The following is a 57,671-nucleotide window of genomic DNA, read 5'->3' as shown; positions in this document are numbered from 1 at the left end:
CAGCAATGCCAATTACGCCAACGGCAATGCGCGTGACCGCCAGGGCCGCCTCGTCACCTGCGAGCACTCCGTCACCCGCCGCATTACCCGCACCGAAAAGGACGGCAAGATCACGGTGCTCGCCGACAAGTTCGAAGGCAAGCGCCTGAACGCGCCGAACGACATCGTGGTGAAATCCGACGACAGCATCTGGTTCACCGATCCGACGTTCGGCATCAATGGCGAGTGGGAGGGCAAGAAGGAAAAGCCCGAGCAGGCCACCACCAACGTCTACCGCATCGCCAAGGACGGCAAGCTCACCGCCGTCCTCACCGATCTCGTCAATCCGAATGGCCTGGCGTTCTCGCCGGACGAGAAGAAGCTCTACATCGTCGAATGGAAGGGCACGCCCAACCGCAGCATCTGGAGCTACAATGTCGGCGACGACGGCGCGCTGAGCGGCAAGACCAAGCTGATCGATGCCGCCGACCAGGGCTCGCTCGACGGTTTTCGCGTCGACCGCGACGGCAATCTGTGGTGCGGCTGGGGTTCGAACGGCGCGCTGCAAGCCGAGCCGACGGACATCGGCGGCCGCCGGGTGTTTCAGCTCAGGGGCAAGCCCGATGATCTCGACGGCGTGATGGTGTTCAACCCCGAAGGCAAGCCGCTCGCCTTCATCAAGCTGCCCGAGCGCTGCGCCAATCTCTGCTTCGGCGGCCCGAAGAACAACCGCCTCTATATGGCAAGCTCCCACTCCGTCTACGCGCTCTACGTGGAGGCGCATGGGGCGGTGTGAGGTGCACGCTGCTTGCGGTCGTCGCCTGGATTGAACGAGGCGAGGTTGGCGCTTCGCCTCTCCCGCCTGCGGGGAGAGGCCGGAATCCGCGCGGAGCGCGGATTCCGGGTGAGGGGGACTCTCCGCGAGTCCAGCTTTTACCGCGATTGCGGAAGCAGCCCTCCCCCAACCCTCTCAGCGCAAGCGCAGCTCGTCGCGGCCCCGTAAGAACGGGGAGAGGGAGAAGCTAGACCTCCGCCTTATCCATCATCCCAACCGCCCACAGTGCAAACGCATACACGATCGCAACCTCGTCGAGGCGGTCGAAGCGCCCCGATGCGCCGCCGTGGCCGGCGCCCATGTTGGTGCGGAGCAGAACCGGGCCGCCGCCGCTCATGGTGGCGCGCAGGCGCGCGATCCATTTGGCGGGCTCCCAATAGGTGACGCGAGGATCGGTCAAGCCGCCCATTGCCAGGATCGCCGGATAGTCCTTCGCCGCAACGTTGTCGTAGGGCGAGTAGGACAGGATGGTGCGAAAATCCTTCTCGCTCTCGATCGGGTTGCCCCATTCCGGCCATTCCGGCGGCGTCAGCGGCAACGTGTCATCGAGCATGGTGTTGAGCACGTCGACGAACGGCACCTCGGCGACGATCCCGGCAAACAATTCGCCGGCGCGGTTTGCGACCGCGCCCATCAGCATGCCGCCGGCCGAGCCGCCGTGACCAATGATGCGTTTTGCGCTCGTATACTTCGCCGCGATCAGAGCGCGTGCGCTCGCCGCGAAATCGTCGAACGTATTGGTCTTCTTCTCGCGCTTGCCATCGAGGTACCAGCCCCAGCCCTTGTCGGCGCCGCCGCGGATATGTGCGATGGCGTAGACGAAGCCGCGGTCGACCAGCGAAAGGCGGTTGGTGTTGAAGGAGGCCGGCATCGCGGCGCCGTAGGAGCCGTAGCCGTAGAGCAGCAGTGGCGCCGTGCCGTCGAGCTTGAGCCCGCGGCGATACAGGATCGAGACCGGCACCTCGGCGCCGTCATGCGCCTTCGCCATGATGCGGGTGGTGACGTAGTCGGCTGCATCGTGGCCGCAAGGAATCTCCTGGCGCTTGCGAAGCACACGCGAGCGCCGGGCCATGTCGTAGTCGTAGACTTCCGAGGGCGTCGTCATCGACGAATAGGAGAAGCGCAGGTTCGTCGTCTCGAATTCGTAGGAGCCCATCGTGTCGAGCGAATAGGCGGCTTCGTCGAAGGCGATGGCGTGCTCTTCGCTGTTGCCGAGATCGCGGATCACGATCGCCGGCAGCGCATTGGCGCGCTCCAGCCGCACCAAATGGCCGGCGTAGAGGTCGATGTCGATGACGTAGATGCCGGGGCGATACGGGATCAGATCGCGCCAGTTCTTGCGCTCGGGCGAGGCGAGCGGCGCGGTGACGATCTTGAAGTCGATGGCGTCGTCGGCATTGGTGAGGATGAAGAGCTCGCCGCCGCGATCGGCGAGTGAATACTGCACGCCCTCTTCACGCGCCGCGACCAAGCGTGGCGGTGCGTCCGGGTTGGCGAGATCGATCAGCCTCTGCTCGGATGTTTCATGGTCGCCGCCGGCGATCACGCAAAAGCGTCCGCTGGTGCTCTCGTGCAAATGCGTGAACCAGCCGGAGTCCTGCTCCTCATAGACCAGGATGTCGTCAGCCTGCTTCGTGCCGAGCCGATGCCGCCACACCTGCATCGGGCGGTGATTGTCGTCGAGCTTCACGTAGAAGAAGCTTTTGGCGTCCTTGCTCCAGACCACACCGCCGTCGGTTTCCTCGACGAGGTCGTCGAGATCCGTTCCCGTCGCCCAATCGCGCACGCGGATCGAAAAATACTCCGAGCCCTTGGTGTCGGCGGTCCATGCCTGCAGCTTGTGATCGGGCGAATGCCGGCTGCCGCCGAACCTGAAATACTTGTGGTCCTTTGCGAGCGCGTCGCCGTCGAGCACGATATGGCTGTCGCCGCCATTGCGCGGCATGCGGCCGAACAGCTCATGCTGTCCGCCTTCGCGGAACTTGCGGAAATAGGCGAACGCGCCGTCCGGCGAGGGCACGCTGGAATCGTCTTCCTTGATCCGGGAGCGCATCTCGCGCACCAGCGTCTTCTGCAAGGGTGCCGTGTGGCCGAGCAGGCTCTCGGTATAGACGTTCTCTTCGTCGAGATATTTGCGGATGTCGGGATCGAGCACGGCGGGATCGCGCAGCACCTCCTGCCATTTCGCGTCCTTCAGCCAGGCATAGTCGTCGCTCACGGTGATGCCGTGCCGGGTGAAGGAATGCGGCCGCCGCGGCGCGACGGGGGGCTTGGTGGGGCTGGCGGTTTTGGTCAAGTCGATCCTCGCGTCAGGGTGCGTGTCTTGCCCCTATATCGGATCGGACACGGGGGATTTAAAGAAGGGCCAAAGCGGACATGAGGCACCGATATCGCCACAAGCTCCATCGTGGTCCCCGCGAAGGCGGGGACCCATAACCCCAGGGAAAAGTTGTGGCGCGAGCTAGCAACCCCGAGTCTTCGCCAAACCACATCCTGTGGTTATGGGTCCCGGGCTCGCGCTTTCGCGCGCCCCGGGACGACAATGGAGTGCGAGGTGACGCCTACGCCCCGACCTGCTCGCCGAGATACGCCACCGCCGCCTCGAGGCCGCCCTTGCCGTGCGGGATCTTCAGCGCGTTGAGGCCCACTTCGATCACGCCGAGCGTGCCGAGCAGCATGGGCGCGTTGACGTGGCCCATATGAGCGATGCGGAAGGCCTGGCCGGAGAGATCGCCGATGCCGGTGCCGAGCACCACGCCGCACTTGTCCTTGCAATAGCGCTGCAGCACCGCGGGATCATGCCCGTTGCCCACGGTCACGGTCGTCACCGTGTTGGAGCGCTCGCCATTCTCCAGAATATTGAAGCCGAGCACCTGGCCCTCCGACCACATCGCGACCGCGCGGCGCGCGGCTTCGCCGAGCAGGCTATGCCGACGGAATGCGTTCTCAAGGCCCTCCTCGTGCAAGAGGTCGATCGCCTGGCGCAGCGCGAACAGCAGATGCACCGGCGCGGTGCCGGCATATTTGCGATAATGCTCGGTGCCTTCGCGTTCGCTCCAGCTCCAATAGGGCGTCGCCATGTTCGCCTTCTTGTGCGCCTCGAGCGCGCGATCATTCGCCGCGACGAAGCCGAGGCCGGGCGGCGTCATCAGGCCCTTCTGCGAGCCGGACATCGCGACGTCGATGCCCCATTTGTCCATCTCGAACGGCATGCAGCCGAGCGAAGCCACGGTGTCGACCATGTACAGCGCCGGGTGGCCGCTCGCCTTGATCGCCTTGCCGATCGCCTCGATGTCGTTCTGCACGCCCGAGGCGGTGTCGACCTGCACGACGACGACGGCCTTGATCTTGTGCTCCTTGTCACGGCGCAGGCGCTCCTCGACCTCGTGCGGGCGCACCGCGCGGCGCCAGTCACCTCTGAGCACCTCGACCTCGGCGCCCATCAGGGATGCCGCATGGCCCCAGCCGATCGCGAAGCGGCCGCTTTCCAGCACCAGCAGCTTGTCGCCGCGCGACAGCACATTGCTGAGCACGGCTTCCCAGGCGCCGTGGCCATTGGCGATGTAGATGTAGGACTTGCCCTTGGTCGCGAACAGTTTTGAGAGATCACTGATCAGGCTCTCGGTCAGATCGGTCATCTGCTTGGAGTAGATGTCGATCGCCGGACGATGCATCGCCCGCAGCACCTCGTCGGGCATCGTGGTGGGCCCGGGGATGGCCAGAAATTCCCGGCCCGCGCGAACGGTCATTGTTGTTCTTCCTTATGTGATGAAGACGGTCTGGAGGATCATCGGCTCACGCTTTTTACGCGCCGTGGGGAGCCAAGAAAAGCACGTAAAACGCGGGATAATCATGCAAGAAGCGATCGCCCGGACATGGCTATCGCCGCGTCTCGCGGCATCCGGCGGCTTCGGCTTCCTCGACCGAGCAGAACCAGCGGGTGCCCTTGCTGATCTTCATCTTGATCTGAGCGTACCAGCGGCTGGTCGGCTGGTGAAAGATGCATTCGCCGGCGCTGTTGACGTTGCCCTTGATGGTGCAATCCGGCGAGGGCGCGACGGGGCCCGACGCCGAGGCGAGCAGGATCGCATGCGCTCCTTCGGGCGGCTTGGTGGCGCCGAGGATCGCGGTCTTCTTGTTGCGCACGCGCCAGTCCCAGGGGGCGATGAAGGCGCCCTGCCACATGCCGGCCTTGGCTTCGCGCGCGACCGCTTCGTCGGCTTCATAGTCGTGGGAGATGCGGGTGAAGGCCAGCGCCCAGCCACTCCGCACCAGCCATTTCTGAATGTCCTCGCCGTCGACCTCGCAGCGCGCCACGGTGCGGCCGCGCCGGTCGATCGATCTCGCATGGCAGACCCAGTTCTTGCCCTCGGCGTATTTGGCGAGCTCCTCGCGCGCTGCCAGGCCGCAGGTCCAGCGCTCGCCCTTGGTGTTGAGGCAGAGCTGGTCGGTCGACGGCGCGTCGATGCCGCCGAGACGGATGCGGGTGTTGCCGATCTGGACGGAATCGCCGTCGCGGACCTTTGCCGTGCCGGTGATATCGGCAGCCTGCGCCAGCGACGGCAAGGCGAGGAGGATAATCAAGCCAAGAAATGTTCGCGACATGCCGGTCCGCGTCTGATGAAAATCCCGATAAGCCCAGCAATTGTGGTCGGTATTTGGCCGCCGGGCCAGCACCTGCCTAACTTATGGGCTTTCAACTTCCTGTCATCGTGATTGGAGGCTCGTGTCCCGGACGCGGTGCGGCGTGAAACGCTGCTCCGCAGAGCCGGGACCCAGAGATTGCGGGCGCACTCTCGGTGGCATGGGCCCCGGCTCAGCAGCGCACCGCTTTAGAAGCGCTGCGCTGCGTCCGGGGCACGAGACCTTTTTACCTCCGCCCCGCCATCACCTTCCTCGCCACCGCCAGCCCCATCAGCACGAAGGCCGACGTCACCTCCGGCCCGCCAACCAGGATCCGCGTCGGGGTCTTCATCTTGTTCCATTCATAGGCGCGGAACGGGCCGCGGCGGCCGCCTTCGCCGAGAGCTCTGACGATGCAGTTCAGCGCCGGCGCGAAGGTCTTGGGATCGGCGCCGAGATGACCGAGCGCGATCAAGGCGAGCGCCGCGTCGAATGCGTTCATCTCGGCGACGAGCATCTCGCCCTGGACATAGCCGAGCACGCGGGCGCGGATGAAATCGAAGGCGCCGTCGGGATCGATCGCGGCCTGGGCCGCCAGCGGCAGTGACAGGAAGGCGGCATAGCAGCGGCCGAAATAGGCGCTGTAGAGCTCGGGCAGATAATAGATGTGCGAGCGCGGATTGGCGAAGGCGCCGCTCGCCGCCAGCCGCTTCTGGAAGGCGACGATGCGATGCACGGTGGCAAGCCGCGCCGGCGTCTCCAGAATTTTCCAGCGCTTGAGATTGCGGAAGGACACTTCGAGGATGTCGAGGTTCAGCGTCGGATCGAGATCGTTGCCGTAGGGCCGCTCGCCAGCGAGATTGTCGATCCAGGTGGCGACGCCGCCTTCGTAATCGATGTTGTCGTTGAGCGGCACGGTGACGCGCGGCTCGTTGACGCCCTCGCGCACCTGGTAGCCGGCGTAGAAATCGAGCAGCGGTTGGGCGAGGATCGGATCCTCACTGCCTGCCTGCGTCGCAGCCGAGAACGAGCACGCCGTGGTGTCGCAGTCCGGCACGTAGACGCCGAAGCCCAGGTCCTGCTTGATCTGCGCAAAGAAGCGCGAGAAGCGCGGATGCGGCGCCGGCGCCAGCGCAGTGATGACGTCGAAGCGCGCGCCGTCCGCACCCTTCACTTCCTCGCGGCTGATGTTGATGCAGAAATCGACCATGTCGGCGATCGCGGCTTGCGCGGCCTTGGCGTCGGCGGGCGAGGCGAGGCCGGTCTCGCCATAGGCGAGCAGCGCCTCGATGAAGAAGGCGTCGTAATAGGCCGAGCGGTGACGGATCTGCACCGGCTCCCACATCGGCTCGGCGATGCCCCGCCAGGGCGGATTGATGATGGCGCCTGCGCTCGAGCGCGCGACGAAGATACGCGCCAGGTTGAACAGCAGCGAGGAGTTCTTGTAGCCGCGCGAGTTCAGGCCGGTCAGCGCCATGATCAGCTCGCGACCGCGCAGGTCGGGATCGCCGATCAGGTTGAACGCGGCATAGGTCGGCAGGAAGCCGTTCTGGCGGTAGCTGCGCAGCAGATGATGCGCGCAGTCGCGGATCACGTTGTCGATCTCCGCCAGCGCCGGCCCCGCACCGTTGAACGGCATCGGCGGCGGCTTGGGATGGTCGAGCGCGATGGTGTCGAGGAGGTCGGCGACGGGACGGCCGACCGCCTCCCAGTCGGGCTCGGCATCGTCGCGGGCACGGGTCAGCGCCGCGCGCAGCCGGGTGAGCCTCGCCTCGTCGCGCAGGTCGGGCAGGCCGGCGCGGCGGAGCAGCGCCCGCAGGGCCGGACTGCCGAGCGCAGTCTTGTAGAACTTTGCCAGATGCGGATCGCCGGTGGCGGGGCCCGCCAGCACGGGATCGCAGACGTCATAAAGCGAGGGGCCGTCCTTCCGTGCCGTCAGGGCGCGGAAGGCGTGCCCGGCGAAATAATGAAAGCTCATGAATTACCTGGTCGCGCGGGGCCTTGCCGGGATTCACGGCGCGTCGTCCCGGCAGCGCGCCTGTGTTTCCGCAAGTATTTGAAAAGTGTCACGAATTCGCGTGGAACACAAATGTGACCGATGTCACAGAAAAAGCCGGGACGGGAACTGCTTGTTCGGCCCTGAAAAGGGGCCGAAAGGATGAAAAAAGGCCCATCTGCGGCGTCAGCAATTAACCAGTATATTCAGTGGTTTAGCTAAAAAGAAGGGCAATCTATTGCCCCGGGGGCGATATCCGGTTAAGGGTTTGTTTGGTGCGGCGCCGCAAATTGCGCGCAATTCGGGGACACATCCCCGGCCAATCCCTCAAACCTAAAGACGCCATCGCGCTACTCAAACAGGTACGCGCGTTGCGATGGCTCCTGACAGGAATGAACCGAGATGAATGTAAGGCAGCTCGACATTTCCCGACGTACCATTGCGGTCGCCGCCGCTCTGATCGGCACGGTGTCGCTGGCGATCGGCGCCCACGCTGCCCTGAACATGCGCGCCCTCGATGCCGCCAAGGCGGTCTCGACCGCTGAGGTGACCGGTTCCGTCGGCCACACCTCGCGCCTCGCCCTCGTCATCGGCAATGGTCATTATCCCGACGCCAATGCGCCGCTGTCGCAGTCGATCAACGACGCGCGCGCGCTGTCGTCCTCGCTGCGCAGGGGCGGCTTCGACGTCGACATGGTGGAGGACGCCAGCAAGGACGACATGGTCCGCGCCGTCAACCGCCTGAAGTCGAAGATCACACGCGACAGCGTCGTCATGCTGTTCTTCGGCGGCTACGGCGTGCAGGCCGGCCGCGAGAGCTACATGCTGCCGGTCGACGCCGTGATCTGGAAGGAAAGCGACGTCCGCCGCCAGGGCGTCTCGATTGAGAGCGTGCTCGAGATGATGAAGGAGCAGGGTGCCAAGGCCAAGCTCGTCGTCGTCGATGCCTCGCGCCGCAACCCCTATGAGCGCCGCTTCCGCTCCTACAGCCACGGGCTGGCGCCGATCAGCGCGCCCGACAACGCGCTGATCCTCTCCTCCGCTTCCCCCGGCAAGGTCGCCGACGACGGCAAGGGCGATCACAGCGTGCTGGTCAGCGAACTTCTGAACAACCTCAATGCGCAGGGCAGCGCCGAAAGCGTCTTCAACAAGACCCGCGTCGCCATCTCCCGCGCCTCCGAAGGCGACCAGGTCCCGACCGTGTCGTCCTCGCTCCTGGAAGACGTCCAGTTCGACCAGGCCGGCGGCTAGTCCTTCATATCCACCAAAGTCTCCAGCAAAGTCTCGTGCCCCGGACGCGGCGCATCATGAAATGATGCGCTGCTGAGCCGGGGCCCATGCCTTTTTGCGGAGTCTTCGAAAGAGATGGGTCCCGGCTCAGCCCAGCAGCGTTGCACGCTGCAGTGCGTCCGGGACAAGAACCCTTCTTAAGCGTTACTTCGTCTCCGCGCTCGCCATCACGGGGCGTACCGGGTCGCCTTCGCGCAACAGCGCGCCGGCGCGGGCGACGACGATGTCGCCTTCGTTGACGCCGTCGCGGATCTCGATATTGCCGCCGGACATCAGCCCGATCTCGACGCGCTTGGTCTCGACGCGGTTGCGGCGGATGATCTGCACCACGGTGCCGGCGGGGCTGTACTGCACGGCGGTCAGCGGGACCGCGATATTGCAGCTCTGCCCGGTCTTGATCAGCGCGCGCCCGCTGGAATTCACCAGCAGCCGCCGCGGCGTCGAGATGCCGATATAGACCATGCCCTGCTGGACGTTCGGCTCGACCGTCGGCCCGATCTTGCGCACCTTGCCATCGATGTCGCCGGCACCCGCGATGCGCACGGTCGCCGGCTGGTTCACCGCGAGCTTCTTGATGTCGGCGGTGGCGACGAGGCCGACGAGGTCATATTCGCTGCGCGCCACGATCGAGAACAGCGCTTCGCCGCGCGCCGAGGCCGGCGCGCCGATCTGCGCCGTCGAAGCCGAGATCATGCCTGCAACCGGCGCCGTCACCTGGACTGTGCCGCCTTCGGGCAAGGCCAGCCGCGCCAGCACCTGGCCGGCGGTGATGGTGTCGCCGGCTTCCGCCAGGACCTCCGTCACCTTCAATCCGGGACGCTCGGGCCGCACCGAGGTTTCCTCGCGTGCGATGATCGTGCCGCTCGCTTCCACGATGTCGGAGAAACAGGACTTTGCCGCCTTCAGCACCGTGACGGCCGGTCCCTTGGGCGCCTCCTCATCGGCGGCGCGGGCCGGGAGGGGGCCAAGAAAAAGGCCAAGCCCCAATGCGGCGGCGACGGCCACGGGAAACAGGGTCTTGTTGGACATGCGGGTGCAATGACGCATCGGACTAATCCACGGGATCAAACGCTTCACTCGATAGCAGATGGCGGGGGCACAGACCATGGCGCCCCCGGTGCCCAGGCAGGAGCAAATGCCGCAGGCGCGTCCACGGCAAGCCCTTGATTAGTCGCGAGATTGAAGATCAGGTTCGGCGCCTGGTGCCATCCGTCAGCCGCGGCGTTCGCCGAGCAGCCTGCCCGTGGTGCGATTGATCAGGTGCAGGCGCGCACACGCCGGACACATGACCGAGTCGTGCGTATCCTTGGCATCCGTCGGCTCGGCCATGAGCCGATGCTGAACGTTCATGCCGGTCTGCGGGCATTTGAAGACAATATGACGATCCATTGCGTGCCGGAGTATGACGGCAGCGAGCCGCGACCGAAACTACGGATGATTGCGTAGGTCGGTCGCGGCTCCCGCACACTTACGGCAGCGTGACGAACTCCACCCAGTTCGGCTTCTTGCCGGTCGGATAGGACTTCAGCTTGGTTAACGCGCCGCTGGCCTGGTCGATCGCGTAGACCGACATGCCGTCGGACAATTCGCCGACGGCGGCGAGATAGCGGCTGGTGGGATCGATGTTGAAGCCGCGCGGCTGCTTCTCGGTCGGCACGGTACCAACCGTGGCGAGCTTGCCGCTTGCCGGATCGATCTTGTAGGCGGTCAGCGTGTTGGTGGTCCGCTCCGAGGCGTAGAGGAAGCGGCCGTCGGGCGCGACGTGGATGTCGGCGGCCCAGGGTTTGCCGGTGAAGCCTTCGGGCAGCGCGGTGGTCCGCTGGATCTCGCTCCACCCGCCGGTCTTGGCGTCATAGCTGAACGCGGCGACGTCGCCGTTCAGCTCGTGGATGAGATAGACGTATTTGCCGTTGGGGTGGAAAACGAAGTGCCGGGGACCTGATTTCTCGGGCACCTTGTGGACCGGCGGATCGCTCGGCGTCAGCTCGCCGGTGGCGGCGTTGAATGCAAAGGCCAGCACCTGGTCGGAGCCGAGATTGGTCGCAAACGCAAAGCGGTTGTCGGGCGAGGGGATGAAGGCATGCGCATTCAGTCCCGTCGGGATGACCTGCTTGGGCTCGCCGACGACGCCGGTATCGAGCAGCGGATTGAGCGCGACCTTGTTGCCGCCATAGGAGGCGCTGAGCACGAACTTGCCGGTACGGTCGGTCATGACATACGCCATGCTGTCGGCGAGCGGCCCGTTGCCGATGTGCTTGAGCGTGCCGGTCTTCTGATCGATGGCAAAGCTCACGGCCGAGAACGGCTGCGAGCGCACGCCGGCGATCAGCACGCGGTGATCGGGCGTCACTGCCAGCGGCGTCGAGGAGCCTGGCTTCTCGATGCCTGCGAAAGGCGCGGTCTGCACCGGGCTCATCTCGCCCTTGTCGTCGATGCGGAAGACCGAGATGTCGTTGCTGTCGGCATTGCCGACATAGGCAAATGTGTCGGCCATGCCGGCGCTTGCTCCAAGGTGGGTGGCGAGGACGACGGCGCATGCCGCAAGCGGCAGTTGCAGGGCAGTACGGCGGGTCGGTCGGGACATCAGGCTTCCTCCAGCTTTCCAAAATCGCCCTTGCCGTCCGGCATGGCTTCTCTTGGTTGCCGGCGAGGATACAGGCCTCCCTGCCATTCCGCCAAAATCCAGTTTGGATCGATCGATGTCGAAATTGTATCGATTGGGCGCCGCAAAGCCGGCCAGCCTAAATTTCCGCCACGCCCAAAAACCAGCCGGCGCGATGAAGACGTGGTGGCAAAGCATCGCACCGATCAAACCGACCGGAGGCCGCCGCCGACCAACAAGTGACAGTTCGGCAAGATATTGGCTCCAAGATGCTGGTCGAAGAATTGGTGCAAGAATTGGTGCAAGAATTGGTTCTTGGGTGCGCCGACACGCCGCAGCAGAAGAGGAACGGCATCGTCGCCCGGCTGTTCTAGAATTGCTGCTTGCGGCGGGAGGCTTTTGCGGAGGCTGACGTGTTTTGGATTTATTGGGACACCGCCTGGTCGATCATCATCAGCGGCATCATGTTCGCGACCATCGTCGCGCATCCCGATGCCGAGTTCGCGGAAGTGCGCGGGGCCGAACGCTCCTGAAGGTCGGCGCTGGGTCCTGGGCGTGTCCTCCGTAGTTCTGCGGAGTTTGCCCTTCCGCGCGCCTTCATCCGATGCGACGGCCTTTGCCGGTATCGAGGTGAACCAAATCTTAGGAGCGCGACGGTAATTTTCTGCATCTTTTTTAGAGGATGCGGCCCCGCAATGAAATTGTTCGGCAATCCCTCCATACGTTCGGTTCTCGGCGCCATCATCGGCATCCTCGGCCTGTTTTTGATCGCCCAGCTCGCGACCGGGCTCTATGGCGCCGTCGAGCGCAACGCCGCGGCGCAGAAGCTCGATCGTTATGCCGGCACCGACCAGCAGCTGTTTGCGACCCTGCTCGGCTTTCGCCTGGAGCGTGGCACCTTCCTGTCGGCGCTGCTCGCGGAGGGGCCGGCCAACGCCAATGCCGACAACCGCATCGCCACCAACCGGCAATTGTCGGAAGCCACCTATAAGAGCGTGCTCGAGCGTCTCGAGGGCGTGACCGATTCCCGTCTCGCCAGTGCCCTGAGCAGGCTGGTCGCGATCCATGACACACTCGTGCCACTTCGGCCCAAGGCGGAAGCTGCCATCCACCAGCCGAAATCCAGTCGTGACGCCAAGGTCGCCGACGATTTCCGCAAGACCGCCCAGGATTATCTCGACGGCATTCTGGCGTTGACGGGCGAGCTCGAGAATGCGCTGAAGCTCGGCGATCCCGTGGTCGATCACCTCCTGGGGGTGAAGCAGTCGGCCTGGGCGGCGCGCAATTTCGGCGGCCTGGTCGCGATCCGCCTGGAAGCCGCGGCGGCCAGCGCAAAACCCTGGAGCGCCGCCGACATGGTCGGCGCCGCCGAGGATACCGGCCGTGCCAAGCAGGCCTGGAGCCAGGTGCTGGATGCAGCCGGCCGCGCTGACGCGCCCGCCAGCCTCACCGATGTGGTCGCGCGCTCGAAGCAGGGCGAAGCCGCGGCCATGGTCGAGCGCCAGCAGGGTTTCATCAAGGCGCTGAGCAACAACCAGACGATCGACATCAAGATCGAGGATCTCTCCAAGCTCAACACCGCCATCCTCAACTCCAGCGTCGAGGCTGGTCAGGTCGCGCTTGCCGAGATGGTCGCGCGTGCCGGGCAGCAGATGGCCTCGGCGAAGTGGAGCCTGGTGTTCAACGGCGCGATGATGCTGGTCGCGCTCGCCATCACCGTGTTCGGCTTCATCCTCGTCAACCGCCGCGTCAGCGTCCCGATCCGGAAATTGACCCAGGCGATGCGTTCGCTTGCCGAGCGCGACTATGCGATCGAGCTCGCCGGCATCGAGCGTGGCGACGAGATCGGCGAGATGTCGCGTGCGGTGTCCGTCTTCAGGGAGAACATGATCACGGGTGATCGCCTCGCCGAGGAGCAGGCGGCCGAGCAGGGCCGGAAGGAGCGGCGCCAGCTTGCCGTCGAGCGGCTGATCGGAGAGTTCGAGAAGACCGTGACGGAATCGCTGCATACGCTCGCCTCGGCGTCCGGCGAGCTGAACGCCACCGCGCAGTCGATGTCGTCGACCGCCGAGCAGGGCTCGTCGAAAGCGGCCTCCGTTGCGTCCCTGTCGGGCGACGCGTCGTCCAATGTGCAGACGGTTGCCGCCGCCACGGAAGAGCTGTCGGCCTCGATCGCCGAGATCAGCCGCCAGGTTGCGGAATCCTCGAGCATTGCCGGGGCTGCTGCGGCGGAAGCCGATCGCACCAATGGCGAGGTGCAGGCGCTCGCGGACGCCGCCCAACGCATCGGCGATGTCGTCGAACTGATCACGGGCATTGCCGAACAGACCAACCTGCTGGCGCTCAACGCCACCATCGAGGCCGCGCGCGCCGGCGAAGCGGGCCGCGGCTTTGCCGTGGTCGCAGCCGAGGTGAAGAATCTCGCCACGCAAACCGCGAAGGCGACCGAGGAGATCACCGGCCAGGTTGCCGCTATCCAGGGCGCGACGCGCTCGTCCGTGACCGCGATCCAGTCGATCGGCACCACCATCCAGCGCGTCAACGAGATCGCGGCCGCGATCGCCGCTGCCGTCGAGGAGCAGGGCGCCGCCACACGTGAGATCGCCCGCAACGTGCAGCAGGCCTCCCAGGGCACCACGGAGGTTTCACGTCACATCTCCGGCGTCTCGCAGGCTGCCGGCCAGACGGGTGCGGCCGCCGGCGAGGTGCTCGATTCCGCCAAGATGCTGTCGCGCCTGTCGGACGATCTGAAGCGCGAGGTCAACCGCTTCGTCGAAGATCTCAGGGCGGCGTAGCTCGACTCCGCTCCGCTCTCTGTGCCCCGGATGCTGCGCAGCGCGCCGCCCTTCGCGGCGTGATGGGTTGCTGATCCTGGGCCCACACCGAACTGCAACGCTAGGTCCCGGTTCAGCAGCGCATCGTTGCACGCTGCGCTGCTGAACCGGGACACGAGAGTCCCAACTCCTCACGTCATGCTGCCAGGCATGAAGCAGCGGATCAGCGTGCGGCCGTTGACGTAGTACGGCCAGACCATGGTGCGACCGGCGCGGTTCGGCTCGGTGATGACGGTGTCGTCGGGCACCTCGACCCACATACCCTCAAGACGAACGCGGTAATGGCCGTCCCTCGTGTCCCAGTCGGCATCGGCTACCGCGGTGCCGTCGGCATCCGCGCAGCACGGTCCGCCGCCTTTGCTGTGCAGGCTTTCGAACCAGCCTTTGAGGGGGGAATTCGCAAACCGGCCGTCGTCGCGGCCTTGTGCGGGGGCGCAGATCAGAGCAAGCGCCGCAACGAGAGGGAGTAATCGATAGCCGACAGACATCCTTTCGCCTCTTGAGTTTCGCACGCAAAAAACCCTCCGGCCCCGAAGGCCCGGTGCGCACGTGATGCAGTTTCCGCTGACACCCACCGGCCGGATTGTTCCGCCATCAGCGATTGCGACAACCCGCGGGTTGAAGGTTTGATCCTATTTGGGAACGCGTACCATTGCGGCCCTATCGGTCAGAAGCTGTGACCGATTGCGGATGATCGAATTGCCAGCTTGATGCGCGCGCGAATTGAGCGCAGTTTGCGGGCGTGATTTGTCGTGAAGGGCTGTAAGGGGCGTTGGGATTCATGGTGATCGCATCGAAGGCGACAGTTGCCGTTTGCTCGCTCCTGCTGGTTGCGGCCGGCGGTGCCGCGATCGTCGTCGGCACTGGCGGGCTGTGGCAGGCGTTGCGCGGCGGGCCCGAGGTCAAGGTCGCCGACGGCAAGGCCAAGGTCGAATCCAAGCCGGAAGCCGGGACGGCGCTCGCCGCGCCGCCCACATTCCTGCCGCCGGGCGCGCCGTCCGTCGCACCGTCAGCGGCGCCCAGCAATGACGTCGCCACTGCCCTCGGCAAAGCCCAGACCGCGCTTGCCGATCTGCCGACGCCAACGGCTCCGTCGCCGGCCGCTAGCGAGGAGACCGGGCCGCGTTTCGATGTCGCCCGCGTCGATGAGGACGGCGAGGCGGTGATTGCCGGCCGCGCCGCGCCGGGCGCACGCGTCGAACTGCTACGCGATGGCGAGAGCCATGCTTCCGCGGTCGCCGACGCATCCGGCCTCTTCGTGATGACGCCGCCAAAGTTGCCGCCGGGCAGTTACAAGCTCAGCCTGCAATCGACGGCGCCGGACGGGAGCGTTTCGAAATCGAGAACCGACGTCCCCGTGACGCTGAACGCCATGGCCCAGCCGCCGCGCGCTGCACAAGCGCGTACCGATGTCGCCAAGGTTGCGAAAGAAACGCCCGCCAAAGAAACTTCCAAGGAATCGTCCAAGGAAACGTCTGCCAAGGATGACAGCTCGGCCGCGCCGCCGAGCACCGCACAATCCGTTTTGGCGCTCGCCACCGCACCGCCCGTCGAGAAGGGTCCGTTGCGCTCGAAGGGGGAGTCGACGGGTTCGATTACCTCGAGCCGCATCGTCATCCGGGGCGACAGCCTCTGGCAGATCAGCCGCCGCGCCTACGGCGACGGCCTCAGCTACGCCCTGATCTACAACGCCAATCGCGACAAGATCCACAACCCCGACCGGATCTATCCCGGCCAGACATTCGTCTTGCCGCGCAAGGCAAGGTGAGGGTTCTCGATCCCGCAAATTGCAGGGTGGGTGACCTGAGCGCGGGAACTTTCTGTTCTACCGCGCGTCATTGACGTTGTGACGAGATGCGGCTTGACGCAGGGACTTGACGCAGGGACTTGGCGCGGAGGAGGGAGCCAAGGTGACCATCATGTCGAAATCCCGCCGGGGAATTGCGGCCGCGGGGATCGCGCTGGTCACACTCGCGATGCTGCCTGACGTGGCCGAGGCCGGCTTCGGCCTGCGGATCGGCGGTCCTCTCGGCGTCGCGCGCTTCGCGATGGGCCGGATGCTCGGCGTTGCCGGCATCCGCCACATGCGCATGTCCTCGCGGCACGGCCGTGTCCGGATGGCCGCGCTGCGCCCGCAGGATCTCCGCTCTGCCGCGGACGCCGTGCGCCCGACCGTTCGGGCCCAGCTCACGGCGGTTGCGGCGCTCGCCGGCTGGCGCGGCGGCCGCGCCGAGCAGGGCTGGTGGCAGCACGCCGACGGCACCTATGGCTGGGTCGGCCCGCTGTTCTGGCCGTTCGCCGATGACGACATCACCGACTTCACCATGCGCGGCGATGGCACCGCACTGTGGGCCTATGGCTATGGCGATATCTATGCCGCGATCTTCGCGCCCTATGCCCCGACCGAGCTCGCCGCCTATACGGCGCCCGGCCGCCGTCACCGCAGGGTCCCCGAGCTCCAACAGCTCTGCGACACCGGCGATGCCGTCGGCCTTCCCGTCGATGCGATCCTGCGCACGGTGCAGCCGAACGAAGTTCAGCGCGCCGGCCTCGACGAGCTCGTCAGCGCCTGGGGCGCTGCGGGTGCGACCATCCGCGGCTCCTGCCCGACCGAGGCGGCCGCCAATGCGCTCGATCGCTTCGCGCTGATGCAGCGTCGCCTCGAGGCGATGATCAACGCGGTGGATGCGGTCGCGCCGCGGCTTGCAAAATTCTACGGCCTGCTCGACGACGAGCAGAAGTCGCGCCTCAACGCGCTCGGCAAGGACAGTCGCGCGAATGCTGCCGAGACCAAGCGCAAGGAGATGCAGGCCGCAGCCTGCAAGGCGCCCGCTGAGCCGCAGAGCGATGAGCAGGCCCAGCGCCAGTACGAGCAGCTCGTCAAGCAGCAATGGCCAGCGGACGACATCGCGACCGCTCTTCGCCTCGACGACACCAAGCGCGCCGCGCTGGAGGTGCTGCAAGACACCACGATGGGCACCATGGAAGCGTTGCTCCCCTGTCCGCCGCAGAACCTGCGCACCCCGCAAGCCCGCCTCCAGGCCGTGAAAGCGCGGTTGGATAGCATGCTCGAGGCGGTGAAGAGCGTCGGCGATGCGCTCGACGATTTCGAGTGGGGCCTCACCGACGAGCAGAAGGCGCAGTTCGAGGCGATGGGGCTGAAGCGGGGCGTGTGAGCGGCGAAGAGCGGTGTGCGGTGCCTGCGCTAACCGCACGCCCAGTCGAACTTCATATCCCTGAAATCGAGCTGCGCATTGCCGCCGCCGAAATTGTAGCCGCCGAAATATTCCTCGAACTCGACGTAGAACGGGCTCATCTCCGGCAGGGCCTGGCAGGGCCGCATGGTGCCGCCGATGTGATTCTGGGCGTGGTCCTTGACCCAGTCATGCAGGCGGAAATTTTCTCGGCGTGTCTCGCCGCCGACATAGTAGTAGTAGGGCTGATAGCCTGTCGGCTCGCCGCGATGTCTGAAGTCGTCGCGCGGCGCCTTGCCGGCATTGGGGTCGGTCGCGCGCGGTTTTGCGACAATCGCGCGGTTCTCGGCGAGCACAGCGCGCGGCGGCCTCGCAAACAACTTCGACGTACAGCCGGTACGGCTGTCCGCCAATTCGTCGAAGGCAGCCGCTCCGCCGACAGCGAGCCAGCGAGGCCGTTCGAAAGTCGCAAGGTTCGAGGGCTCGGGGGGTGTCGCGAACGCGCCGTCATATTCGGCTTGCGTGAGCAACAGGGCTGCGTATTCGTATTCGAGAACATCCTTCATGCGAAACGTGCGCGGATGTGCGGGCAGTGCTGCGATCGCCTCGCGGAATTCAGGATCGTAGGGCGGGCCGCCGTCATTGTGGTCAAGGGCGGGCGCGAAGAACGACAGCGCGACGATGCCCCCGCCATGCACGCGATAGTCGGGAGGCAAGAGAAGCGTGAAACCGTGCATCAGCGGATAGCCGGAGACGGGATCGAGCGGCCACTGCTCGCTCGTGATGCCCGGCGGCAGGCCGAACGCCCAGCCGCTATCGCTCTGCCGATCGACGGCGCGATCCAGCATCTGCAAATCATACGCGCGCGAAGGCGGGGCAAGCGTCACGGTCGTCTCCATGCAAACTTGAGCCTCGTCGCTGAGGCGATGGTTAGTCGTGGGAAGGAGGGATGTGGTTCGTGGGAGGGGTGGCGGAAATCTCATAGTGCCACTGCGGAAGGTGGTGCACCGATCTCAGCCGTCGTCCTGGCGAAAGCCAGGACCCATAACCACAGGGAGAAATTTGGCGAAGACTATTCGTTCGGTACTACGACCATCCGCGATTGATAGATTCCGCGGTATGGGTCCTGGCTTTCGCCAGGACGACGCTGGGGCATGTCCTTGCGCTCCTCACGGCTGAAGGAGCCGCAATAGCTCACATCCTGCGCCGCGCCGCCGATGCATCCACGACGTTGTCGACTTCCTCGCGCCAGCTCAAGATCTCCATTGCGAGCACGGGATGATTGAAGCCCTTGAGCTGGAGATCGTCGAGCGGGCGGGCTTCAACCCAGGGCTCGACGATGCCATAAACGCGCCGCGCCACCACGACCTGGCCGGCCGTGGCCTCGTCGCATAGCCGCGAGGCGAGATTGGTGACGCTGCCGATCGCGGCATATTCCAGGCGCTGCTCGAAGCCGATCTGGCCGAGCGTGGCATAGCCGAGCGCGACGCCGACGCCGAAGCCGAGCGAATGGCCGCGGTTCTTCCACTTCTCGGTCAGCTTGCCGATCGTATCGCGCATCTCGACGGCCATCTTCACCGCGCGCTTGGTGTGGTCGGCAAATTGGATCGGCGCATTGAACAGGATCATCACGCCGTCGCCGGCAAAGCGGTCGAGCGTGCCTTCGTAGCGGTGGATCAATTCGCCGAGCGCTGCGTGATATTCGCGCAGCACGTTCATTGCCTCTTCCGGCTCGGTCGCCTCGGTGAACGAGGTGAAGCCGCGCAGGTCGCAGAACACGACTGTGACCTCGCGGCGGTGGCTGTCGAGCAGCGCATCGTGGCCGTCGGAGGAGGCGATGAGCTGCGCGACCTGCGGAGCGAGGAAGCGCTCGAGGCGCTTGATGCGTCCGATCTCCCCGAGCTGCTTCTCGACGCGCTCTTCCAGGGAGCGGTTCCAGTTGCGGAGCTGCTCGGTCTGCTCCTGCAACTTTGCCGCCTGCTGCTGCACGGTCTCATGAGCGGCCGCAAGCTCGCGGCCCTTGTGGTCGACCTCGGTGAACAGGCGCGCATTGCGCATCGCCAGCACCGCCTGATGCGCGAAGGTGCGCATCAATCCGGTGAGGCTGCTTGCGAACTCGCCGCTCGCCCGGCGCAGCACCACCAGCGAGCCGAGCGTGCCCTGCTGGTCGACCAGGGGCACCACGAGCACGGAATGGAAGCCGGCGTTGACGGCGACGTCGCGCAATGGCTGCCTGGTCGCCTCATCGAGATCGGGAAGCGCGATCGGCTCGCCGCTCCGCGCGGCTTCGCCGAGCGGGCTCGCGCCCTCGTCGATGGTGATGTGCGCGCCTTCGACCGACTTGTCGATGCCGTTGGCCTCGACCAGGTTGAACTGGTGCTTGTCGGCATCGTAACCGTAGATCAAGACTGCGTCGGCCTGGCTGATCTCGAGCGCGCGGGCGGCAATCGTCGGCAAGACAGCATCGAGATCGAGCGAGGAGGCGACGGCGCGGCCGACTTCTTCGAGGACCTTAAGCTCGTTGATGGACTGCGCGAGGTCACGCGTGCGCGCTTCGACCTTGGTCTCCAGGCTCGAATAGGTCTCCTGAATCTGGTTCGCCATGCTGTTGAACTGATTTGCCAGTCCCTCCAGCTCATCGGAGGTGCGCACGTCGATGCGGTGGCTGAAATCGCCCTCGCCGAGCCGGTGCGCGCCGGCGCTGAGCGCGGTGATCGGGATCAGCATGCGACGCGCCAGAAGCGTGCCGGCGAGGATCGCGACCAGCAGGCCCATGCCGATCAGGAGTCCGATCCGCACCAGCTGGTCGCGGATCGGCGTCAGCGCCTGCGCAGTCGGCTGCTCGAACAGCACCGTCCAGCCGAGCTTTGGCACCTCGCTTGTGGCCGTCAGCACCGCATGGCCGTTGAAGTCGGCGCCGGAGGACGCGCCGTCGCGGTCGGAGGCGAGCGCGGCTGCGACCTGCGGCAGCTTCGAAAGGTCGGCGGCGACTTCCGGCCCCTTCGACGATGCTGCCAGCACTCTGCCATGCGGGTCGACCACATAGGCAAACGCAACCTTCCCGACCTGGGCGTCGGACAGGAAGTCGGCGAGGAAGCCGAGGTCGACCTCGGCCAGCGTGACGCCGGGCTTGAAGCCGGAATGCGCGACCGAGATCGATATGAACGGCTCCTGGTCGACGAAATGGGCCGGCGTGTAACTGGTGCCGCGGGCGACGGCGTCGGTGAAGCGCGTGTCGCGCGCGTAGTCCGTGCTGCTGCCGCTGGAGACCGCGGCGCGCGAGACGCGCTGCACCACCTTGCCCTCGCCGTCGAGCTGGGTGAGCCGGCTTACGGCCGAGACCTGGTTCAGGAGCTGGACATAGTCGGCGCGGCGCTTCTCGATGGTGTCCTGCGAGGCGCGCGTCACCCAGCTGATCTGGCGCTCGAGATCGGACATCGATTGCTCGATACGCTTGGAGACGGCTTGCGCTTTCTCCTCGAGGCCATCGGTCAGACTTGTCCTGGTGGCGCGATAAGAGATCCAGGTCTCCATCGCGCCGTTGACCGCGAGCACGAACACGACGAGGCCGACGAGGGAGACGACATATTTGGCGAACAGGCCCTCGCGGAAAAACCAGGTCTTGTCTCTCGCTCCCGCCATCCAGATCCTCACGCGCCACGGCCGATGCAGGGGCTGCCCGCCGTTCTAGCACAGTTCCGCCTGCACAACCGCCCAGGCTTGCCGGATATGGGCTAAGGCGCTGGCCGAACAGGAGATTAATTGTCGCTGCAAACCCAGCCCTTTCGGTTCCCTCTCCAGGGAGGGTAGGCCGGAAAAGACTATTCGAGGGACACGCGCCGCCGCAAAAATCACCGGTTAAACAGCTGGCGCAGCACGTCATTCATCGGCTGGCTATTTTGCTGCTCGGCGGACGGGTTGTCCTGGGCCGGCGGAGCGGGCGAGGCTTGCGGTGCCGGTTGGGTGGGCGATCCCGGCAGGCTCCGGCTGCGGCCGGTGCTGGTTCCGGGGGCGCCGCCGGACAGGCCCTGCTGGATCAGATTGCCGATCGCCTCGCCCAGCGACCCGCCGAGCGGATTGTTTTGCGACGGCTGTCCTTGCGGATTGGCGCTGCCGGCATTGTTTCCGTTTGGCGCAGTGCCGCCGAGACCGAGACTGCCCAGGATGTTGCCGAGGCTGGCGCCATCGGGGCCGAACAGGCCCTTGCCCATCTCGCGCAGCTTTGCGTAGGCAGCCTCCGGATTGTCGAGCACGCCCGCCATGTCCGGATAGATCTTTGGCTGCGACCAGGGGCCCTCGATCATCACGGGAATGCCGAAGCCGACGGGATCGGAGGTGCGGCCCTGGCCCTCGGTGGTCATCACCAGTTTCGGCTCGACGCGAAAACCCATCATCTTGGTGTCGAGCGCGATGGTGCCGGCGCCGGTCACGCGCACCAGCGGGCCGACGAGATTGAGATCGGTCGTCACCGCCTGCCCATTGTCGATGCGGAAGGAGGCGGAGAGCTGCGTCAGATCCGTGCTCTGCTCCTGGCTGTCCTGCCAGCCTGACAGTGTGGACGTGGTCAGCGAGCGGATCATCTGCGCGACATTGATGCCGCGTATGGCGCCGTCCTGGAAATTGGCGAACACCGTGCCCTGCATGTTGGCCATCAGGGCGCGCTGGCTGGTGCCTGCAGAGCGCACCGCGATCTTCGCTTGCAGCTTGCCGTCGAGCCGGTCGAAATCGGCGAGCCCCTTGAGCAACGGCAATGCGCGCACGCCGACCAGGTCGGAATGCATGGCAAAGCTCGGCGCGCCGCTGGTCGCATCCAAAATCACCTCGCCGGAGACCTGGCCGCCATAGGCGCCGAGATTGGCCGTACCGGCCTTCAGCACGCCGCCCGCGAGCTTTGCATCGAGCGCGAGAGGTGCGAAACGCGCTTCGCCGATGTTGGCCTCGGTCGCCGAGACCCGCATCTGCGCGTCGACATAGTTGAGTCCGGAGACGCTGATCGGCGCGTCGCTCCAGGGCTGACCGGCGGCGCCGTCGGCGGATTTCGACAGGGGAATGTCGAGCCGCTGGAAGTCGAGATCGAGCTTGACCAGCGGCTTGCTGGCGATGTCGACCGAGGCCCAACCGTTGAACGCGCCCTCGCCGAGCGTGCCGTTGATGCTATTGATCATCACGACCGAGTTGTTCAGCCGCGCCTCGGCGTGGCCGCTGAGCCGCGATTGCAGCAGGCTCGGCGCGTCGATGGCGAAGTCGAGCGGGATCGTCTGTCGCTCGACCGGCGCCGCAGGCGCCACTGCCTTGATGTCAAACTTGATGTCGTGATCGCCGGCCCGCGCCGTGCCCTTGAAATTGACCTTGCTATCGGCATTCACGGTCGCGTCCGCGTTGATCGCGCTGAGCCGGCTTTCGACACGGTCACGCGCGACCGAAAACGCCACTTCGCCGTCTGTGATGGTGACGTGCTTGATGCTGAACCCGCCTACGTCAAGCGGCACGGCCGGCTTCGGTGCGGAAGCACTCGTCGGCATGCGCTCGCGCAGCAGCGGCTGGTAGAGCACGGGGTGGGTGACGAGGAGATCGGAGATCCTCGGATGCCCCGACCACACGCTCGCCAGCGACATGTCGGCCTGAACGCTGTCGATGGTGAGGCGGCTGATGCCGGTGCGGTCCTTCGGATCCTGGAGCGTGAGGTCGCTCAGCGTCACGTTCAGTGTCGGCCACAGGCTGACCTTCGTGGTGCCCGCGATCGTCAGGCGGTAGCCGGTCGCGCTTTCCACCCGCGAGGTGATCGCCGAGGTCAGGAACCCGGAGGGGACACCGATCACCAGCAGAAGCGCGATGACGATGGTGAGGGCGGCGACCGCAGCGCCGGCGAATTTCACTGCTCTCATGTCGACTTTCCAAACGGTTGGCGGCGTCGAACCCGGCCGGGCCCGCTCACCCGTCCGTTGCCCGTCAGTTTATCCCGGGAGGGGAAACCGCTCCAAGCGGCCAAAAATAAACAAGGGGTGCTGCAAAATTATGTGACTTATGACACACTTCTCTCCGCGGGTTTTCCGCGACTCTGATGTTTGATGGTTCCAAGGGAATTGCCAAGGGGGGAATTGCCAAGGGGGGATTACCAAGGTCCTGCAAAGGAAATTGCAATGAGCAAACAGGCCGAATTTGCGGTCATTCTGAGAATGAATCCGATGTTCGTCGACCTCGGTGCAGACGAACTGCAGCGCTTGTCCAATCTCTGCCACACCCAGCATCTGGCGAATGGCGAAGTGCTGTTCCAGAAGGGGGACCCCGGCGATGCACTGTTCGGCGTCCGCCGCGGTCAGGTCCGCATTGAAACCGGCTCCTCCGACGGCAGCCGGCTGACGCTGAATTTCATGGGGCCGGGAGACCTGTTCGGCGAGGTCGCCGTGCTCGACGGCCAGAACCGCACGGCGGATGCGACCGCGGGCGAGGCCAGCGAGCTGTTCGTGCTGCGACGCGAGGATTTCCTCTCCTTCCTGGAACGCGAGCCGAAGGTCGCGATCAAGATCATCACGCTGCTGTGCCAGCGCATCCGCTGGCAGAGCGAGCGTATGGAAGAGTCCATGCTCCAGCCCCTGCCGGTGCGGCTTGCCCGCAGGCTTTGCGCACTGGCGGCCGATTTCGGTTCGGAGGTGCATATCTCGCAGGAGCAGCTCGGCGTCTTCGTCGGCGCCGCCCGCGAAAGCGTCAACCGTCAGCTCCAGGCCTGGCGCAAGGAAGCGATCCTGGACCTGCAGCGCGGTCGGATTCTGCTGAAGAACATGTCCAAGCTGACGTCGATTGCGAGGAATGAATAGGAGAAGGTAAATCCTACTCCGCCGCCGGGTGCACGATGCTCTTTGGCACCGGTGTTGCTTCAGCAGGTGCAGCCGTAACCGTCGGCGCACCATGGTGCTCGTCGGCGTCGGTATCGGCGCTGTGCACGATCAGCCGCTTGCCGAAGCGCCAGATCAGCGCGCCGATGTCATCCATCACCATGAACATCGCGGGCACGAAGACCAGCGACAGCACGGTCGAGAAGATCAGGCCGCCGATCACCGCAAGTGCCATCGGCGAGCGGAACTCGCCGCCGGCGCCGACCGCGAGTGCGCTCGGCATCATGCCGGCGACCATCGCGATCGTGGTCATCACGATCGGGCGGGCGCGCTTCATGCCGGCGTCGATCATGGCTTCGTCACGCGGCTTGCCTGCGCGGATTGCTTCGATCGCAAACTCGACCAGCATGATCGCGTTCTTGGTCACGATGCCCATCAGCATCAAAATGCCGATCCACACCGGCGTTGTGAGTTGCTTGCCGGTCACGAGCAGTGCCGCGATCGCGCCGCCGATCGAGAGCGGCAGCGAGAACAGGATGGTGATCGGCTGGAGGAAGGTGCCGAACAACAGCACCAGCACGGCATAGACCATCAGCAGGCCGGCGGTGATTGCAGTGGCAAAACCGTCCGACAGCTCGTTCAGGCTTTCGGCGTCGCCGGACGGGCTGACCCTCACGCCCTTCGGCAGGCTCTTCATCACCGGCAGCTCGTAGATCTTCCTGGTGGCATCGCCGAGCGCAGCGTGGCCGACGAGGTCGGCGGCTACGGTCGCCTGGCGTTCCCGGTCGTAGCGGTTGATGGTGGTCGGACCCTGGTCGAGCTTGACGTCGGCGATGACCGAGAGCGGTACGCCGCCCTTCTCGCCGTGCTCGCCGAGCGGCACCCGCAACTGTTCGAGGGTTTTCAAATTGCCGCGCGCGGCGTCCTCGAGCTGAACGCGGATCGGCACCAGACGGTCGCCGACGTCGAACTTCGCGAGCGCAGGTCCCACGTCGCCGATGGTCGCGACGCGGATGGTCTGCGACAGGATTTCGGTCGAGACGCCCAGTCGAGCCGCAAGCTCGGCGCGGGGCTCGATGCGCAGCTCGGGCCGCTCGAGCGCGGTTTCCGAGATCACGTCGGAGATGGTCGGGATCCGCTTCATCTGCGTCGCAAGCTCGCTCGCGACGTTGTTGACGATGTTGGCGTCGACGCCGGTGACGACCAGCGAGATTGCGCGCAGGCCGTTCTCGTCGAGGAACCAGAAGCGGATGTCCGGGATGTTTTCCAGCTCCCGGCCGATCGAAAACTCGAGCTCGCGCTGGGTGATCTTGCGGTCGTGCTTCGGCGTATAGTTGATGATCAGGGAGGCGCGCCGGACTTCCTGCGTGCCCGGCGGGACGCGGCCGCCGTCGACGAACACGCTCTTCACCTCGGGCCGCTTGCGCAGCTGCGCGACGATGTCCTCGGTTACCTTTTCGGTATAGGAGAGCTGGGTGCCCGGCGGCAGCTCGATCGCGAGCAGCGATCGTGCGCTGTCCTGCGCCGGCAGGAAGCCCTGCGGCAACAGCGTGATGCTCCAGATCGAGGCGGCGAAGATGCCGAAGCCGATCAGCACGGTGATGAAATAGTGCTTCACCGACCACGCCACGATCTTGTGGTAAGTGCGCAGCACGCGGCCGGGTGGCGGCTCCTCGTGATTGTGATGCTTGAGGAAATAGGCCGCCAGCATCGGGGTGACGAAGCGCGCGGCGAGCAGCGAGAAGAACACCTGCACCGAGACGGTGATGCCGAACTGCTTGAAGAACTGCCCGGCGATACCGGACATGAAGCTGGCGGGCGCAAAGATCGCGATGATCGTCAGCGAGATCGCGATGACCGCGAGCCCGATCTCGTCGGCGGCTTCCAGTGCGGCACGATAGGGCGATTTGCCCATGTTCATGTGCCGCACGATGTTCTCGATTTCGACGATGGCGTCGTCGACCAAGATGCCGGTCGACAGCGTGATGGCGAGGAAGCTGACGAGGTTGAGCGAGAAGCCGAGCAGGTCCATCGCCCAGAAGGCCGGGAAGATCGACAGCGGCAGCGAGATCGCGGCGATGATGGTGGCACGCAGGTCGCGCAGGAACAGCAGCACGATGATGACGGCAAGGATCGCGCCCTCGAAAAGGGTCGAGATCGCGGCCTCGTAGTTGCCCTTGGTGTATTCGACCGAGGTGTCGATCAGCTTCAGGTCGACGTCGGGATAGGCGATCTTGAGCGCATCGATGCGCTTCTGCACGGCGGCGGCGACCACCACGTCGCTGGCGCCCTTCGAGCGCTTGATGCCGAGGGCGACCACCGGCTCGCCGTTGAAGCGGGCGAAGGTGCGGCGATCGGCGATGGTGTCGGTGACAGTGCCGAGATCGTCGAGCCGGACCTCGCCGCCACCGAACAGCGGGATCATGGTGCCGGCCAGATCGCTCAGCGTCTTGGCGCCGGCCAGTGTCCGGATCGCCTGGTCGTTCTTGCCGATCTCGGCGCGGCCGCCGGCGACGTCGACATTGGTGCCGCGCAGGCTCTGGCTGACATTGACGGCGGTGAGGCCCATGGCCTGGAGCCGGTCAGGATCGAGCGAGACCAGAATCTCGCGCTCGACACCGCCGATGCGCTCGACCTGGGCGACGCCGCGCACGCCCTGCAGCGCGCGCTTGACCACGTCGTCGACGAAATAGGAGAGCTGTTCCGGCGTCTTGCCGGGCGAGATCGCGGCATAGGTGACGATCGGCAGGCCGATGACGTCGACGCGCTGGATCAAGGGCTCGGTGACGTTCTGCGGCAGGTTGGAGCGCACCCGCGTCACCGCGTCCTTGACGTCGTTCAGCGCGCGGTCGGTATTGGTCTCGAGCGCGAACTGGATCGTGGTCACCGACAGGCCGTCGGTGATCTGCGAAGTGATGTGCCGCACGCCCTCGACGCCGGAGACTGCGTCTTCAACTGTCTTGGTGACCTGCGACTCAAGCTCCGCAGGCGCAGCACCGAACTGCGACACTGCGACCGAGATCACGGGGATGTCGGCCGAAGGCAATCGCGTCACCGCGAGCTTGGTGAAGGACACCCAGCCCAGGATCAGGAGGATGATGGAAAAGACGACCGACGGCAGCGGATTGCGGATCGACCATGCCGAGATATTGAGAGCCATCAGCGTACTCGCGATCGATCGAGTTCATCGGCGAAGACTGTCTTGATCTGGTCGCCGTCATGGAGCGAAGAGCCGGCGTCGGCCACGACGATTTCGCCGACGTCGAGACCTTCCAGGATTTCGGTTGCGGTGTCGGACGTCAGCCCGACCCGCACCCGTCGCGTCTCGACCGTGTTTCCTTTGACCACCTGGACGGTGAGATGGTCAATGGCAGTCTTGGGAACCGCAACGCCGCAGCTGCGCTTGGCGTCGATGGAGGCGCGGGCAAACATGCCGACCTTCAGTGACGGATTGTTGGCAACGCTGATCCGGACGCGGCCGAGCTGCGTGGCGCGGTCGATCTCGGGCGAGACCAGCCGGACGCGCCCGATCAGGTCGGGGGCATCGTCCCGGCTGATCCGCACCGTCGCGCCGGGATTGAGTTTTGGCATATGCACGGCCGGCACCTGCGCATCGAGTTCGATCTCGCCGCCCACGGCGATGCGGAACATCGGGCCGGCCTGCGGCGAGGCCGGAGCGCCGACGACGGTGCGGACTTCGGTGACGAGGCCTGCTGCGGGCGCCTTGAGCGAGATCGGTCCTTGCGGTCCCGGTCGCGCCGGCTGGCCCGGCATCTGCGGAGGCGGGCTCAGCCGCGCCAGTTCCTGGTTCTCGGTGACGGTGGCACCTTCGGCGACGAAGAGGTCGGTGACGCGCGATCCTTCCTGGTCGGCGGTCACCACGGCCTCGCGGCGCGGCACGAAGAAGCCGGTCACGCGCACCAGATCGGAGAAGCAGGCATTGGTCGATTTCGTCACGACCACCACGGCGTCTCCGGGTGTTTCCTTTACCTCCAGGCGATGGCGGTTCTCGAACCAGTAATAACCGACGCCGAGCGCGACGATGAACAGCGCGGTTCCCGCAGGCTTGATATATTCGGTGATGTTCATCGCCGGATCATCCTGCCTGGCTCACGGCCCGCGAGCTCGCGGCCGCTATTGAAAGAGTTTCCCCGAAACGAAGCTGCGTCCCGCAGGGTTTGCGGGACGCGCATCGGACACTCGAATTTACAGACATTACGACCGGTCACCTGAACAATGTGCCGCCTTCACTTGGACGCGGTGGTCTTGTTTTCCATATTCACGACCTGCACCCGGCGATTGACCTCCGCCATCGGCTGGCTCGGATCCTTCAGCTTGCTCTTGCCATAGCCGACGGTGACGAGGTCGGCCGCGGGAATGCTATACTTGTCGACGAGGTAGCGCTTGATCGCGTCAGCGCGGCGCTCGGACAGGTCCTGGTTGTAGCCCTCGCCGCCAGCGGCGTCGGTGTGGCCGGCGACGACGAAGGTCGAGCCCTTGATGTCAGGATTGGTCAGCGCGCGGCCGAGCGCCTGCACGGACGGCATCGACTTGGCGCTGATGTTGGCCGAGTTGTAGTCGAAGGTGATCTCGAGATCGATATTCGGCTTGTCCTTGGCGGCGGTTGCGATTTCCTCGCGTTCGGTCACCGAGAGCGAGCGCGTGGCGCGGCCCCGCACGCTCTGGAGCAATTTGGTCTCGGCGGTGCTCGGCGCCGGATCGGTGGTTTGCGGTCCGATCGAGAGGCCGCGCGTCAGGGGCTTCTTCGGCGGCGCCAGCGCTCGCACGATCTGGTCCTCGGTGACGTTGTTGCCGGTGTCCTTGTCGTCGCCTGCGAATGCGCTCGATAGCGGCAGCGTCAGCGCGGCGCCGATCGTGAGGATCGAGAGGATCGCGGTCACGCCCTTTGCAGCCAATCTCATTGCCAGTCCCTCCTGCAAAAAAATCCTGCAACAAGCCCGGACGGGCCCTTGCGTCATCCTTGCGTTGGTCTCCGCGGGGCTCTCGGGGGTTCGAGGCGCGGCGCCCCGAATCTCAAAAAAATATCAACGTACTCCGTAACTTGCGAACTCCTGGCCGATGTTCGGATCCATCGCCTTGGCGTTCGCAATGTCCAGCGCGCCTTCCGAGGCCGAGCCGTTGCGCTGCTTGGCAAGCCCTCGCCCATAGAGCGATGAGGTCAGGCGCGGGTTGATCTTCAGCGCCGCATCGAAATCCGCGATGGCGTTCTTCACCGCCCCCGATTTCAGGTTGACCAGGCCGCGGCTGTCCAGCGCATCGACGAAGTTCGGGCGCAGCCGCAGGGCCTCGTTGCAATCCTTCAGTGCGCCCTGGAGGTCGCCGATCACGGTGCGGGTCCAGCAGCGGTTGTTCAGGGCTTCGACGTCCTTGGGATTGATCCGGATCGTGTCGTCGAAATCCTTGATCGCAAGGTTATAGGCGCCCTTGCTGGCATAGACCTGACCGCGCCGGTAGAGCGCGTTCACGTCGTCGGGGTTGGCCGCAATCTTGGCGGTCAGGCTCTTGATGGTCGGATCGTCGGCCAGCGCGGCCTGGCTCGGCCCAGTGTCGGTGTTGCCACCGGTATTGGGGCTGGTGCCGACGTCGGCCGGCTTCACTGGCGGCTGCGTCGCGGGAATCGCCGCATCAACCTGCGGTTTCGGTGATGGCGCAGGGGCTGGCGCGGGAGAAGGCGCAGGTGCGGGAGGCGGCGCTACATTCGCTTCGACCTGCGGCTTCGGCGGCGCCGGCGCAGCCGGAGTTTGGACGGGTGTCGGCGCGGGCGGCGGGTTGTTTGCAACCACCGGCGGTGTGGGGGCGGGTGGGGCCGGCGGCGGCGTGGCCGGCTGCGCCGTGGCGGTCGGCCGCGATCCGCCGGCGCCGGGAATGAAGGAGAAATCCTCGGCTAGCGAGGACGAGATCCATGGCACCTGCTCGTTTCGCGAGGCGCGGGTGACGCCCATCTTGGTGCGGTTCAGCGTTTCCTCCGCCATCAGGTCGGGGACGCGGATTTCCTTCAAAAGTTCCTGGACGAACAGGCTGCGGTCACCGCCGCCATCCGAGGTCACCGAGCTCAAGGCGGCCGAATACATCACCAGCGTGCCGTTCGGCGCGATCACCGGCGCGAGGCCCGCGGAGAAGCTGCGGAACCGCCGCTCGAACGGGTTGCGCCTGGAGGCATCGATCAGCGCGATCTTGACGCCGGCGCCGCGAGTATTGATCTCGCCGAGCACTGTCTCGATGCTGAAACCGTCACGGCGCACGTCGGACTCGGTCCAGATCTGGGCGTCGACCGGGATCATGTAGCTCTGGCGTGCCGACTGGATGCCGAAGCCGCTGTAGAAGATCAGCACGACCGCGCCCGGCTTGATCTTGCCATAGAGCTTGTCGAAGGCGCGGCGCATGCCGTCGCCAGTCAGGTTCTCGCCGACATCGACGGTAAAGCCGTCATGCTTGAGCTCGTCGGCGACGTCGCGTGCGTCGGTGATCGGCTCCTTCAGCGGGCTGTCGGCGTCCGGATATTTGGCATTGCCGATGACCAGCGCATAGCGGTCGCCGGCGGCAAAGGATGGAGCGGTCAGGACGACCAAGAACATCAAGAGCAGAAGCGAAAGAAAGCGAATCTTCATAACGAGCGCGGTCCAGCCAAAAAGGCGCCGTTCGCGAGCTTTGCGCCGCGGCGACCTTAACTTACGCAATTTGCATTATCAAACCGGGGGGTGGGGGCGTCAACCGCTTGGAGAACAGGCATTATCGCGACAATTGACCGCGACGTCGCGGGAAAGATGGGAGGGACGAAAGCGGCTGTCACGGCATCGCTCGATCGGAGGGGGGGCCCGGCGGGAACACCTCTTAGCGCGTCCATCGCGACAAAAATGTGATCGGTCTCACATGCGGGCCGGGCGAAAGGCGGCGTTTGACCTTTGCGTCCGGCGATGGCTTGGTGCTCGCGACCGCTCTTTAGGCTCCCCTCAACGAAAAAAGTGCAACCATGGGAAACCTCTACGAAGTCTACGCGCTGCGCTACGCGACGATGTCGCCCCGCACCCCCCACATGAACTTCCTGTCGCCGGACCCGCACGATAGCACCGCGCAGGATCTCGACTATTTCGTCTGGCTGATCCGCGGGGGCGGCCGCGATATCCTGGTCGATACCGGGTTCAACGCCGAGGAAGCCACCTTGCGCGCCCGCAAGCTGACGCTCAATCCGGTCGACGCGCTCGAGCATTTTGGCGTCAAGGCCTCAGCCATTGCCGACATCATCGTGACGCATCTGCACTACGACCACGCCGGCAATCTCGATCGCTTTCCGAATGCGCGTTTCCATCTGCAGGAGCGTGAGATGGCTTACGCGACGGGCCGCTGCATGTGCAACGGCTTATTGCGACATCCGTTCTCGGTCGAGCACGTCACGCAGATGGTGCGCCATGTCTATGGCGAGCGCGTCAGCTTCTATTCCGGCGACGGCGAGGTGGCGCCTGGCGTGACCGTGCACCGCGTCGGCGGTCATTCCGACGGTTTGCAGGTGGTCAGGGTCGAGACCGCGCGCGGGCCCGTGGTGCTCGCCTCCGACGCCGCGCACTATTTCGCCAATCTGCAGCGGCGCAGCCCGTTCCCGATCGTCTATAACGTCGGCGACATGGCCGCAGGCTGGGAGACGATCGAGCGCCTCGCCGGTCATCCCGATCGCTTCATCCCCGGGCACGATCCGCTGGTCACCGAGATCTATCGGCGCGCCAGCGACAAGGTCGATGCCTGGGCGCTGCACCTGCCGCCGACGCGGTCGTTTGTGAAGTGATGCATCTCCGTCATTCCGGGGCGCGCGTCAGCGCGAGCCCGGAATCCATTGAGCGGCCGTCTCAGTGGCCCGATGGATTACGGGCTCGCGACTTCGTCGCGCCCCGGAATGACGAGGAGAGAGAGAGCGAAACCCCGCTCTCAATCCCTCATCCTGAGGAGGCCGCGCAGTGGCCGTCTCGAAGGATGCGGGCCGAGATGCTGCAGCGGGGGCCTTCATGGTTCTCGCGGCGATGCGAAGCATCGTCCGCTAGACGGCGCTTCGCCCCCCACTCCAGATCGCGAATCTGCCGGCTCAACGAGGGCTGCGCGGTGTGCAAGCGCCGCTCCGCCGCGATCAAGAAGCTTCCTTCCTCTGCTACGGCTATGAAGTAGCGCAAAATGCCGGAGTTCCATCGGAAGCAGCTATATCTTCAAGGCATAGGCGGAGTTTACCAAAGTCTTTGTCTTCCTTCCAAGGGCCGAGCATGCTGTGCGCGGAAGTCATCCATCCTCCTCCCACACGGAGACTACCATGACCAAACCAAGCATCGTGTTCGCACATGGCCTCTGGGCTGATGGATCATGCTTCAGCAAGCTGATCCCGAAGCTCCTAGCCGAGGGTTATGAGGTCATGGCGAGCCAGCACGGCCTCGATTCACTGGCGACGGACGTGGCAGCCGTAAAGGCGTGTCTCACCCGCGTCCACAATCCGGCGATTCTCGTCGGCCACTCTTATGGTGGTACGCTAATCACGCATGCTGGGACCGATGCGCGGGTGGCCGGTCTCGTCTATATCGCGGCTCTCGCGCCGGATGCCGACGAGACCTCGCAGGGCCTGCTTGACAAGTTTGCGACGACCCCAGTGTTCGGCCACATTGAGGTGACGGACGGGCGCGTCTGGCTCAAGCAAAGCGGCGTTGCGCACTTCGCAGGAGACCTGCCCGAGGCGGAGCAGAAGCTAATTTACGCGACGCAAGGGGCGCCCGTGGCGGACCTCTTCAACCAAAAGGTCGAGGGCACGGCGTGGAAGTCCAAGCCGAGTTGGTATGTCCTCGCCACGGAGGACCAGACGGTTCACCCGGATCTGCAACGCTCTGTCTCAAAACGCATGAAGGCTGCCACGACCGAAGTCGCGTCTTCGCACGTCCCTATGTTGTCGAAGCCCGATCTGGTGCTCGATGTCATCCGCAAGGCCGCTGGAGCGGTGTCAATGTCCTGACGCCAATCCGGAGGCATACCGCAAGGGAGACCGTCGCAAGGTGGTCTCCCTCAGTCGTCCGACGTTGTTGGTATGCGATGCCTGTTCTTGGCCCTTGGTGGACCTTCGCTTATGCATCGTCGATGTCCGCTTCTTGGCAATGCGGGCCTCGCCATCCCGCACGCGCGTATTGGATTTACGAGTACCCGCCCTAGTACGCCTGCTTCGCATCCGCTTCTTCACTGGTCTGGATCAAATCAAGACTCTGCTCGATCTTGCCCAGCAGTGCCGACAATTGCTTGCGCTCTTGCGCGGAGAGGCAGCTGAGGATCTCGTCCTCCCGCCGCAACAGTTGCGGAAACAGCTCTTCATAGAGCGCGCGGCCCTTCTTGGTGAGTTGCAGGCGGAATTCGCGGCGGTCGGCTTCGTTCTCGACGCGCTCGATCAGGTCGGCATGTAGCAGCGCGGTCACCGCGCGGCTGATCGTGGATTTATGCGTGCGGGTGCATTGCGAGATGAACTGCGCGCTACAGGCATCGTTGCGGAAGCCGAGCGTGGCGAGCACGCGCCAGGCCGGAATGTCGAGCCCGTGCTGCTCCTGATATTCGACCGCGAGTGCGGAACTCACTTCCGCCGCCAGGCGATTCAGACGGAACGGCACGAATTTGAAAAGATCGAGCCGCGCCTTCGGCGACGCCTCGTTCGCGTCCTTCGCCTTCAGCGCGGCTTCGCTGGATGTCCTCGCCAAAAAATCGCTCCGAATGCCAGTTGACGGACGGCGGCGGCCGGTCCAAGATAGTTGCACGTGAGACTATCTAGCAGATAAGTCCCCTCCTGACCAGAGCGAAAGGTTAGCGCATGGCGCAGGCAAAAACCCAGTTCGGCTATCGCCGCCACCCGGACCAGGTTCGCCCCGGCCAGACTCCGGCCGAGCATGCGATCGTGGTGGTGGGCGCGGGGCCGGTCGGGTTGTCGCTCGCGATCGATCTGGCGCAGCGCGGCCAGCGCGTGGTGCTGCTGGACGATGCCGACCGGATCGGCGAGGGCTCGCGCGCGATCTGCTTCTCGAAACGCTCGCTGGAATATTGGGACCGGCTCGGCGTCGGCGACCGCATGGTCGAAAAGGGCGTGGTGTGGAGCGTCGGCAGGATCTTCCACGGCGAGTCCCAGCTCTACCAGTTCAACCTCTTGCCGGAAGAGGGGCACAAGCGGCCCGCCTTCATCAATCTCCAGCAATATTATGCGGAAGCTTATCTCGTCGATCGCATCAACGATCTGCCGGAGATCGACCTGCGCTGGTGCAACAAGGTGACGGCGCTCGAGCAACGCAACGATTCCGCCCTGCTGACGATCGAGACGCCCGAAGGCGCCTATCGCCTCTCCGCGCAATACGTTATCGCCTGCGACGGTGCGCGCTCCTCGCTGCGGCAGATGGTCGGTGCGGACTTCGCCGGTCAGGTGTTCGAGGATCAATTCCTGATCGCCGACGTCAAGATGACCGCGGAATTCCCGACCGAGCGCTGGTTCTGGTTCGATCCGCCGTTCCATGCGGGACGTTCGGCGCTCTTGCACAAGCAGCCGGATGACGTCTGGCGCATCGACCTCCAGCTCAATCGCTATGCCGACCCTGGCGTCGAGAAGAAGCCGGAAAACGTGCGGCCGCGGATTGCGCGCATGCTCGGGCACGACAAGTTCGATTTCGAATGGATCTCGCTCTACAAATTTCAGTGCCGGCGCATGGACCGCTTCATCCATGGCCGCGTGATCTTTGCCGGCGACTCCGCGCACCAGGTCTCGCCCTTCGGCGCGCGCGGCGCCAACTCCGGACTTGAGGACGCGGAGAATCTCTCCTGGAAGCTCGATCGGGTGCTGCGCGGCCAATCGCCGGCGACCTTGCTCGAGAGCTACCACGTCGAGCGCAGCATGGCGGCGGACGAGAACATCCGCGAATCGACCCGCTCGACGGACTTCATGGCGCCGAACTCGCACCAGGAGGCGCGGCTGCGCAAGGCGGTGCTGTCGCTGGCGAAAGAGACCGAGTTCGGCAAGCGCATGGTCAATGGCGGCCGGCTCTCGGTGCCTTGTAGTTACAACTCGCCGCTGTCCTCGGCCGACGTGGAGACGTGGAACGGTGGCCCGCGGCCCGGCTGTTCCATGCTGGATGCGCCGGTCAGGACGCGTGCGGGGGAGGGCTCCTATTTGACCGATATGTTCCGCAAGGGCGGAACGCAATTTGCCGTGCTCGGGTTTGGCAATGGTGCGGCGATCGAGCTGCCCGGCGACGTGAAGGACATCCGCGTCGGCGGCGAAGGCGGACTGGTCGACCCCGGCGGGCTCGCCGCAAAGCGCTACGACGCCGGGTCTGACACGGCCTATCTGCTGCGGCCCGATGGCTACGTCGCGGCACGCTTTCGTCATCCGACAAAGGCGATGGTCGCAGCGGCATTGTCGCGCGCCCAAGGCTTGAATTGAACAAGGCTTGAACTGAAGGTTTTGCGAGAATGGCTCTCTCTACCAGCTCGAACTTCGCGCGGCCCGATGACGCCTTCCGCGCCATCGTCGAGGCGCATCGTGGTCTCAGCGAGGAGCAGAGCGCGGATTTTGACGCCGCTCTGGTCCTGATCCTCGCCAACCATATCGGCGATATCGACGTTCTCCGGGAAGCGATCGTGCTCGCCAGGCGCCGCATGGTCGACGGCAAGCAGCAGCAACAGCAACAACAATAACCGTGCAAGGAACGAACTGATGGCGAAGAACTTCGCATCCACCGGCGATCTCGCGGAGAAGAAGGTCACCTTCTCCGAGATCGGCCCTGATCTCTATGCCTTCACCGCCGAGGGCGATCCGAACTCCGCCGTCATCGTCGGCGAGGACGGCTGTCTGGTGTTCGACGCGCAGGCAACGCCCGCGATGGCGAACAAGGTGATCGAGCGCGTGCGCAACGTCACCGACAAGCCGATCAAATATGTCGCGCTGTCGCATTATCACGCCGTCCGCGTGCTGGGCGCATCCGCCTACAAGGCGCAAGGCATCGTCGCCTCGCAGGAGACCTATCGGCTGATCGAGGAGCGCGGCAAGCAGGACTGGGATTCCGAGTATGGTCGATTTCCCCGTCTGTTCCAGGATGCGCAAAGCATCCCCGGCCTGACCTGGCCGACGCTCACCTTCGAAGGCGAGATGTCGATCTATCTCGGCAAACGCGAGGTGCGGCTGATGCAGCTCGGGGCCGGCCACACCTCGGGCGACATCGTCGCCTGGGTGCCCGATGCCGAGGTGATGTTCTCCGGTGATCTCATCGAATACCACTCGGCCTGCTATTGCGGCGATGCGCATTTGCGCGAATGGCCGCTGACGCTGAACGAGATCCGCAACTTCAATCCGAAGGCGATCGCGCCGGGCCGCGGCGATGCGCTGAAGGGGACCACGACCGCGCGCGAGGCAATCGCGATGACGCGCGATTTCGTCACCACGCTCTATGGCGCGGCCGAAATCTCCGTCGCCAAGGGGCGCACGCTGAAGGAAACGATGGCGGCGACGCGCGAGGTGATGGATCCCAAGTTTTCGAGCTTTGCCATCTACGAGCACTGCCTGCCATTCAACGTGTCGCGCGCCTTTGACGAGGCGTCGGGGATCGACGACCCCGTGATCTGGACCGACAAGCGCGACCAGGAGATGTGGGCTGCCTTGCAAGGAGGAGGATAGTCATGAACATCAACACCTCGCCTGATCAAATCGTTCGCAGCACGGCCCAGGTCACGCCGGGCTACATGTCCGGCTTCGGCAACAGCTTTGAGACGGAGGCGCTGCCGGGCGCGCTGCCGATGGGGCGCAATTCGCCGCAGCGCTGCGCCTATGGGCTCTATGCCGAACAGCTCTCGGGCTCGCCCTTCACCGCGCCGCGCGGCACCAACGAGCGCTCCTGGCTCTATCGCATCCGCCCGTCGGTGAAGCATTCGGGACGCTTCGAGAAGGTCGATGCCGGCCTGTGGCGCTCGGCACCGTGCCATGAAAACGATCTGCCGATTGCGCAGCTCCGCTGGGACCCGACGCCGATCCCGAAGGAGGAGATCACGTTCCTTGAGGGCGTGCAGACCATCACGACGGCCGGGGATGTCAACACCCAGGCCGGAATGGCCGCGCATGTCTACCTCGTCACCAAATCGATGGTGGACCAGCATTTCTACAATGCTGACGGCGAGCTGATGTTCGTGCTCCAGCAGGGCAATCTTCGTCTCGTCACCGAGTTCGGCCGCATCGACGCCGAGCCCGGCGAGATCGTGGTGATCCCGCGCGGCGTCAAATTCCGCGTGGAGATTCCGAACGGGCCCGCGCGCGGCTATCTCTGCGAAAATTATGGCGGCGCCTTCACGCTGCCGGAGCGCGGACCGATCGGCGCCAACTGCCTTGCCAACGCGCGGGACTTCCTGACGCCGGTGGCCTGCTACGAGGACAAGGACACGCCGACCGAGCTCTACGTGAAGTGGGGCGGCTCCCTGTTCAAGACGACGCTGCCGCATTCGCCGATCGACGTGGTCGCCTGGCACGGCAACTACGCGCCCTACAAATACGATTTGCGCAGCTTCTCGCCGGTCGGCGCGATCGCTTTCGACCATCCCGATCCCTCGATCTTCACGGTGCTGACCTCGCCGTCGGAGACGGCGGGCACGGCGAATATCGACTTCGTCATCTTCCCGGAGCGCTGGATGGTCGCCGACAACACCTTTCGTCCGCCCTGGTATCACATGAACATCATGAGCGAGTTCATGGGGCTGGTGTACGGCGTTTATGATGCGAAGCCGCAAGGCTTTGTGCCGGGCGGTATCTCGCTGCACAATTGCATGCTGCCGCACGGCCCCGACCGCGACGCGTTCGATCATGCCAGCAACGGCGAGCTCAAGCCGGTCAAGCTCACCGGCACACTCGCCTTCATGTTCGAGACCCGCTTCCCCCAGCGTGTCACTGAGCATGCCGCGAGGTCGTCGACGCTCCAGGACGACTATGCCGATTGCTGGAAGGGCCTCGAGAAACGCTTCGATCCGAACAGGCCGTGATGATTTGTTTTGCTCGTCATCGCCGGGCTTGACCCGGCGATCCACGCGTTTCCTCCCGTGCTGTCATTCCGGGGCGATGCGAAGCATCGAACCCGGAATCTCGAGATTCCGGGTCTGGTCCTTCGGACCATCCCAGAATGACGACCTCAATCCCGGAGAGTCTCGTGCCCCAACCCAACGACCCCAGCCTCCGCTCCTTCATCGACGTCGATCCGTCCTCCGACTTCCCGATCCAGAACCTGCCATACGGCGTGTTCTCGACGGCGGCCTATCCGGCGCCGCGGGTTGGTGTTGCGATCGGGGACTACGTGCTTGACCTCTGGGAACTCGAGCAGGATTCCCGGCTCGACGTGGGCCCGCTCGGCGTGTTCTCCGCGCCGTCACTCAATCCGTTCATGGCGCTGGGACCAAAAGTCTGGGCGAAGACGCGGGCGCGAATCAGCGAGCTGCTGCGTCGCGACCATCCGGAGCTGCGCGACAACGAGGAGCTGCGCAAGCAGGCCCTGGTGCCGATGCGCGACGTGCGGCTTCATCTGCCGTTCGCAGTCTCCGGCTATACCGACTTCTATTCGTCGAAGGAGCACGCCACCAATGTCGGCGTGATGTTCCGCGGCAAGGACAATGCGCTGCAGCCGAACTGGCTCTACATGCCGATCGGCTATAACGGCCGCGCCTCGACCGTGGTCGTGAGCGGCACCAGGGTGAAGCGGCCGCGCGGACAGTTGAAGCCGCCGACGGCCGAGGTGCCAAGCTTCGCAGCCTGCAAGCGGCTCGATTTCGAGCTGGAGATGGGCGTCGTCATCGGGCAGCCGTCGCCGATGGGCGGCATGCTCAGCGAGCAACAGGCCGAGGAGATGATCTTCGGCTTCGTCCTTCTCAACGACTGGAGCGCGCGCGACATCCAGCAGTGGGAATATGTGCCGCTGGGCCCGTTCCTCGCCAAGGCCTTTGCCACCTCGATCAGCCCGTGGGTGGTGACGCGCGAGGCGCTGGAGCCGTTCTGCACGAAAGGTCCCGAGCAGAGCCCGGCGCCGCTCGATTATCTCAGACAGGATCGGCCGCAGAACTACGATATCGAGCTCGACGTCTCCTTGCGCGCCGCCGGCACGAATGCGGCGACGAGCATCAGCCGCACCAATTTCAAGTACATGTACTGGTCGTCGGTGCAGCAATTGATGCACCACGCCTCCGGCGGCTGCGCCATGAATGTCGGCGATCTTCTGGGCTCCGGCACGATCTCGGGCCCGGAGAAGAACCAGCGCGGCAGCCTGCTGGAGATATCCTGGAACGGCACCGAGCCGGTGGAATTGCCCGGCGGGGTGAAGCGATCGTTCCTTGAAGACGGTGACAGCCTCGCGATGCGCGGCTGGTGCCAGGGCGACGGCTACCGCGTCGGCTTCGGCGAGGTCGAGGGGACGATTCTACCGGCGGAGTGAGGCGACGTTCTAACGCCACACTCCGTCATTGCGAGCGCAGCGAAGCAATCCAGAATCCTTCCGCAGAAAGATTCTGGATTGCTTCGTCGCTTCGCTCCTCGCAATGACGGTGTGGCGAGAGTCTACCGCTCCTCCGGAGGCACGCCGCGGATTCTGGCCGAATGCGCCGCGACAACCTCTGCGCTGTATTTCAAATGCACCCGCTTGTCCGACGGCAAGTGCTTCGTCACGCACACGCCGGGCCGCCATTCCTTCTCGGGGCGGATCGGGCGCGGCGCAAAGCCGCCTCCGCAGTTCGGGCAGACGTTGAAGAGTTTCGTCTCGACGCAGTCCGCACAGAACGTGCATTCATAGGAGCAGATCCGCGCATTCGTAGCATTCGGCGGCAGGTCGCAGTCGCAATATTCGCAGTTCGGCCGAAGCTGGAGGGCCATGGCTGAAATCTCCCCGAGCATGATTCGGACCCGAAGGGCCGCGTTGGCGCAAAGTGTGGAGCGGTCTTCCCTCGCGACAAACGCGGAAGGCGTTTGCGCGGAGATCATGCTCAAACAAAAATAGGCTGGCGCCGATCATCGCAGATCGCGCCCCTCGCGCGAATGCCGCATTTCCCTCGATTTCAGCCAGGCGTGAGTCCCTTCAAGGGCAGCCGCGAGCTCTCCTTCAGACGGTCGAGCACGATCGAGGAGCGCACATGCGCGACGCTCTGGTGCGGCATCAGCACGTCGTTGACGAGATTGGAGAGCCCCTTGAGGTCGCGCAGCACGGCCTTCAGCACATAATCGGCGTCGCCGGTGAGTGAATAGGCTTCCTGGATCTCGTCGATGCGGCCGACCAGGGTGCGGAACCGCTTGGCATTGTCGGGCGAGTGCGTCGCCAGGGTCACCTGGATGAAGGCGACGACGCCGAAGCCGAGCGCCTCGCTGGAGAGGTCGGCATGGTAGCCCGCGATCACCTTCTCCTCCTCCAGCCGCATCCGCCGCCGCGAGCATTGCGAGGCCGAGAGCCCCGCGATGTCGGCGAGCTCCTGGTTGGTGAGGCGGCCGTCATCCTGGAGCGCGGTCAGGATCTTGAGATCGAAGGCGTCGACCGGGATCATGCGTCATTTGTCCATTTCATGCACAAACCATGCATATGCTACCGGAATCGCGTCCCGTTTGCACGCCCATTGCGCGCCCCATGAAGGATAGTTCAGGCGAACAATCCGGGAGAGATCGCCAATGGGTCCGTTTCCGCACGATGCACCGCCCGCCACCATCAGCGCCGACAATCCGATGGGCACCGACGGCTTCGAGTTCGTCGAATACGCCCATCCCAATCCGCAGGAGCTGCACGCGCTGTTCACGCTGATGGGCTTTGCACCCGTCGCGCGCCACCGCACCAAGAAGATCACAGTCTATCGCCAGGGTGACATCAATTACCTCGTCAACGAGGAGCCCGGCACGCATGGCTTCGATTTCGTCGCCGCGCATGGGCCGTGCGCGCCATCGATGGCGTTCCGCGTGGTCGATGCGAAGGCGGCCTATGACCGCGCGATCGCGCTCGGCGCCGAGCCGGCCGAGGCAACGTCCGCGCAGAAGACGCTGGATGTGCCCGCGATCAAGGGCATCGGCGGCAGCCTCCTCTATCTCGTCGATCGCTATGGCGCGAAAGGCTCGGCCTATGATGCCGAGTTCGAATGGCTTGGCGCCCGTGACCCGCGCCCGGTCGGCGCCGGCCTGTTCTATCTCGATCACCTCACCCACAACGTCCATCGCGGCCGCATGGATGTCTGGGCTGGCTTCTACGAGAAGCTCTTCAACTTCCGCCAGATCCGCTTCTTCGATATCGAGGGCCGCGCGTCCGGCCTGTTCTCGCGCGCGCTGACCAGCCCCGACGGCAAGATTCGCATTCCCATCAACGAGGATGCGGGCGAGTCCGGTCAGATCGAAGAATATCTGAAGGTCTATCGCGGCGAAGGCATCCAGCACATCGCCTGCGGCTGCCGCGAGATCCACGGCACGATCGAGGGGCTGCGTGAGGCCGGCCTGCCCTTCATGCCGTCACCGCCCGACACCTATTTCGAGAAGGTCGACGCGCGGCTGCCCAGGCACGGCGAGGACGTCGCGCGATTGCAGCGCAACGGCATTTTGATCGACGGCGAGGGTGTCGTCGACGGCGGCCAGACCAAGGTGCTGCTCCAGATCTTCTCGGCGAACGCGATCGGCCCGATCTTCTTTGAGTTCATCCAGCGCAAGGGCGACGACGGCTTTGGCGAGGGGAATTTCAAGGCGCTGTTCGAATCGATCGAGGAGGATCAGATTCGGCGCGGCGTGCTGAAGGTGGACGACGCGGCTTAAGCACGTTGTTGGGCACGCTGTCTCATCAAACACAACTGTCGTCCCGGCGAAGGCCGGGACCCATAACCCCAGGGAGTGGTTGTGGCGCGAAAGCGGTAACCCAGAGTCTTCGTCAAACCACTTCCTGTGGTTATGGGTCCCGGGCTCGCGCTTCGCGCGCCCCGGGACGACGAGCGGGGAGTGCGGCGGCAGCGCCGCTACCGCCCCGCCTTCCACGCGCTCGTCACCGTCCCAATGTCCGCCGCTTCCGGCTCGCGAACCACTGACGGCGTGCGCGAGAACCGCGGCGCGGGCGCCGGCTGCTTCACGCCGTGGCGCTCGATGAAGACGTTGCGCGCGACCATGTGCGGATGCTCGGTGGCTTCCGACATCGTCAGCACCGGCGCGAAGCAGATGTCGGTGCCTTCCATGATCCTGCACCAGTCCTCGCGCGTTTTGCTCTTGAAGACGGCCTTCAATTTCTCCTTCAGCGCCGGCCAGGCCTTGCGGTCCATCTGTGCCTCGAAATCGGCGTCGGTGAGCCCGGCGTGTTGCCGCAGCAGCGCGTAGAATTGCGGCTCGATCGAGCCGATCGAGATGAAATGGCCGCAGGCGCATTCGTAGACGCCGTAGAAATGCGCGCCGCCATCGAGAAAGTTCTGGTCGCGGCCTTCGGTCCAGCGGCCCATCGCGGCCATGTCGAAGAAGAACGACATCAGCGAGGCCGCGCCGTCGCACATCGCGGTGTCGACCACCTGGCCCTTGCCGGACCTTTGCGCTTCCAGGAGCGCCGCGAGCACGCCGACCACGAGATAAAGCGCGCCGCCGCCGAAATCGCCGACCAGGTTGAGCGGCGGCACCGGCGCATCCTTCGTGCCGATCGCGGCCAGCGCGCCGGTAATGGAGATGTAGTTGATGTCGTGGCCCGCGGCATTCGCGAGCGGTCCTTCCTGGCCCCAGCCGGTCATGCGGCCGTAGACGAGCTTTGGGTTGCGCGCGAGCACGACATCGGGTCCGAGCCCGAGCCGCTCCATCACGCCGGGACGGAAACCTTCGATCAGCGCGTCCGCGTTGGCGAGCAGGTCGAGAACCTGCGCGATTGCGCCCTTGTCCTTCAGGTCGAGCTCGATCACCTTGCGGCCGCGGCCGGCCACCGACTTCATGCTCTTCTTCGCGCCGACGCGATCGAGCGTGACGACCTCGGCGCCCATGTCGGCGAGCAGCATGCAGGCGAAGGGGCCGGGGCCGATGCCCGCGAATTCGACGATGCGGAAACCTGCGAGCGGGCCGGAGGCGCGGACGGAGGAGCCTTCTGATCTTTCCTGGGCTGATTGATCGAGCACGTTGTTGTTTCCTCGGGGTCGCAAGACGGGCGCGCGAGACGCGGCACCCGTTGGACGTTCCTCTGCGGGGCGAGTTAATCCGTCGATTAAATTTTCTCGCCTTCGACCCGACGAGGCAAGCGCTTTTGATGCATGGGCGCATAATAAAAGCGGCGCGCATTGCTGCGCGCCGCGGAAAATTTGCGTCGAGACGCTAAAGCGCGATCAGCCCGCGGCGGCCACCGCGCGCTGCGCCATCACCTTGATCAGATTGGCGCGGTAGTCGGACGAGCCGTGCAGATCGGAGAGCAAGCCGCTTGCCGGGATCGTCACGCCGTCGATGCTTGACGCCGCCCAGTTCGCCTTGAGCGCGGCTTCGATCGCGCCAACGCGCATCACGCCGCTCTGCGAGGCGCCGGTCACGGCCACCCGGACGTCGCCCGACTTGGTCTGGGCAACGAACACGCCGGTCAGTGCGAAGCGCGAGGCCGGGTGCGGGAATTTGGCGTAACCCGCCTTCGCCGGAACCGGGAACGACACGGCGGTGATGATCTCGCCGTCCTCAAGGGCGGTCGCGAACAGGCCCTTGAAGTAGTCGTCCGCCGCGATCGAGCGCTTGTTGGTCTTGATCGTCGCACCCAGCGCCAGCACGGCGGCCGGATAGTCGGCGGCCGGATCGTTGTTGGCGAGCGAGCCGCCGATCGTGCCGCGATAGCGCACCGCGGGATCGCCGATCAGTGAGGCCAGATACGCAACCGCCGGGATCGCCTTCATCGCGGCGTCGCTGGTCGCGACGTCGTAATGCGGCGTCGCGGCCTTGATGGTCAGCGTGTCGCCGGAGGCATCAACGCCGATCAGCTCCTTGATCTTCGCAAGGTCGATCACGTCGGAGGGGCTGGCGAGCCGCTGCTTCATCACCGGCAGCAGCGTCTGGCCGCCGGAGAGATATTTTGCCTCGCTGCCCTTGGCGAACAGCGCGGCTGCCTCGTCGACAGAGGAGGCACGATGATAAGTGGTCTGGTACATCTTCGTTCCTCCTCTTAAGCCGCGTGGATCGTGCGCCACACCCGGTCAGGGGTCGCGGGCATTTCCAAATTGTTCTTGCCGATCGCGTCCGTGATCGCGTTGATCACGGCCGCGGACGCGCCGATCGCGCCGGCCTCGCCGCAGCCCTTGATGCCGAGCGGATTGCCGGGACAAAGGGTCGTGGTGTGGCTGAGCTTGAACGACGGCAGATCGTCGGCGCGCGGCATGGTGTAATCCATGAACGAGGCCGTGATCGGCTGTCCGTTGGCGTCATAGACGGCGTGCTCGAGCAGCGCCTGGCCGATGCCTTGTGCGAGGCCGCCATGGACCTGGCCCTCGACGATCATCGGATTGATCAGGCGCCCGAAATCGTCGGCCGCCACGAAGTTGACGAACGACGTCTTGCCAGTGGCGGGATCGACCTCGAGCTCGCAGATGTAGGCGCCGGCCGGGAAGGTGAAGTTGGAGGGGTCGTAGAAGGCGCTTTCCTTCAGGCCCGGCTCCATCCCGTCAGGTAGATTGTGCGCCGTATAGGCCGCGAGCGCGACCATCGGCAGCGCGATCGACTTGTCGGTGCCGGTGACCTTGAACTCGCCATTCTCGATGACGATGTCGGCTTCCGAGGCTTCGAGCTGATGGGCCGCGATCTTCTTGGCCTTGGACTCGACCTTCTCCATCGCTTTCAGGATCGCGGTGAGACCGACGGCCGCGGAGCGCGAGCCGTAGGTGCCCATGCCGAACTGCACCTTGTCGGTGTCGCCATGGACGATCGAGACCTGGCTGATCGGAACCCCTAAGCGTTCCGAAATGAGCTGAGCGAACGCCGTCTCATGGCCCTGGCCGTGGCTGTGTGAACCGGTCAGGACCTCGATGGTGCCGACCGGGTTGACGCGTACCTCGGCCGATTCCCACAAGCCGACGCCGGCGCCCAGGCTGCCGACCGCCTTCGACGGAGCGATGCCGCAGGCCTCGATGTAGCAGGAGACGCCGATGCCGCGCAGCTTGCCTTGGGCCTTCGCCTGCGCCTTGCGGCCTGCGAAGCCGGCATAGTCGATCGCTTTCATGGCTGCATCGAGCGAAGCATTAAAGTCGCCGGTGTCATAGGCCATGATGACCGGCGTCTGATGCGGGAACTGGGTGATGAAGTTCGTCTTGCGCAGCGCGGCAGGATCGACATTCAGTTGCCGTGCCGCCGTCTCCATCATCCGTTCGACCAGGTAGCTCGCCTCGGGCCGGCCCGCGCCGCGATAGGCATCGACCGGCGTGGTGTTGGTGTAGACGGCGATCACCTCGGCATGGATCGCCGGGATGTCGTACTGGCCCGACAGCAGCGTCGCGTAGAGATAGGTCGGCACCGCCGAGGAGAACAGCGACATATAGGCGCCGAAATTGGCGTAGGTTTTGACCTTCAGGCCGGTGATCTTGTTGTTGGCGTCGAACGCCATCTCCGCATGCGTGACATGGTCGCGACCATGCGCGTCGGTGAGGAAGGCCTCGGTGCGGTCGCCGGTCCACTTCACCGGACGGCCGGTCTTCTTCGACGCCCACAGCGCCACCATCTCCTCGGGGTAGATGTAGATCTTGGAGCCGAAGCCGCCACCGACATCGGGTGCGATCACGCGCAGCTTGTGCTCGGGCGCGATGTTGTAGAAGGCCGACAGCACGAGCCGCGCGACATGCGGATTCTGCGATGTCGTGTAGAGCGTGAAATGCTCTTCCGCCTCGTTGTAGTCGGCAACCGCCGAGCGCGGCTCCATCGGGTTCGGCGCGAGGCGGTTGTTGGTGAGGTCAAGCTTCACCACATTGGCCGCCTTCGAGAAGGCGTCGTTCACGGCATTCTCGTCGCCGATGACCCAGTCATAGATCTGGTTGCCGGGTGCCTCGGGATGGAGTTGAGGTGCGCCGGCCTTGATCGCGTCGGTCACGTTCGCGACAGCGGGCAGTTCCTCGTAGTCGACGACCACGGCTTCGGCGGCGTCACGCGCCAGGTTCTTGCTTTCGGCGATCACGACCGCGACCGCCTGGCCGACGAAGCGCACCGTTTCCGGCGCCATCGCCGGCCATGCGCCCATCTTCATCGGGCTGCCATCCTTGGAGGTGATGGCCCAGCCGCAGATGAGGTTGCCGACCTTGTCGTCGACGATCTGCTTGCCGTTGAGCACCGCGACCACGCCCGGCAGCTTCAACGCCGCGGAGGCGTCGATGCCTTTCACCTTGGCGTGCGCGTGGGGGCTGCGGATGAAATGGGCATACGTCATGCCCGGTAGCTTGACGTCGTCGACATACCGGCCCTTGCCGGTAATGAAACGCTTGTCTTCCTTGCGCACAACGCTTGCGCCGATGCCTTCAACACCCATGTCCTGTCCTCCCGACCGGAATTTGTTTGACCGCGCTTTCCATCGAAAGCTGCGGCGGTTGCTCGATTAGGCGAGGTCGCCGCTTACTCGGCGGCCTGCGCGACCTTCATGCGGCCGGCGGCATCCAGCACCGCCTTCACGATGTTGTGGTAACCGGTGCAGCGGCAGATATTGCCTTCGAGCTCGTGGCGGACGGTGGCTTCATCGAGCTGGCCACCGTGGCGCTGCACGATGTCGACCGCCGACATGATCATGCCCGGCGTGCAGTAGCCGCACTGCAAACCGTGATTATCGCGGAACGCCGCCTGCATCGGGTGCAGTTCGTCGCCCTTGGCAAGACCTTCGATCGTGGTGACGTTTGCGCCGTCGGCCTGGCCTGCCAGCATGGTGCAGGATTTTACCGCGCGGCCGTCGATATGCACGACGCAGGCGCCGCACTGGCTGGTGTCGCAGCCGACATGGGTGCCGGTGAGGTTGAGGTGATCGCGCAAGAGATGGACCAGCAGCGTGCGGTCCTCGACATCGACAGAGACAGCCTTGCCGTTCACTGTCAGTTTGACTGTAGACACGTGAGTACCTCCCATATGTGTTTTGTCGTTATTCCAATTAGAGACAGCGCGAACGGAACTTTGCAACTGGGATTTTGGGGACCGCGCGTCATGGAAAGGTCATCGCGGCCAGTCGAAGGTGCGCGATTCGATCATGACGTTTCGTGCCGCCGCCAGCTGCGTGGCGCGGCCCGTGAGACGCTTTCGGAAAGATCTGCTTCGCGCCTGCGTCGGCGTGCCTTCCATGCCGCCGCGCGACGTCGCTCGCGCTCGGACCTCAGCCCTGTCGCGCGTCGTTTCTCCCTTTGATGCCTTGTTCGTTGAGCGAATAGGAGCACGCGCTCACGGCTTTGTAATCGCGATCTTGGTAGTAGGTTTTTGCGAGCTAAGTCATTGATTTTATTGGAGGCGCCTCTGGCAGGGTCCGGCCGTCGCGGCGATTGGGGCGCCCTAGTACTTGCTGGCGATTGATCGAAAGCGGACGCCACCCCCTAGTCGAGCCCTACAAGCAAACAGGAGGGTGGAAGCGATGCAGATGAACGACAGTCAGCGGATCCCGGCGTCGAAGGCCAAGGTGTGGGCTGCGCTCAACGATCCCGACATTCTCAGGCGCTGCATTCCCGGCTGCCAATCGCTCGAGATGGCATCGCCGACGGAAATGACGGCAACCGTGGTGCTGAAGGTTGGTCCGGTGAAGGCGACGTTCAGCGGCAAGGTGACGCTGGCCGATATCGACGCGCCCAACGGCTATCGCATCATCGGCGAAGGCGCCGGCGGCGTCGCAGGTTTCGCCAAGGGCGGCGCGAAAGTCAGGCTCGAGGAAGAATCGCCCGACGTCACCATCCTGCACTACGAGACCGACGCGCAGATCGGCGGCAAGCTCGCGCAACTCGGCTCGCGGCTGATCGATTCGACGTCGAAGAAGCTGGCCGCGAATTTCTTCGAGAGCTTTGCGACTGTGGTAGCGCCATCATCGTGATTGACGCAGGTGATCGACGCGCGACGTCAGGTGCAACGATCGGATCGCGGCACGATGTTGCCGCAAATCCGATCGCGCATTGCGAGCTGCAAAATAATGGCAAGACGCGAGCGTCGACAACGAGATGAGCGGCAAACGCCGCCAGTGATTTGCACTACTACCTTCCGCCTATACTAAGCGCGCCAAGCCGATGCTGTAATTTCCAACGATGGATCGCAGACAAACTGCGCATCACGAGCGCAGCGCGCTCAGGCGCCCAACATGGCGTGCACACCAACACCGCGGAGGGAATACATGACCTTTGGAACGAAGGGCTTTTTGGCTGGCATTTCGATGATTGCGATGCTGGCCGCCAGCACGTCGGGCGTTCGCGCCAACGACTCGGTGCTCAAGGCGCAATCCGATGCGAACCAGTGGGCGGTTTCCGGCCACGACTATGGCAACACGCGCTTCAGCCCGCTCAATCAGATCAACACCGAGAACGCCGGCAAGCTGACGCTCGCCTATTCGTTCTCGCTGGCGTCGCTGCGCTCGAACGAATCCTCGCCGATCGTGATCGGCAACACGCTCTACGTCTCGAGCTCCTGGGGCCCGAAATACGTCTACGCGCTCGATGCCGCGACCGGCGCGCGCAAATGGACCTGGGAGCCCGACATTCCCGATGACGTGCTGCAATACGCCTGCTGCGACGTGAACAATCGCGGCGTCACCTACGCCGACGGCAAGATCTTCGTCGGCCGCCTCGACGGCAAGCTGACGGCGCTCGATGCTGCGACCGGCAAGTCGCTGTGGACCGCCAAGGTGGTCGACTACAAGCAGGGTTCGGTCATCACTTCGCCGCCGCTCGTCGTTCGCGACAGGGTCATCACAGGCTTCGGCGGCGGCGAGTATGGCGTGCGCGGCGCGCTGCTCGCGTTCGACATCAACACTGGCAAGCAGATGTGGCAGACCTTCACCGTCCCCAAACCGGACGAACCAGGCGGCGACACCTGGAAGGGCGACTCCGCCGAACACGGCGGCGGTGCGGCCTGGCTGGTCGGCTCCTATGATCCCAAGAGCGATACGGTCTATTGGGGTACCAGCAATCCCGCTCCGTGGAACTCGGCTGTCCGCTCGACGGGCAATGGCGATTTCGGCAAGCTGACCAATCTCTATACGGCGTCCACGCTCGCCCTCGACCCCAACACCGGCAGGATCAAGTGGCACATCCAGACCACGCCGGCCGATGCCTGGGACTATGACGGCGTCAACGAGGCCGTGCTCGCCGACCTCAATATCGGCGGCAGCAACGTTCCGGCGCTGATGAAGGCGGATCGCAACGGCTTCTTTTTCGTCGCCAACCGCGAGACCGGCAAGGTTCTTTCGGCAGAAAAATATGTCTTCTCGAACTGGGCGCAGAAGTGGGACGTCGCCACCATGCGTGCGGTCGAAGACCCCGAGAAGCGTCCGGGACCAGGCCATCCCATCAAGGACGTCTGTCCGAACCTGATCGGCGGCAAGAACTGGCAGCCGATGTCGTTCAATCCGCAGACCGGTCTCGTCTACATCCCGTCCAACAATGTTTGCATGGACTGGTCGGTGAGCGACATTTCCTACAAGCGCGGCGTGTTCTATCTGGGTGGTGAGTTCCCGCCCAAGGAAGGCCCCGGCGGCTTCATGGGCGAGCTCGTGGCCTGGGATCCGGTCGCGCAGAAGAAGGTCTGGTCCATCAAGGAAGACCTGCCGTTCAACGGTGGCACGCTGACCACGGCTGGCGGCCTGGTGTTTGCCGGTAACATCCATGGCGATTTCCGCGCCATCGATGCGAAGTCCGGTAAGGTGCTCTGGAGCAAGAATCTCGGCTCCGGCATTGGTGCAGGTCCCGTGACCTATCAGGTCGACGGCAAGCAATATGTGGCCATCGTCGTCGGTCGCACCGCTGCGATGCCCGCATTCCTGGGCGGCATCGGCGGGAAGATGACGGCCGCAGCTCCCGAGGGCGGTTCGCTCTTCGTGTTCTCCGTCCAGTGACCACTCGCGCGCGTATCTCAGAGGTGACGAGATACGCGCGCGCTTTTTCCAGACGATCGTTGCGGCATCGGTTGATGCCTCGTGCCGCAACGCCTGGTCCAACAAGTCCCAACTACGGGAGATGAGGATGCGCCGGAATCATCTTGGAAGCGGCAAGAGCCGAAATCGCGCCATGACAGCGCTGGTCGCATGGGTCGCAGCGTCCGCGATGACCGCGCCCATCGCAACGGCTCACGCGGACGAGGCGCAGCCGTTCCGGCTCTGCGCCGATCCGACCAATCTGCCGTTTTCGAGCGACGGTGCGTCGCAGCCGGGCTTCTATGTCGAGATCGGGCAGGCCCTGGCGCAGGCGCTCGGCCAGCCGATCGCGTATGACTGGTACAAATCCTATTTCGGCAAGCGCACCGTGCGCGTCACGCTGCTCGGCAAGCAATGCGACGCCATGATCGGCCTGCCGCGCTCCGAGGACTTCATGGGACCGGCCGTGATCTTCTCCAACACTTTCGCAAAGGAAGGCTATGCCCTCGTGGCGGCGAAGGGACAGGCGATCGGCGGCGTCGAAGGCCTCAAGGGCAGGCGCGTCGCCGTGCAGTTCGCCAGCACGCCGCAAAACCTGCTCGCGAGCCGCGATGACATCCAGAAGGTGACCGTGCTGTCGCCCGAGGAAGGCATGCAGGCGCTCGACCAGGGCAAGGCCGACGTCGCCTTCATCTGGGGGCCTGTCGCCGGCTGGCTGAACAAGACCACCTACCGCGATCGCTATCAGATCGAGCTCACCGAAGGCGAAGGCTTGTCATGGGACGCGGCCATCGGCTTCGCGAAGACGTCGACGGAGCTCCGCGATCGCGTCGATGCCATCCTGCCGCAGCTTCAGAAGACGATCGCCGATCTCGCGGTGAAATACGGCTTGCCGACCGGCCAACCGGTTCGCTTCGGCGCCCAGGCGGTGCCGGCGGGAGTAACGACGGGAACGGGAACCGGAGCCCGGGTGACTGAGATCGCCAACGTGGTGGCGACCGAGACCAAGGGCGAGGCGGCCGCGCCAAGCGCCGAGGCCGTCGGCACGGGCAAGGAGATCTTCAACGGCACCTGTGCACATTGTCACGGTCCCGACGCGATCCAGAGCGAGAAGAAGATCGATCTGCGGCTGCTGCGTCACCGCTACGGCGACGAGATGCGCGAGAAATACTGGACCACCGTGCATGAAGGACGGCCTGCCAAGGGCATGCCGGCCTGGAAGGAAGTCTTCACGGACGATCAATTCGACAACATCTATTCCTTCCTGCTGACGGTCCAGTCCGAATCGAACGACTGAACGATCTTGACCGGACGCGATCGGGAGGATGTGGTAGCGTCCATCCGGCATCCTCCCGGTGCCGGACGGTCGCCGCAGGAATGCACCGCTTCCGCTCCTGCGGTGAAGTCTTGTGCGATCGACTCTTGGGAAGGCGCCATGACCAGCTTCCTGATCATCGACGATCATCCGCTGTTTCGCGAGGCGCTCGGCAATGCGGTGCGGCTGGCATTGCCGGAGGCGCGGATCTTCGAGGCGATGTCGATCGAGGACGCCCTGCATATCCTCTCGGCCGAACAGGGCATCGACCTCGCGCTGCTCGATCTCTCGCTGCCGGATGCGACCGGCTTCTCCGGCTTTCTCCGCCTGCGCGAGACCTATCCGCGCCTGCCGGTCGCCATCGTGTCGAGCGAGGAGGATCAGCACGTCGTCCGCGAGGCGCTGGCGCTGGGCGCTGCCGGCTATCTGCCGAAGTCGACGTCGAAACGCGAGCTCGCGCAATCGATCGAGGGTGTGCTGAGCGGATCGGTCTCAGTGCCGAAGGATTTTGTCGCGACGCCGCAGCGGCGCCGCGCCGACACCAGCAAGGCGCTCGCGGTCAAGCTGCGCGAGCTGACGCCGCAGCAGCTTCGCGTGCTCGACCTCCTGCGCCGCGGCTATCCGAACCGGCAGATCGCCCAGGAACTTCAGCTTGCGGAGTCCACCGTGAAGGCGCACATCACCGAGATCCTGCGCAAGCTCGGCCTGTTCAGCCGCAACAAGGCGATCATCGAGATCGGCAAGATGGACCTACCCGATCCCAAGGGCCGGCCCTATGCGCGGGCCGATCGCGGCAGGCCGCAATAATGCGCGCTCTCGTTGTTGACCTGGATCAACCCGGTTGGGCTCGGCTGAGGCATTCTCATCTCAACGTTGGACCCGGCAACATCTTAGGAATGGCTCACGCGTGATGCGATTTCTGATTGTCGAAGACCATCCGCTGTTTCGCGAGGCGCTCGAAGGGGCGCTACAGATGGTGGCGCCCGAGGCCGATATCGTTCAGGCGATCTCGATCGACGGCGCGCTGGAGCTGTTGTCGACGACATCTGGGCTCGATCTCATTCTCCTCGATCTGTCGATGCCGGGCACGACGGGTCTTTCAGGCATCATCCGCATCCGCAAGGCGTTTCCCAAAATTCCCGTCGTCATCGTATCCGGGCATCAGGATCCGCAGATCATTTCCGGCGCATTGTCGCTCGGCGTCGCCGGCTACATCCTCAAATCCTCGTCCAAGCAGGATCTTGCGCAGTCGATCGGCGAGGTGCTGCGCGGCGCGGTCTGCGTCCCCGGCGCTTATCGTGCGACACGTGCGCAACGCGCCGCCGGCCCCGCGCAGGATCTCATCAAGCGCCTGCACGATCTGACGCCGCAGCAATTGCGCGTCCTCGAAATGCTCAAGCGCGGCCTGCAGAACAAGCAGATCGCCTATGAGCTGAAGATCTCGGAGACCACCGTGAAGGTCCACGTCTCCGACATCCTGCGCAAGCTCAACGTGCTGAGCCGCACCAAGGCGATCGTCGAAATGTCCCGCATAGATTTCGCGACGCTGGCAAGCGACCGGGCGGGAGCGAAGCACGATCGCGCGCAGTCGGAGTAACGGGACGGCCGCGATTGGGTCTCAATTGTCTCCCTCGCTCCGCCGTAAGGACCGTGGGTGAGCGACGTCTTTGCGGCCCATCCGTCGAGACGCCCGCCTTTGCGGGCTCCTCAGGATGAGGTCTTGTTTCGCGGCGAAAATTTTTGACCCTCATGGTGAGGAGCACCGCCCGCGGCGCGTCTCGAACCATGAGGCCGAGCGCTTTCACCAGCTTCTCAAGCGCCGTATGCGATAGCCATGCCGCTCTTCGCGACGATACGCTTTTGCCGGTGATTTGCCCGACGCGTCAAGCGATTTCGGATAAAGCGTAGGGCGTCACCGCCGCCCGCTTCTACTTTGCATGGGGTTATTTTGCGGATTTTGTGACGGCCGGTCGATTAGCCCGATCCATCCCGCCTCAAGTCAACAGGAACGACAGCAGCGCGCGCATCTCGGCGGGCTTGATCGGCTTCTTCAGCACCTCGAGCCCGTGGAGGCTGGCTTCCTTCGCGGCCTTTTCGGAGTAGTCGGCCGTGATGATCATGGCCGGCACGTCCAGCTGCAAATGCCGGCGGATGTCGGCGACGGCCGACAGGCCGCTCTCGCCGTGATCGAGATGGAGGTCGGCGATCACGGCATCGGGGGCGCCGCCGAGCTCGCTGAGGCGCAGCAATGCGTCGGCGGCCGATCGCGTGGTCGCGACGTCGCAGCCCCAGCCTTCCAGCAGGGCGGCCATGGCCTCGGAGCCGTTCGGATCGTTCTCGATCAACAGGATCTTGGCGCCTTCGAGCCCGCCATAGTGCCGCTCGGCCAGCTTGACCTCGTGCACCTCGTCGCTGACTTCAGTGAGGTCGGCCGGCTCCAGCTCGAGGGCAAAGGTCGATCCCCGACCGACCTGCGATGACAACCGCACCTCGTGTCCGAGCACCGTTGCGAAACGGCGAACGATGGAGAGGCCGAGCCCGAAACCGGCCTGGTCGGTGGCGCTCGCTTCCCCACGCTGGAATTCGCGGAAGATCGCTTCCTGCTGCGCCTGCGCAATTCCCGGCCCGGTGTCGGAGACCTGAACGCAGATGCGCTCCCCCCTCGGCCGGCATCCCATGACGACGCCGCCGCTGCGGGTATAGCGAATCGCATTGGCAAGCAGGTTTTGCAGGATCCGCCGCAGCATCATCGCATCCGACGTCACCGCAAGCTGTGAGGTGCGGATGCGCAAGGAAAGACCTTGCCGCGCGGCGATCGGCTCGAATTCGTTGCGGAGCTGCTCGAACAGGGGTGCCAGCGCGACAGCGCGCACGTCGGGCCTGAGCGCGCCGGCGTCCAGCTTTGCGATCTCCAGCAGCGAGCGCAGCAGGTCCTCCAGCGTCACCAGCGAGCGGTCGACCTGATCGATGAGCTGGCCCGCCTCCTGCGATTCCATCATCTCGGTCAACGCCGACAGCGTCAGGCGCGCCGCGTTCAACGGCTGCAACAGGTCGTGGGTGACCGAGATCAGCACAGAGGATTTGAGCGAGCTCGCGGCCTCGGCCTGCTGCTTGGCGCGGTAGAGCCCCTCATTGGCGCGCTCGATCGAATGCAGCGCCTCGCGCAACTGGTGCGTCCGGTCGCGAACCTGGTGATCTAGCGCAATGGCCGTCTCGAACAGCGAGAAGGCATTGAGCTGCTGATCCATCGAGCGCTCGACCCGGGACATCAGCGCGGCATTGATCTTCTTCAGCTTCGCAGCTTCCCGCTGAAGCTGCTCGACCGATTGAGGGTCCTGCCACGTCTCCGTCACGACGGGCGCCTTCCGATCGCGACGCCCGTGAAGGTCTGGTTCACATGCATCGAGCCGAACTGCTCGCCATAGGTGTGAAAGCCGACGACGCGGTTCTGCCGGTACAGCTCGGACATGTCGCGGGCGAGCTGATGCTGCTCGGCATCCAGCCGGCGCAACAGGCATTCGAAGCCGATGAAGAGCGACACGTCTCCGATCTCATCGCGAATTTCGGCAAAGGTCTCGCGCGTCGAGCCGACCAGGCTTCGCGACGTCGCAGCGGTCAGCACCATGCCCTCGTCGATGGCGCAGAAGAAATGCAAGGAGCCGTCCGGTTCGACGCGCTGGATCGATCGCGCGTAATAGGAGCCGCCGACGCGCACCAGTACGGGGTGGGACGCGAAGGAGAACGGGTCGAGTTTGGCGTCCATGATCCCGACCATGCGCGAATATTCCTTCGCCGCAGGCTCCGCGTTCAGCTCCCTGACCGTTCGATTTTCGATGTCGGCCTCGGTGACCACCATCTTCTGCGGCCGCGGCTCGAAATTGTCGCACTTGAAGACCCGGAACGGCAGCGACGTGTTCAGGAGTATCAGGAGGGCGGCATTGGTGTGGGCCCTGCCGTCGAAGAACACCCAGGTCTTCTCGAAGCGCATCCCGTCGCCCGCCGATCCTCCGACGACCGGGATGTCGTCGAGTGAAGCATAGATGGCGGACATCACCGCTTCCTCGCGGCGGCACAGGCCGTCGATCAAGACCAGGCCGAAGGGATTTCCACGGTCGACCTGCGGGGTGACCCGCAGCAGCTCGTGCCGGAGCTCGCCGCCGATCCTGCGGCCGTCCTCGACGCGGAAGCTGTCGAGATTGAGAATGGGCCGGATTACTGCCGAGAAGTCGGCGCGGCTGAACGCCAGCGCCACGACGCTGTTCTCGTCCCAGCCATCCGGGGCGAGCTCGCCAGCGGTCGTACAACCGCAGACCTGGGTGTCATCGAAGTGCCGGGTGATCTCGGTGATGAAGTGATGGGGGTCGTAAGCAGGGGAGAGGAAGACCAGGATCAGCGCCATCTCGTCGGATGGGAGCTGGGCCGCGAGCTCGGCCACGGCTTCATCGACGCTCGCAGCCTTCGATTTGGCAACGGCCACGCCGGACGCTCCGCCAAACCGAAAATCGGTTTGCCCCACTCCGTCTCTCCCCTCGAGGACTGGCTCGGTCTACGCCAAGAGCCTGATAAGTGCCCGACAAGTGCCCCAAGAGTAAGGCGTTTTCCGGTTAGCCGCAACACGGCGCCCGGACGGCCTTGGACAGGAACTTTCTCCACGCAGGATGCAGGCCGGACGAATTTACCGCCCCTTGACGTTTCTGCCTTAATTTTCCGCATCGGTTCGGGAGGGGCTGCTTCCGGGCCGCATGAATGTTGCAAGAACATAAGTTGGGGGTTGGAATGGCCGGGCGTACCGCGTCGAAGTCGAAGCGCACATTTTTTCCGACCCTGAAGTTCCGCGCCAAGATCATTCTCGGCTTTGCCGCCGTGCTCGTCATCTCGGCCGTCAGCATGGCCTTCGCCTATTTCGGCTTTGAGCGCGTCTCGGCCGGCGTCGGCTCCTACCGTGCCAGCGTTTCCGAGGCTGACCTCGCCCGCAACATCGATCGCGAGCTGCTGGCCTATCGTTCGGCCGCCCGCTACTTCGTCGTCACCGGAAAGGAAGATGACGCCAAGGTAGCGCTGGAGGCCGAAGCCGGCCTGAAGAAGGCCATCGATCAGGCCATCAAGGGCGCCGAGAGGCCGGCGCGGCTGGAAAGCCTCGGCAAGCTCGCCAAGGAGTTTTCGAACTTCTCCGCGACCTTTGCCAAGATCCTGCAAGCCAAGCGCGACAGCGCGCTCCTGGTTGAGAACCAGCTTCAGCGCAACGCCAACCTCCTCAAGTACAAGCTCGACGACATCGGCAACAACGCCTCCGATTCCGAGGCGCAGGCGATCGAATTCGGCACCAAGCAAGTCAATGCCCAGTTCCAGACCGCAAGCGCGGCGGCGACCAACTTCGTCCTCAATTCCGACCAGGCGCTTGCCGCAAACGCGCTGGCGCGGCTGAAATTCGTCGAGAATTCGCTCAACGCGGTCTATTCGATGGACGACAAGATCGTCGCCGGCTTGAAGGACGCCAAGGGCCTGCTTGCGGCCTATCGCGAAGCGCTGGAGAAGCTCGTCGCCAATGCCAGGATGATCGACGACCTCGTCACCGAGATGAGCGGCTCGGCGGGCGCCATCATGCAGGGCGCCACGGCGATGAAGGCTGATCTCGTGTCCGAGCAGCAGCGGCTGGAAACAGAATCCGAGGCCAGCATCGACCAGACCGAACATCTGATCCTGATGCTGGCTGCCGGCGGCACGCTGCTCGGCGCCATCCTCGCCTTCCTGCTCGGCACCGGCATCTCGCGGCCGATGATCGCGATGTGCAAGGCGATGCGGGAGCTCGCCTCGGGCAATTTCGAGGTCGTGCTGCCGGGGCTCGGCCGCAAGGACGAGATCGGCGAGATGGCCGGCGCGGTCGAAGAGTTCAAGATGCAGGCAGTCGCGAAAGCCGAGCGCGATGCGGCGGCGAGCGAAGCCCAGAGCAGGGAGACGGCCGCAGCGCGCCGCTCCGAGCTGATCCGCTTTGCCGATGATTTCGAGACCGCGGTCGGCGCCATCGTTTCGAACGTGTCGGCTTCAGCCGTGCAGCTCGAATCGGCAGCCTCCACGCTGACCCGCACCGCGGAGACGACGCAGACGCTGTCGAGCCAGGTTGCCGGCGTCTC

The 57,671-nt window shown here is 64.6% G+C and carries 44 protein-coding genes and 1 pseudogene (1 of these 45 running past the window's edge); 21 read left to right on the top strand and 24 right to left on the bottom strand.

Annotated elements, in window-relative coordinates; genetic code table 11:
• On the top strand, positions 1-775 hold the 3' portion of the coding sequence (locus YUU_RS0134135; RefSeq protein ID WP_027526383.1) for an SMP-30/gluconolactonase/LRE family protein. 317 nt of this gene lie to the left of the window's left edge; only the last 775 of its 1,092 coding nucleotides appear in the window; its start codon lies beyond the left edge, outside the window; the stop codon is at positions 773-775.
• 226 nt (positions 776-1,001) lie between these two features.
• Here the strand turns inward: YUU_RS0134135 and YUU_RS0134130 are convergent, their stop codons facing one another.
• The 4 genes from YUU_RS0134130 to YUU_RS0134115 form a co-directional block, all read right to left on the bottom strand.
• Positions 1,002-3,110 carry a S9 family peptidase gene (locus YUU_RS0134130; protein ID WP_027526382.1) on the bottom strand — a complete coding sequence of 703 codons (2,109 nt, stop codon included), beginning with the start codon at positions 3,108-3,110 and terminating at the stop codon, positions 1,002-1,004.
• Between the two features lie 265 nt (positions 3,111-3,375).
• Positions 3,376-4,563 (bottom strand): alanine--glyoxylate aminotransferase family protein, encoded by a 1,188-nt coding sequence (locus YUU_RS0134125; RefSeq protein ID WP_027526381.1) that lies wholly within the window; start codon positions 4,561-4,563, stop codon positions 3,376-3,378.
• Positions 4,564-4,693: 130 nt separating this feature from the next.
• Entirely contained in the window at positions 4,694-5,419 is a 726-nt protein-coding gene (locus tag YUU_RS0134120) for a thermonuclease family protein (RefSeq protein WP_027526380.1), read from the bottom strand.
• A gap of 265 nt (positions 5,420-5,684) precedes the next feature.
• Complete coding sequence (locus tag YUU_RS0134115) at positions 5,685-7,415, bottom strand: hypothetical protein (RefSeq protein WP_027526379.1); 1,731 nt, start codon at positions 7,413-7,415, stop codon at positions 5,685-5,687.
• A 420-nt stretch (positions 7,416-7,835) separates the two neighbouring features.
• On the opposite strand from YUU_RS0134115, the gene YUU_RS0134110 reads away from it, so the two are divergent.
• On the top strand, positions 7,836-8,684 hold the full coding sequence (locus tag YUU_RS0134110; protein ID WP_027526378.1) for a caspase family protein: 849 nt from the start codon (positions 7,836-7,838) through the stop codon (positions 8,682-8,684).
• A gap of 183 nt (positions 8,685-8,867) precedes the next feature.
• Here the strand turns inward: YUU_RS0134110 and YUU_RS0134105 are convergent, their stop codons facing one another.
• On the bottom strand, positions 8,868-9,770 hold the full coding sequence (locus YUU_RS0134105; RefSeq protein WP_198031876.1) for an efflux RND transporter periplasmic adaptor subunit: 903 nt from the start codon (positions 9,768-9,770) through the stop codon (positions 8,868-8,870).
• Positions 9,771-9,902: 132 nt separating this feature from the next.
• On the opposite strand from YUU_RS0134105, the gene YUU_RS59160 reads away from it, so the two are divergent.
• A complete protein-coding gene (locus YUU_RS59160; RefSeq protein ID WP_156944656.1) occupies positions 9,903-10,169 on the top strand; it encodes a hypothetical protein in 267 nt (88 codons plus the stop codon).
• A gap of 22 nt (positions 10,170-10,191) precedes the next feature.
• On the opposite strand, the gene YUU_RS0134095 is transcribed toward YUU_RS59160, so the two are convergent.
• Positions 10,192-11,307, bottom strand: a complete 1,116-nt coding sequence (locus tag YUU_RS0134095; protein ID WP_027526376.1) for a lactonase family protein — start codon at positions 11,305-11,307, stop codon at positions 10,192-10,194.
• Between the two features lie 713 nt (positions 11,308-12,020).
• On the opposite strand from YUU_RS0134095, the gene YUU_RS0134080 reads away from it, so the two are divergent.
• Complete coding sequence (locus tag YUU_RS0134080; RefSeq protein WP_027526375.1) at positions 12,021-14,120, top strand: methyl-accepting chemotaxis protein; 2,100 nt, start codon at positions 12,021-12,023, stop codon at positions 14,118-14,120.
• Positions 14,121-14,290: 170 nt separating this feature from the next.
• Here YUU_RS0134080 and YUU_RS0134075 read toward each other — a convergent pair whose 3' ends face one another.
• Positions 14,291-14,647 carry a hypothetical protein gene (locus tag YUU_RS0134075; RefSeq protein ID WP_027526374.1) on the bottom strand — a complete coding sequence of 119 codons (357 nt, stop codon included), beginning with the start codon at positions 14,645-14,647 and terminating at the stop codon, positions 14,291-14,293.
• A 293-nt stretch (positions 14,648-14,940) separates the two neighbouring features.
• Between YUU_RS0134075 and YUU_RS0134070 the strand changes: the two genes are divergently transcribed.
• Both YUU_RS0134070 and YUU_RS0134065 read left to right on the top strand, forming a co-directional pair.
• Entirely contained in the window at positions 14,941-15,927 is a 987-nt protein-coding gene (locus tag YUU_RS0134070) for a LysM peptidoglycan-binding domain-containing protein (RefSeq protein WP_027526373.1), read from the top strand.
• A 151-nt stretch (positions 15,928-16,078) separates the two neighbouring features.
• Positions 16,079-17,335, top strand: coding sequence for a Spy/CpxP family protein refolding chaperone (locus YUU_RS0134065; protein WP_027526372.1), 1,257 nt, complete (start codon positions 16,079-16,081; stop codon positions 17,333-17,335).
• A gap of 29 nt (positions 17,336-17,364) precedes the next feature.
• Here the strand turns inward: YUU_RS0134065 and YUU_RS0134060 are convergent, their stop codons facing one another.
• From YUU_RS0134060 to YUU_RS0134050, 3 genes are all read right to left on the bottom strand, one after another.
• Positions 17,365-18,240 carry a hypothetical protein gene (locus YUU_RS0134060; protein WP_027526371.1) on the bottom strand — a complete coding sequence of 292 codons (876 nt, stop codon included), beginning with the start codon at positions 18,238-18,240 and terminating at the stop codon, positions 17,365-17,367.
• Positions 18,241-18,547: 307 nt separating this feature from the next.
• Positions 18,548-20,995 (bottom strand): adenylate/guanylate cyclase domain-containing protein, encoded by a 2,448-nt coding sequence (locus tag YUU_RS0134055; protein WP_027526370.1) that lies wholly within the window; start codon positions 20,993-20,995, stop codon positions 18,548-18,550.
• Positions 20,996-21,204: 209 nt separating this feature from the next.
• Positions 21,205-23,238, bottom strand: a complete 2,034-nt coding sequence (locus YUU_RS0134050) for an AsmA family protein (RefSeq protein ID WP_027526369.1) — start codon at positions 23,236-23,238, stop codon at positions 21,205-21,207.
• 255 nt (positions 23,239-23,493) lie between these two features.
• On the opposite strand from YUU_RS0134050, the gene YUU_RS0134045 reads away from it, so the two are divergent.
• Positions 23,494-24,168 carry a Crp/Fnr family transcriptional regulator gene (locus YUU_RS0134045; protein ID WP_027526368.1) on the top strand — a complete coding sequence of 225 codons (675 nt, stop codon included), beginning with the start codon at positions 23,494-23,496 and terminating at the stop codon, positions 24,166-24,168.
• A 13-nt stretch (positions 24,169-24,181) separates the two neighbouring features.
• Here YUU_RS0134045 and YUU_RS0134040 read toward each other — a convergent pair whose 3' ends face one another.
• The 4 genes from YUU_RS0134040 to YUU_RS0134025 form a co-directional block, all read right to left on the bottom strand.
• Entirely contained in the window at positions 24,182-27,346 is a 3,165-nt protein-coding gene (locus tag YUU_RS0134040; protein WP_027526367.1) for an efflux RND transporter permease subunit, read from the bottom strand.
• Positions 27,346-28,275 (bottom strand): efflux RND transporter periplasmic adaptor subunit, encoded by a 930-nt coding sequence (locus YUU_RS0134035; RefSeq protein WP_027526366.1) that lies wholly within the window; start codon positions 28,273-28,275, stop codon positions 27,346-27,348. Before YUU_RS0134035 ends, YUU_RS0134040 begins: the two co-directional genes overlap by 1 nt.
• A gap of 158 nt (positions 28,276-28,433) precedes the next feature.
• Positions 28,434-29,108, bottom strand: coding sequence for an OmpA family protein (locus YUU_RS0134030; protein ID WP_027526365.1), 675 nt, complete (start codon positions 29,106-29,108; stop codon positions 28,434-28,436).
• A 123-nt stretch (positions 29,109-29,231) separates the two neighbouring features.
• A complete protein-coding gene (locus YUU_RS0134025; RefSeq protein ID WP_027526364.1) occupies positions 29,232-30,815 on the bottom strand; it encodes a caspase family protein in 1,584 nt (527 codons plus the stop codon).
• A gap of 362 nt (positions 30,816-31,177) precedes the next feature.
• Here YUU_RS0134025 and YUU_RS0134020 point away from each other — a divergent pair, with 362 nt between their 5' ends.
• Positions 31,178-31,984, top strand: a complete 807-nt coding sequence (locus YUU_RS0134020) for an N-acyl homoserine lactonase family protein (protein ID WP_027526363.1) — start codon at positions 31,178-31,180, stop codon at positions 31,982-31,984.
• Positions 31,985-32,255: 271 nt separating this feature from the next.
• Here YUU_RS0134020 and YUU_RS57020 read toward each other — a convergent pair.
• A pseudogene (locus tag YUU_RS57020) lies at positions 32,256-32,379 on the bottom strand (LysR family transcriptional regulator); the annotation flags it as partial.
• Between the two features lie 118 nt (positions 32,380-32,497).
• Between YUU_RS57020 and YUU_RS0134015 the strand changes: the two are divergent.
• Positions 32,498-33,184, top strand: a complete 687-nt coding sequence (locus YUU_RS0134015) for an alpha/beta hydrolase (protein WP_027526362.1) — start codon at positions 32,498-32,500, stop codon at positions 33,182-33,184.
• A 190-nt stretch (positions 33,185-33,374) separates the two neighbouring features.
• On the opposite strand, the gene YUU_RS0134010 is transcribed toward YUU_RS0134015, so the two are convergent.
• A complete protein-coding gene (locus YUU_RS0134010) occupies positions 33,375-33,911 on the bottom strand; it encodes a MarR family winged helix-turn-helix transcriptional regulator (RefSeq protein WP_027526361.1) in 537 nt (178 codons plus the stop codon).
• Between the two features lie 110 nt (positions 33,912-34,021).
• Between YUU_RS0134010 and YUU_RS0134005 the strand changes: the two genes are divergently transcribed.
• From YUU_RS0134005 to fahA, 5 genes are all read left to right on the top strand, one after another.
• Entirely contained in the window at positions 34,022-35,635 is a 1,614-nt protein-coding gene (locus YUU_RS0134005; protein WP_027526360.1) for an FAD-dependent oxidoreductase, read from the top strand.
• Positions 35,636-35,664: 29 nt separating this feature from the next.
• Positions 35,665-35,889: a DUF2783 domain-containing protein gene (locus tag YUU_RS0134000; protein ID WP_027526359.1), complete on the top strand. Its 225-nt coding sequence runs from the start codon at positions 35,665-35,667 to the stop codon at positions 35,887-35,889.
• 19 nt (positions 35,890-35,908) lie between these two features.
• Positions 35,909-36,865 carry an MBL fold metallo-hydrolase gene (locus YUU_RS0133995; RefSeq protein ID WP_027526358.1) on the top strand — a complete coding sequence of 319 codons (957 nt, stop codon included), beginning with the start codon at positions 35,909-35,911 and terminating at the stop codon, positions 36,863-36,865.
• Between the two features lie 2 nt (positions 36,866-36,867).
• Positions 36,868-38,214, top strand: coding sequence for a homogentisate 1,2-dioxygenase (gene hmgA, locus YUU_RS0133990; RefSeq protein ID WP_027526357.1), 1,347 nt, complete (start codon positions 36,868-36,870; stop codon positions 38,212-38,214).
• A gap of 164 nt (positions 38,215-38,378) precedes the next feature.
• Complete coding sequence (fahA, locus tag YUU_RS0133985) at positions 38,379-39,650, top strand: fumarylacetoacetase (protein ID WP_027526356.1); 1,272 nt, start codon at positions 38,379-38,381, stop codon at positions 39,648-39,650.
• Between the two features lie 122 nt (positions 39,651-39,772).
• On the opposite strand, the gene YUU_RS0133980 is transcribed toward fahA, so the two are convergent.
• Complete coding sequence (locus tag YUU_RS0133980; RefSeq protein WP_027526355.1) at positions 39,773-40,084, bottom strand: DUF1272 domain-containing protein; 312 nt, start codon at positions 40,082-40,084, stop codon at positions 39,773-39,775.
• Positions 40,085-40,266: 182 nt separating this feature from the next.
• Complete coding sequence (locus YUU_RS0133975; RefSeq protein ID WP_027526354.1) at positions 40,267-40,746, bottom strand: Lrp/AsnC family transcriptional regulator; 480 nt, start codon at positions 40,744-40,746, stop codon at positions 40,267-40,269.
• A 121-nt stretch (positions 40,747-40,867) separates the two neighbouring features.
• Here YUU_RS0133975 and hppD point away from each other — a divergent pair, with 121 nt between their 5' ends.
• Positions 40,868-41,986 (top strand): 4-hydroxyphenylpyruvate dioxygenase, encoded by a 1,119-nt coding sequence (hppD, locus tag YUU_RS0133970; protein WP_027526353.1) that lies wholly within the window; start codon positions 40,868-40,870, stop codon positions 41,984-41,986.
• A gap of 197 nt (positions 41,987-42,183) precedes the next feature.
• Here hppD and YUU_RS0133965 read toward each other — a convergent pair whose 3' ends face one another.
• From YUU_RS0133965 to YUU_RS0133950, 4 genes are all read right to left on the bottom strand, one after another.
• The gene (locus YUU_RS0133965; RefSeq protein WP_027526352.1) at positions 42,184-43,308 is read right to left on the bottom strand and encodes a CaiB/BaiF CoA-transferase family protein; all 1,125 of its coding nucleotides are present in this window, start codon (positions 43,306-43,308) and stop codon (positions 42,184-42,186) included.
• A 204-nt stretch (positions 43,309-43,512) separates the two neighbouring features.
• The gene (locus YUU_RS0133960) at positions 43,513-44,313 is read right to left on the bottom strand and encodes a xanthine dehydrogenase family protein subunit M (RefSeq protein WP_027526351.1); all 801 of its coding nucleotides are present in this window, start codon (positions 44,311-44,313) and stop codon (positions 43,513-43,515) included.
• A gap of 14 nt (positions 44,314-44,327) precedes the next feature.
• Positions 44,328-46,670: a xanthine dehydrogenase family protein molybdopterin-binding subunit gene (locus tag YUU_RS0133955; RefSeq protein WP_027526350.1), complete on the bottom strand. Its 2,343-nt coding sequence runs from the start codon at positions 46,668-46,670 to the stop codon at positions 44,328-44,330.
• 83 nt (positions 46,671-46,753) lie between these two features.
• Positions 46,754-47,239 (bottom strand): (2Fe-2S)-binding protein, encoded by a 486-nt coding sequence (locus YUU_RS0133950; protein ID WP_027526349.1) that lies wholly within the window; start codon positions 47,237-47,239, stop codon positions 46,754-46,756.
• A 508-nt stretch (positions 47,240-47,747) separates the two neighbouring features.
• On the opposite strand from YUU_RS0133950, the gene YUU_RS0133940 reads away from it, so the two are divergent.
• The 5 genes from YUU_RS0133940 to YUU_RS0133920 all read left to right on the top strand — a co-directional run bounded on the left by YUU_RS0133940 (position 47,748) and on the right by YUU_RS0133920 (position 53,137).
• On the top strand, positions 47,748-48,197 hold the full coding sequence (locus tag YUU_RS0133940; RefSeq protein WP_027526348.1) for a carbon monoxide dehydrogenase subunit G: 450 nt from the start codon (positions 47,748-47,750) through the stop codon (positions 48,195-48,197).
• A 294-nt stretch (positions 48,198-48,491) separates the two neighbouring features.
• Positions 48,492-50,207, top strand: coding sequence for a PQQ-dependent methanol/ethanol family dehydrogenase (locus YUU_RS0133935; RefSeq protein ID WP_063621772.1), 1,716 nt, complete (start codon positions 48,492-48,494; stop codon positions 50,205-50,207).
• A 127-nt stretch (positions 50,208-50,334) separates the two neighbouring features.
• Positions 50,335-51,522: a c-type cytochrome gene (locus tag YUU_RS0133930; protein ID WP_084801670.1), complete on the top strand. Its 1,188-nt coding sequence runs from the start codon at positions 50,335-50,337 to the stop codon at positions 51,520-51,522.
• A gap of 138 nt (positions 51,523-51,660) precedes the next feature.
• Positions 51,661-52,347 (top strand): response regulator transcription factor, encoded by a 687-nt coding sequence (locus tag YUU_RS0133925; RefSeq protein WP_027526345.1) that lies wholly within the window; start codon positions 51,661-51,663, stop codon positions 52,345-52,347.
• 103 nt (positions 52,348-52,450) lie between these two features.
• A complete protein-coding gene (locus tag YUU_RS0133920) occupies positions 52,451-53,137 on the top strand; it encodes a response regulator transcription factor (protein ID WP_035664144.1) in 687 nt (228 codons plus the stop codon).
• A 397-nt stretch (positions 53,138-53,534) separates the two neighbouring features.
• Here the strand turns inward: YUU_RS0133920 and YUU_RS0133915 are convergent, their stop codons facing one another.
• Complete coding sequence (locus tag YUU_RS0133915; protein ID WP_027526343.1) at positions 53,535-54,893, bottom strand: hybrid sensor histidine kinase/response regulator; 1,359 nt, start codon at positions 54,891-54,893, stop codon at positions 53,535-53,537.
• Positions 54,890-56,056, bottom strand: a complete 1,167-nt coding sequence (locus YUU_RS0133910; RefSeq protein WP_027526342.1) for an FIST N-terminal domain-containing protein — start codon at positions 56,054-56,056, stop codon at positions 54,890-54,892. The genes YUU_RS0133915 and YUU_RS0133910 overlap by 4 nt, the downstream gene beginning before the upstream one ends.
• Before the next feature lie 260 nt (positions 56,057-56,316).
• Between YUU_RS0133910 and YUU_RS0133905 the strand changes: the two genes are divergently transcribed.
• Positions 56,317-57,671, top strand: a 1,355-nt coding sequence (locus YUU_RS0133905; RefSeq protein WP_027526341.1) for a HAMP domain-containing protein, incomplete at its 3' end; no start/stop codon positions are given.

The organism is Bradyrhizobium sp. Ec3.3, from assembly GCF_000472925.1.
Taxonomy (GTDB): domain Bacteria; phylum Pseudomonadota; class Alphaproteobacteria; order Rhizobiales; family Xanthobacteraceae; genus Bradyrhizobium.
Note: the sequence above shows the minus strand (reverse complement) of the source record. Positions and strands in the feature narration are given on the sequence as shown.

Excerpts from the sequence above, each read along its gene's own strand:
- YUU_RS0134125 (WP_027526381.1), bottom strand. The coding sequence starts at position 4,563 with ATGACCGTTCGCGCGGGCCGGGAATTTCTGGCCATCCCCGGGCCCACC.
- YUU_RS0134120 (WP_027526380.1), bottom strand. The coding sequence starts at position 5,419 with ATGTCGCGAACATTTCTTGGCTTGATTATCCTCCTCGCCTTGCCGTCG.
- YUU_RS0134115 (WP_027526379.1), bottom strand. The coding sequence starts at position 7,415 with ATGAGCTTTCATTATTTCGCCGGGCACGCCTTCCGCGCCCTGACGGCA.
- YUU_RS0134110 (WP_027526378.1), top strand. The coding sequence starts at position 7,836 with ATGAATGTAAGGCAGCTCGACATTTCCCGACGTACCATTGCGGTCGCC.
- YUU_RS0134105 (WP_198031876.1), bottom strand. The coding sequence starts at position 9,770 with ATGCGTCATTGCACCCGCATGTCCAACAAGACCCTGTTTCCCGTGGCC.
- YUU_RS0134095 (WP_027526376.1), bottom strand. The coding sequence starts at position 11,307 with ATGTCCCGACCGACCCGCCGTACTGCCCTGCAACTGCCGCTTGCGGCA.
- YUU_RS0134080 (WP_027526375.1), top strand. The coding sequence starts at position 12,021 with ATGAAATTGTTCGGCAATCCCTCCATACGTTCGGTTCTCGGCGCCATC.
- YUU_RS0134075 (WP_027526374.1), bottom strand. The coding sequence starts at position 14,647 with ATGTCTGTCGGCTATCGATTACTCCCTCTCGTTGCGGCGCTTGCTCTG.
- YUU_RS0134070 (WP_027526373.1), top strand. The coding sequence starts at position 14,941 with ATGGTGATCGCATCGAAGGCGACAGTTGCCGTTTGCTCGCTCCTGCTG.
- YUU_RS0134065 (WP_027526372.1), top strand. The coding sequence starts at position 16,079 with ATGTCGAAATCCCGCCGGGGAATTGCGGCCGCGGGGATCGCGCTGGTC.
- YUU_RS0134055 (WP_027526370.1), bottom strand. The coding sequence starts at position 20,995 with ATGGCGGGAGCGAGAGACAAGACCTGGTTTTTCCGCGAGGGCCTGTTC.
- YUU_RS0134050 (WP_027526369.1), bottom strand. The coding sequence starts at position 23,238 with ATGAGAGCAGTGAAATTCGCCGGCGCTGCGGTCGCCGCCCTCACCATC.
- YUU_RS0134045 (WP_027526368.1), top strand. The coding sequence starts at position 23,494 with ATGAGCAAACAGGCCGAATTTGCGGTCATTCTGAGAATGAATCCGATG.
- YUU_RS0134040 (WP_027526367.1), bottom strand. The coding sequence starts at position 27,346 with ATGGCTCTCAATATCTCGGCATGGTCGATCCGCAATCCGCTGCCGTCG.
- YUU_RS0134035 (WP_027526366.1), bottom strand. The coding sequence starts at position 28,275 with ATGAACATCACCGAATATATCAAGCCTGCGGGAACCGCGCTGTTCATC.
- YUU_RS0134030 (WP_027526365.1), bottom strand. The coding sequence starts at position 29,108 with ATGAGATTGGCTGCAAAGGGCGTGACCGCGATCCTCTCGATCCTCACG.
- YUU_RS0134025 (WP_027526364.1), bottom strand. The coding sequence starts at position 30,815 with ATGAAGATTCGCTTTCTTTCGCTTCTGCTCTTGATGTTCTTGGTCGTC.
- YUU_RS0134020 (WP_027526363.1), top strand. The coding sequence starts at position 31,178 with ATGGGAAACCTCTACGAAGTCTACGCGCTGCGCTACGCGACGATGTCG.
- YUU_RS0134015 (WP_027526362.1), top strand. The coding sequence starts at position 32,498 with ATGACCAAACCAAGCATCGTGTTCGCACATGGCCTCTGGGCTGATGGA.
- YUU_RS0134005 (WP_027526360.1), top strand. The coding sequence starts at position 34,022 with ATGGCGCAGGCAAAAACCCAGTTCGGCTATCGCCGCCACCCGGACCAG.
- YUU_RS0134000 (WP_027526359.1), top strand. The coding sequence starts at position 35,665 with ATGGCTCTCTCTACCAGCTCGAACTTCGCGCGGCCCGATGACGCCTTC.
- YUU_RS0133995 (WP_027526358.1), top strand. The coding sequence starts at position 35,909 with ATGGCGAAGAACTTCGCATCCACCGGCGATCTCGCGGAGAAGAAGGTC.
- hmgA (WP_027526357.1), top strand. The coding sequence starts at position 36,868 with ATGAACATCAACACCTCGCCTGATCAAATCGTTCGCAGCACGGCCCAG.
- YUU_RS0133980 (WP_027526355.1), bottom strand. The coding sequence starts at position 40,084 with ATGGCCCTCCAGCTTCGGCCGAACTGCGAATATTGCGACTGCGACCTG.
- YUU_RS0133975 (WP_027526354.1), bottom strand. The coding sequence starts at position 40,746 with ATGATCCCGGTCGACGCCTTCGATCTCAAGATCCTGACCGCGCTCCAG.
- hppD (WP_027526353.1), top strand. The coding sequence starts at position 40,868 with ATGGGTCCGTTTCCGCACGATGCACCGCCCGCCACCATCAGCGCCGAC.
- YUU_RS0133960 (WP_027526351.1), bottom strand. The coding sequence starts at position 44,313 with ATGTACCAGACCACTTATCATCGTGCCTCCTCTGTCGACGAGGCAGCC.
- YUU_RS0133955 (WP_027526350.1), bottom strand. The coding sequence starts at position 46,670 with ATGGGTGTTGAAGGCATCGGCGCAAGCGTTGTGCGCAAGGAAGACAAG.
- YUU_RS0133940 (WP_027526348.1), top strand. The coding sequence starts at position 47,748 with ATGCAGATGAACGACAGTCAGCGGATCCCGGCGTCGAAGGCCAAGGTG.
- YUU_RS0133935 (WP_063621772.1), top strand. The coding sequence starts at position 48,492 with ATGACCTTTGGAACGAAGGGCTTTTTGGCTGGCATTTCGATGATTGCG.
- YUU_RS0133930 (WP_084801670.1), top strand. The coding sequence starts at position 50,335 with ATGCGCCGGAATCATCTTGGAAGCGGCAAGAGCCGAAATCGCGCCATG.
- YUU_RS0133925 (WP_027526345.1), top strand. The coding sequence starts at position 51,661 with ATGACCAGCTTCCTGATCATCGACGATCATCCGCTGTTTCGCGAGGCG.
- YUU_RS0133920 (WP_035664144.1), top strand. The coding sequence starts at position 52,451 with ATGCGATTTCTGATTGTCGAAGACCATCCGCTGTTTCGCGAGGCGCTC.